This is a genomic window from Streptomyces sp. NPDC026394 (genome assembly GCF_055567735.1).
In genome coordinates this window covers 244,470-301,373 of record NZ_JBVHPX010000001.1, presented here as the reverse complement: position 1 = coordinate 301,373, position 56,904 = coordinate 244,470, and the positions used below count along the sequence as shown (strand labels likewise).

Genomic DNA, 56,904 nt, shown 5'->3' with positions numbered 1-56,904 from the left:
GAAACGGTTCATCGACTATCCCCGCCAGGGCCGCGGCGGCCGGCGCCGCTGGCTGCCGTCCTGGAGACAGCAGCTCGGCGCCGCCGCCGTCGGCGCGGCCGGTCTCGCCGGGCTCTTCCTCATCGTCTACGCACAGGTCGACATCCCGGACGAGAACGCCGCCTCGCGCCAGGAAGCCACCGTCTACTACTGGGCGGACGGCAGCCAGATGGTCAGCGAGGGCGCCGTCAACCGGCAGAACGTCACCCTCGCCCAGGTGCCCGACCCTGTCGAACACGCCGTCATCGCCGCCGAGAACGCGAGTTTCTACTCCGATTCCGGCGTCTCGCTCTCCGGTATCGCCCGCGCCGCGGTGAACATGGCCAAGGGCCAGGATGCCCAGGGCGGTTCCACCATCACCCAGCAGTTCGTGAAGAACACGTACCTCTCGCAGGACCAGACCCTCAAGCGCAAGGTGAAGGAATTCTTCATCGCGCTGAAGCTGGACCACCGCAAGTCCAAGTCGGAGATCCTGCAGGGCTACCTCAACACCAGCTATTTCGGGCGGAATTCGTTCGGCATCCAGGCCGCCGCGAACGCCTACTACGGCATTCCCGCCAAGAGCCTCGACCCCAGCCAGGGCGCGGCGCTGGCCGCGCTGCTCAAGGGCGCCGAGCAGTACGATCCGGCGCTGAGCGACGCCAACCACGAGCGGGCGGTGGAACGTTGGAAGTGGATTCTGGACCGCGAAGTGGAGACCGGTCTGATGAGCCGGGAGGAGCGCGCCCGCTACACGACGTTCCCGGAGCCGCGCGAACCGGTCACACCGACCAGTCAGAAAGGCCAGACCGGTTATCTCGTCGACGCCGCGAAGAAATACCTCAGGAGCCGTACGGACCTGACCGACCGCGATCTGGCCCGCGGCGGCTACCGCGTCCACACCACCTTCGAGAAGGACAAGGTGGCGCGGCTGGCGAAAGCCGTGGAGGACGAACGGCGCCGCGGCATCGACCCGAAGAAGCGTGCCGCCGACGCGTACGTGGAATGCGGTGCCGCCTCCGTACGGCCCCGGGACGGCGCGGTCGTCGCGCTCTACGGCGGCCCGGACGCGACGAAGCACTTCGCGAACAACGCCGACACCGCGGGCGTGCCGGCGGGCTCGGCCTTCAAGCCGTTCGTGCTGGCCACCGCCCTGCGCGAGGGCAGCGCCGAGGCCGCGGAGGCGGTTCCCGGCGCCGGCGGCCCGTCGTCGGCCGTCGCCCTGCCGTCCGCGCTGTACGAGGGTCTGGTGACCTCCGCCCACCCTCCGTTCGTCAGCGCGGGCAAGCGCCTCGGGCTGGAGAAGATCCGGGATCTGGCCCTCGAAGCGGGCCTGCACAAGACCAGCCTGGCCCGGCTGGAGCCCACGTTCCCGCTGGGCACATCCACGCCCAGCGCCATCCGGCTGGCCGGCGCGTACGCGCTGTTCAGCAACGACGGCAACCGGGCCGAGCCGTACTCGGTGACCAAGGTCGTGCACGACGGCAAGCCGCTGCCGGGCCTGGAGCCGCCGGAGCCGCGCCGCGTGCTGGCCCCGGAGGCGGCGCGCGGCGTCACCTTCGCGCTGCGGTCCTTCGCCTGGAAGTCGCTGCCCCAGGAGACCGTCGCCAAGCTGCCGCAAGGCGTCGCCGCGGGCGGCACCGGCCCCGACGACCGCATGCGCTCGGCATGGTTCATCGGCAACGACGGCGGGTCCCGCGGCGGGCTGACCACCGCCGTCACCGTCTTCCGTGCCAAGCCGGGCGCGCCGCGGCTGCTGCCCATGGAGGGCGTGGGCGGCGACGCCCGGCTGTTCGGCAACGGGATACCGCCCCGGATCTGGGGCGCGTTCGCCACCGGCACGGCGAAGTGAGCGGGGCCGGGCCGGGCCGCGGCTCAGTCGTTGGCGACGACGGGGTAGCGCGGCTCGCGCTCGGCCATCTGCTTCAGCGCGTCCTTCCGGTCGCGCTTGGAGAGCCGGTCGATGTACAGGTAGCCGTACAGGTGGTCGGTCTCGTGCTGGAGGCAGCGCGCGAAGTAACCGGTGCCCTGGACCACGATCGGGTTGCCCTCGGTGTCCTGGCCGCGGACGACGGCGTAGTCCGGACGGGCCAGCTCCGCGTACGCGCCGGGCACCGACAGGCAGCCCTCGTTCGAGTCGTCCAGCACCCGCCGCTCGACCGGCAGGTCGTCCAGGACCGGGTTGCAGACCACGCCGACGTGCCGTACGCCCTCGTCGTCCAGGCAGTCGTAGACGAAGACCTTCAGGTCCACGCCGATCTGGTTGGCGGCCAGGCCCACGCCCTCGGCCGTGCGCTGGCTGGCGAACATGTCGTCGACGAGCTGGGCCAGCTTGTCGTCGAACTCGGTGACGTCCTTGCACTCCTTGTGCAGCACCGGGTTGCCGACAACGGTGATCGGGCGGGACGTGCCGCGCCCGCGGTGCGCCTCCTCCCGCTCCGCCGCGTCGGTGACGTCGTCGACGAAGCCCTCCGCCGCCCGCTCCTCGTTGTGGTCAAAAACAGGCTGTTGCGCCATCTCCGCCGTACGCCTTCCTAGAAACCTGGAAACCCGAAATATTCGCCCTCCAGCCTACGCGGGGCGTCCTGCGGGCTCTCGGAGACCGCGTCCGGTTCCGGCCGGGAGGCGCGCCGGGAGCGCGTGGAAAGCCGGGCGCCGGGCGCGCACGAGATGCCGGGCGCCGGGCGCGTGCTGGACGCCGGGCGCCGGTACGGGCGGTGCCCCGCCCCCGGTCCGCGCGGCCTCAGGTTGTCAGCAGACCTCTTCGAGGTCCCGCCACTCACGCGTGTCCGGGCTGTCCGCGACCCAGCCGTCCAGCAGGCCGCGCACCAGCCCGGCGGGGGCCGCGATGCCGCACTCGCGCTCCGGCACCCACAGTGAGCCGGAGCCCGCCGTACGGTGGCCCAGCGGCCCCGGGTGGCCCGGTTCGCTGTGGTCGTGCGGGTCCAGGTGCTCGCCCTCGCCCTCGTCGCTGGGCATCCGGCTCTCCGAGCACGTACGGCACAGCAGGCGTACGGACGACGACCAGTCCTCGGCGGCGAAGCCCGCGTCGGCGGCCAGCCGCTCCAGGGCGTCCCGGTCGGCCTCCGTGGCGGCCTCCAGGAGCACCACCCAGGTGGGGACCGGGGAGGGCGCCCACAGCTCGATCTCGTCGAACACCGGGAAGGACGGGCCGGCCGCGGTCGTCCGCTCGCCGTTCGGCACGCCGTCGTGCAGCACCACCTCGCCCCAGCGCCGCCCGGAGGACGGCAGCGGGATGGAGAGCACCTCGATCCGGGCCGGGTCCAGCCGGCGGCCCCAGACCACCTCGGCCTCGCCCTCGGGCGAGAGGCGCACCGCGGCGCTGCCCAGCTCCATGCCGACCGGCTCGGCGGACGGCGCCCCCTCGCCGGGGACCTTCAGGCCGTAGGCCTGCCAGGCCCGCCGGGCCAGCGGCCAGTCCTGCAGGGCGGTGGCGGCGATACCCACGTTCCACCAGTCGGGGGCGCCGGCCTCGCGGTCCAGCAGGGCGACCGCGCGCAGTCCGGCGGCGCGCGCCTGCTCCCAGTCGTGCCGGAACTTGTGCAGCAGCGCGAGGTTGAACCAGGACTCCGACAGCCACGGCTCCATGTCGGCCGCCCGCGTCAGCAGCGCGCCCGCGTCCTCGTAACGGCCGTCACCGATCAGCGTGAAAGCGCGGTCGGTCGCCTGCCGCCACGAGGCGGAGGGCCGGTGCCGTACCTTGCCGAAGATCTTCACGATTCCCGCCTGCTGGTTGCTTCCTGAATGCCGCCCCGGACGGAGGCCGGGGCCGTTCGAGGGCCTACTCGACAACCTGCCACAGATTGCCGCCGGGCTCAGCCCGGTTGCCGCGCCGCCCGCGGCCCGCCGCCGTCCCCCTCACCGGCTCCTTGCCTTTCGCCGACCCCCTGAATCCCCGTTCGTGGGGGTTCCTTCGCATCCAACCATGCCCATCTCCGGGGCCGCTCATTACCCATCGGTTCCATGACCTTGCGCGGGCCTTTGCGGGGATCTGTACGTGGATCTGTAGCTGGAGCAGAGAGATCCGCAGATGCACCTGTAGGCGGATCGGTAAGCAGGTCTGCAAGCAGGTCTGTAAGTGGATCTGCCGACAGATCCGTACAAGCTCGTACATGGATCCGTCCCGGAACGGAGCGGCACGGAGCTGTGCGGTGCGGAGCCGTGCGGGAGTCCGGGAGCGGGGCCCTCCCGGCCCGGGCGGCTCTGCCGGGGAGGCCGCCGAGGCGTGCGCCAGGGCATACGGGACGGCGGTCTGCCGTACGGGAACGACGGTCCGGTACAGGGAAGTTGATCCCCGGGCGCAGCCGGTGGGCGGCGGAGCCGCGACGGCCCGGCGGTGACCGGGCGGATCAGTGGATCGGGCGGGACGAAGCGTCCCGCCCCTCACCCCTTGGGGTGATACGCCGCGCTATTCGGCCCGCGCGGTCTCACCACGCGCGTCGAGCGTGGTGTCCGGACCGGGCCCGGACGCCTGCTCGGGGGCCTTGGCGGCCGCGGCGGCGCGGGCCGCCGCCTGCTCCTGCTTGGCCTGTTCGAGCACGCTCTGCTCGGGCACGGCCTCGCCCGCGCGGATCAGGTCGATCCGGCCCATCACCTTCGACCGCAGGTCGACCGGGACGTCGTCGTGGCCGCAGCAACGCTTGACGAGCTTCTTGACGGCCTGCTCCAGCCCGTACTTCTCCAGGCAGGGCGAGCATTCGTCGAAGTGCTCCTGGAACTTCTCGCACTCACCGACCGGCATCTCCCGGTCGAGGTACTCGTACAGGTGGTCGAGGACCTCTGAGCAGTCCTTCTCGTGCGGCTCTCCGCAGCTCATGATCCCGAGCCTTTCCGATCGTGCGACTGCGACGACTGCGCGGACGCAGCGCCTGCCCCGGCGGGGACCAGCCCACGCTCACGGGCGTAATCCTCCAGCATGCCGCGCAGTTGGCGCCGGCCGCGGTGCAGACGGGACATCACCGTGCCGATGGGTGTACCCATGATGTCGGCGATCTCCTTGTACGCAAAGCCCTCGACGTCCGCGAGATAGACCGCGATACGGAACTCCTCCGGGATGGCCTGGAGCGCGGCCTTCACGTCGGAGTCGGGCAGGTGGTCCAGCGCCTGGGACTCCGCGGACCGCAGCCCCGTGGACATGTGCGACTCGGCGCGCGCAAGCTGCCAGTCCTCGATCTCCTCGGCGGCACTGCGCTGAGGTTCGCGCTGCTTCTTGCGGTAGGAGTTGATGAAGGTGTTCGTGAGGATGCGGTACAGCCACGCCTTGAGGTTCGTTCCCTCACGGAACTGGTGGAAGGACGCGTACGCCTTCGCATACGTCTCCTGAACCAGGTCCTCCGCATCGGCCGGGTTGCGCGTCATGCGCAGCGCGGCCGAATACATCTGGTCCAGGAAGGTGAGCGCGTCCCGCTCGAAGCGCGCGTTGCGCTCGGCGTCCGTCTCCCGCTTCCCCTGGCCAGCGTGCTCCTCTGCCGTGCCGTCGGTCCCTGCGTCGGTACCGCTGACCGGACCCACCTCCTCCAACACCGTGACGGATCCGGACGCGGACCCGCTCGATTCGGAGAATAGACGACGATCCGGTATCGCCGCCGCTCCAGCCATGGCGGCCTGGGCGCCCCTCAGCGTTGACCACTGCAGGTCAGCGGCCTGCGGGCGGGCTGGGCAAGCGATTCCCATGCGGCGGACTCCACTTCCTCGAAGATTCCCTCAGCGTTCCTACAACCGGCACAACAGCCGCACCCCGCACGTCATTCCCGCCCTGCGGAGCCGTCCCGTGAGCAGGGTCACGGAGCCCCCGGGGCCGGACCGGACGGACCGGACGACCTTGACAAAACCGCTTGCCGCTTCAGCAATGAAGAGATGGACGACAAGACGTACGAACGGGTGCTGACGAACGTGGGGCCGCGGCTGCGGCGGCTGCGGCAGGACAGAGGGGTCACGCTCACCGCCCTCTCGGAGACGACGGGCATCTCGGTGAGCACCCTCTCCCGCCTCGAATCGGGCGGCCGCAAAGCCACGCTCGAACTGCTGCTGCCGCTCGCCCAGGCGCATCAGGTGCCGCTGGACGAGTTGGTCGGCGCGCCCGAGGTGGGCGATCCGCGGGTGCGCGCGGTGCCGCAGCGCAGGGCGCACATGACGTTCGTGCCGCTGACCCGGCAGCCCGGCGGACTCCAGGCGTACAAGATGATCATCGATCCGGTGGCGGGCGAGCCCGACCTGCGCACCCATGAGGGTTACGAGTGGCTGTACGTGCTCTCCGGGCGGCTGCGGCTGCTGCTCGCGGACCGGGACGTGGTGCTGCGGTCCGGCGAGGCGGCGGAGTTCGACACCCGGCTGCCGCACTGGTTCGGTCCGGCGGGCGGCGAACCGGTGGAGGTGCTCAGCCTCTTCGGGCGGCAGGGGGAGCGGATGCACGTACGTGCCCGGCCGCGCGGCCGGGACAGGGAGGAGCACTGAAGGGGGACCGGCAGGAGCGCGGGGGTCGCGCGCGAGGGGGCGTCGGCCGCCGCCGGTCCCCGCCCGTCAGGCGAACAGTCCGTCCAGCCACTCCCCCGCCGCGTCCGTGATCACGGCCATCGCCGCCGGCTCGTCGAGGTCCGCCTTCTTCGGCACGGCGAAACCGTGGTCCCCGTACGGCACCTCGACGACGCGGGTGCCCTCCGGGAACTCCGCCGGCCGTCCGAAGGGGTCCCGGCCGCCCTGCACCACCAGCGTCGGCAGCCCGGCCCCGGTCAGCTCGTCCGCGCGCGACTTCTCCGGCTTGCCCGGCGGGTGCAGCGGAAAGCTCAACGCCAGTACGCCGTGCGCGCCCAGACCGCGCGCCGTGCGGCACGCCACGCGCGCCCCGGCGCTGCGCCCGCCGGCCACGACCGGCAGGCCGGGCTTCTCCAGGGCGGGCCAGAGTGCGGTCCAGGCGGTGTCCAGCGTCTTGGGGGACGGCGCCAGCTTCTTGCCGGCCACCCGCCACGGCTGCTCGACCAGCGCCACGGTGTAGCCGCGCGCGGGCAGCTCCGCCGCGAGCGCGCGCAGGTCGCGTGCTTCGATGCCGCCGCCGGCGCCGTGGCTGACGGCGAGGACGGCCCGCGCGTCCGCCGCCCGGTGCCAGGTGACGCGCGCCTCACCCACAGGGGTCTCAACTGTTTCGCTCACGGGTTCATCCTGCCGCCCTGCCCACCCGGAGCCGTACGGGGGCGCGCGGCGGACCCGCGGGCGTGCGGCGCTGGGCGCGCGCCCGCCCAGCGGCACGGCAGCCCAGGAACACGACAGCCCGGCTGTCCGGCTGTCCGGCTGTCCGGCCTCAGAACAGCGTGCCCACCTCCGGCGCCGCCAGCTCCTTGACCAGCTCCGGCCCGTTGTTGCGGACGTTGCTCACTTCAGTGGGGACCGGGTACGCGCGCATCAGCCCGGCGGGGGGCGGCGCGAGCAGCGGCAGCAGGTCGGCCACGTCCGTACGGGCCGGGTCGAGCCAGGCGTCCCACTTGTCGGGCGTCATGACCAGCGGCATGCGGGGATGGATGTCGGCGAGCGTCTGCGGGCCCTCGCCGCCGTCCGCGTTCGCCAGCGGGGTGGTCTCGGCCTCGGTGGTGACGACCGTGCAGGTCACCCACCATGCCTGCGGGTGGTCGTCGGGCAGGGTGCGGTCGCGCCAGAACTCGTAGAGCCCGGCCAGCGCCATCACCTGGCCGTCCGCCGGTGTGACGAAGTACGGCTGCTTGCGGGGCCGCTTCTTCTTGCCCTGCTCCTCCAGTTGCCGTTCGGCCGCGGCGGTGACCCACTCGTAGTAGCCGTCGCCGGGCAGCAGGCAGCGGCGGGCCGCGAACGGCCGCCGGAACGAGGGCTTCTCGTGCACCGTTTCCGCCCGCGCGTTGATCATCTTGACCCCGACATCGGGCGATTTCGCCCAGGACGGGACCAGTCCCCAGGTCAGTCTGCGCAACTGGCGAACCGGACGACGGTCTTCCGCGTCTTTAAGGGGACGTTCGAGCACCGCGTGGACGTTCTTCGTCGGGGCGATGTTCCAGTCGGGCGCCAGGGTCTCTTCCGGCTCCCACTTCTCGACCTCGAAGAGCCCCGCCAGATCCTCGGGGCCGCGACTCGCTGCATACCGTCCGCACATGTATGCCACAGTGCCACGCCACACCAAGGGGAGAGATGGACACCGGTCATATCACCGACGTATGGGACAGGGTTTTCGGCATCCAGCCCGACCCGCCGCCCTGGCTCGTCCTCGTCACCGCGGTGCTCGCCCTCGGCGCCATCGTCCCGTACCGCGCCTGGCGGCTGTCCCGTAACGCCATCACCATCGCCCACGAGGGCGGTCACGGGCTCGTCGCCCTGCTCAGCGGCCGCCGGCTGTCCGGCATCCGGCTGCACTCGGACACCTCGGGGCTGACGGTCTCGCGTGGCAGGCCGACCGGCCTCGGCATGATCCTCACCGCGGCCGCCGGGTACGTCACGCCGTCCCTGCTGGGGCTCCTCGGCGCCTGGCTGCTGGCCTCCGGGCACATCACGGCGCTGCTGTGGGGCGCGGTCGCGCTGCTCGCCGCGATGCTGCTGATGATCCGCAACGCGTACGGCGTGCTGACCGTCGTGCTCTCCGGGGCCGCCTTCTTCCTCGTCTCCTGGCTGACCACTCCCGACGTGCAGGCGGCGTTCGCGTACGCGGTGGTGTGGTTCCTGCTGCTGGGCGGCGTGCGGCCGCCCTTCGAGCTCCAGGGCAAGCGGCGCCGCGGCCGGGCCGGGGACTCCGACCCCGACCAGTTGGCCCGGCTCACCCGGGTACCGGCGGCCGTCTGGCTGGGGCTCTTCCACCTCGTGACGCTGTGCTCGCTGGCCGGCGGCGGCCGGTGGCTGCTGAATCTCTGAGCCGGTACGAGCCGCGCGCGCCCGAGCCCGCCCCGGGCGCGCGCCGAGCGCCGGTGCCCGCCTTCCGGGCGCGGGCCGCGCCCTCGCGCCCGTACGGTACGGGCGGGGCGCCGGTGCCCTCGGGATGCGCCCCGGAGCGCGTCCCCGGGAGCGCGGCGCCGGACAGTGACCCGGCCTGCACTATCAGTGCCGTGTTTCCTGCAGGTTGCGCCACTTTTGATCAAGATCTGCACTCCGGTCCAGCCATTAAAGTGAGGGACATGACCGAGAGCCCCGTGCATCCCGCCCTCTGGCCCGCCCCCGTCGCTGCCGGAGCGGTCGACGCCACCGTCACCGTGCCCGGCTCCAAATCGGTCACCAACCGTGGCCTCGTCCTTGCCGCCCTGTCCTCCGAACCCGGCTGGCTGCGCCGGCCGCTGCGCTCCCGGGACACCCTGCTGATGGCCGAGGCGCTGCGCACGATGGGCGTCGGCATCGAGGAGACCGCCCCCTCCAGCGCCGCCTCGACGGCCGGCGCGGACGGCGGCGGCGGCGAGGCGTGGCGGGTGATCCCGGCCGGCCTGCACGGCCCGGCCACCGTCGACGTCGGCAACGCCGGCACGGTCATGCGCTTCCTGCCCCCGGTCGCGGCCCTGGCCGACGGCGCCATCCGCTTCGACGGCGACCCGCGCTCCTACGAGCGCCCGCTCGACGGCGTGATCAACGCGCTGCGCTCGCTCGGTGCCCGGATCGACGACGACGGCCGCGGCGCGCTGCCCATGACGGTGTTCGGCGGCGGTGCCCTGGAGGGCGGCGCCGTGGAGATCGACGCCTCCTCCTCGTCCCAGTTCGTCAGCGCGCTGCTGCTGTCGGCCCCGCGCTTCAACCAGGGCGTCGAGGTACGGCACGTCGGCTCGGCGCTGCCCTCGATGCCGCACATCCGGATGACCGTCGACATGCTGCGCAGCGTCGGCGCCCAGGTGGACACCCCCGAGTCCGGCGGCGAGGCGAACGTCTGGCGGGTCACCCCCGGCGCCCTGCTGGGCCGGGACCTGATCGTCGAGCCGGACCTGTCCAACGCCCAGCCGTTCCTGGCGGCGGCGCTGGTCACCGGCGGCCGGGTCACCATTCCCGACTGGCCCGAGCGCACCACCCAGCCCGGTGACGCGCTGCGGGAGATCTTCACCGCCATGGGCGGTTCCTGCGAGCTGACCGAGCGCGGTCTGACCTTCTCCGGCACCGGCCGCGTCCAGGGCATCGACGTGGACCTGAGCGAGGTCGGCGAGCTGACCCCCGGCATCGCCGCGGTGGCCGCCCTCGCCGACTCCCCCTCCACCCTGCGCGGCGTCGCCCACCTGCGCCTGCACGAGACCGACCGGCTGGCGGCGCTCACCAAGGAGATCAACGAGCTGGGCGGCGACGTCACGGAGACCGAGGACGGCCTGCACATCCGGCCGCGTCCGCTGCACGGCGGCATCTTCCACACGTACGAGGACCACCGGCTGGCCACCGCCGCGGCGGTCATCGGGCTGGCCGTCCCGGGCGTGCAGGTCGAGAACGTGGCGACGACCGCCAAGACACTCCCCGACTTCCCCGCCCTGTGGACCGGCATGCTCGGCGAGGCCACGGCCCCCGCGCGGAGAGGCTGAGGCTCTTTCGACCATGCGTCGCTACGGCAAGAACCCCGACGAGGACGACATCCGCGTCCGCCCCAACCGCAAGGGCAACCGCCCCCGTACGAACATCCGGCCCAAGCACGAGGACGCCAGCGAGGGCCTGGTCCTGACCGTCGACCGGGGCCGGCTCACCTGCCTCATCGAGGACCGCACGGTCACCGCGATGAAGGCACGCGAACTGGGCCGCAAGTCCGCCGTCGTCGGCGACCGGGTCGCGGTCGTCGGCGACCTGACCGGCGCGAAGGACACCCTGGCGCGGATCGTCCGGGTCGAGCCGCGCAGCTCCACCCTGCGGCGCACGGCGGACGACGACGACCCGTTCGAGCGGGTGGTCGTGGCCAACGCCGACCAGCTCGCGATCGTCACCGCGCTCGCCGACCCGGAGCCGCGGCCGCGGCTGATCGACCGCTGTCTGGTCGCCGCGTACGACGCGGGCCTGGACCCGCTGCTGGTCCTGACCAAGTCCGACCTGGCCTCCCCCGACGCCCTCCTGGAGTCGTACGGCACGATCGGCGTCCCGTACCTCGTCACCAACCGGGACGAACTCACCGACGGCACCGCCGCGGACCGGGTGCGCGAACGGCTGCGCGGGCACATGACCGCGTTCGTCGGGCACTCCGGCGTCGGCAAGACCACGCTCGTCAACGCGCTGGTGCCGGACCGCACACGGGCCACCGGCCACGTCAACGCGGTCACCGGCCGCGGCCGGCACACCACGACCTCCGCCCTCGCGCTGCCGCTGCCCGACGACTCGGGCTGGGTCATCGACACCCCCGGCGTCCGCTCCTTCGGCCTGCACCACGTGGACCCGGCCCGGGTCATTCTCGCCTTCCCCGACCTGGTCCCCGGCACCGCCGACTGCCCGCGCGCGTGCAGCCACGACGAGCCGGACTGCGCCCTGGACCAGTGGGTGGCCGACGGCCACGCGGACCCGGCGCGGCTGTACTCGCTACGCCGTCTGCTGGCCACCCGGGAGCGACGCGAGGGGGACTGATCGCTCAAGTTTGCCTCCCCGCCGCCGAGGTAAATGCATAATCACACCAAGGCTGGCGAAGCGGTCACGGACCGTACGGAGGCAATGGACATGGCGTGGCTGCTCGTCGTGGTGGCAGGGCTCCTGGAGACGGGATTCGCGGTCTGCCTCAAGCTCTCCCACGGCTTCACCCGGCTCTGGCCCACCATCGCCTTCGCCTGCTTCGCCCTCGGCAGCTTCGGCCTGCTCACCCTCTCGCTGAAGAAGCTGGACGTGGGCCCGGCCTACGCGGTGTGGACCGGCATCGGCGCCGCCGGCACCGCGATCTACGGCATGGTCTTCCTCGGCGACCTGGTCTCCACCCTCAAGCTGGTCTCCATCGCCTTCGTCATCGTCGGCGTGATCGGGCTTCAGCTCTCGGGGTCGGCACACTAGTCGTGCTTCTCAGGCTCCGGCCGTGATCGGTGGTCAGGTGCGGTGGGCGGCGTGGGCGAAGGCCCTGTGGAGCTGGCGGGTGAGGTCCTCCGGTTCGGCGGGGGCGACGACGTACGACAGGGTGAGGCGGGCCGCGGTGGCGCAGGCGGTGCCCAGCTCGGGGAGGTTCTCCTTGGGCCAGTCGGCCTCCAGCGCCGCCATCGCGCAGTCGCTGAACCGGCTCACCAGGTCGGTCGGCCCCGGCGGGAGCCCGTCCGCGCGCGCCCCCGGCTGGCTGCTCGCGCCGCCGGGGTACGGTCCGCGCCGTCCCGGTATTCCGCCCGCCGGTGCCGGCAGGCGCTCGCTCCAGCAGCCCGTGAGCGCCGCCCGTACGAGCGGGTTGGTCCGTGCGGCCCGTACGGTCCACGCGGCCGCGGCCACCACCCGGGCCTCCACGTCGCCGCCCGCCCCTCCCGGCCCGGCGCCCGGTTGCGCCAGGGCCCGGGTGACCCCGGCGATGTAGCCCTCCGTCTCCCGCCGCACCAAGGCCCTGGCCAGGCCCTCCTTGCTGCCGAACTCGTTGTAGAGGGTCTGCCGGGACACCCCGGCCTCGGCCGCGACATCGACCATCCGGACGCCCGCCCACGGCCTGGCCGCGAGCGCCGCGTAGGCGGCGTCCAGCAGGGACTCACGCGCTGTAGGCATCGTCGCCTCCCAGGCCGCCGGCCCAGATGGCCGGTGTGCCGCACAGAATTGACTCGCCGCCAGGGGCTGTCAAGGGTCCGTACGCGCCGGGCAACCGGCGTCATGTGGCTCACGCCGGAGACCAGTCGATACTGTTCGCACATGCCCGACTATCACGATGACCTCCGCCTCGGCCACGTCCTGGCGGACGCCGCCGACGCCGCGACCATGGAGCGGTTCAAGGCACTCGACCTCAAGGTCGAGACCAAACCGGACATGACTCCGGTGAGCGAGGCCGACAAGGCGGCCGAGGAACTGATCCGTGGTCATCTGCAGCGCGCCCGTCCGCGCGACGCCGTCCTGGGCGAGGAGTTCGGCAGCGAGGGCTCGGGCCCGCGCCGCTGGATCATCGATCCCATCGACGGCACCAAGAACTATGTGCGCGGGGTGCCGGTCTGGGCCACGCTCATCGCCCTGATGGAGCGCGGCGAGGGCGGCGACCGCCCGGTGGTCGGCGTCGTCTCCGCGCCCGCCCTCAACCGCCGCTGGTGGGCCGCGGAGGGCCTCGGCGCGTACACCGGCCGCAGCCTGACCTCCGCCACCCGGCTCCAGGCTTCGCGGGTGAGCCGCCTCCAGGACGCTTCGTTCGGGTACTCCTCCCTCACCGGCTGGGAGGAGCAGGGCCGCCTGCCGGGGTTCCTCGAACTGTCCCGGGACTGCTGGCGCACCCGTGGCTACGGCGACTTCTGGCCGTACATGATGGTCGCCGAGGGCTCGGTCGACATCTGCGCGGAGCCGGAGCTGTCGCTGTGGGACATGGCGGCCTGCGCCGTCGTCGTGCAGGAGGCGGGCGGCCGGTTCACCGGCCTGGACGGTGTGCCGGGGCCGCACAGCGGAAACGCCGCGGCCTCCAACGGCCTGCTGCACGAGGAGCTGCTCAGCTACATCGGCGACGAGCGCCGCTGAGGCCCCGTCCGTCCTGAACTCGTATACGAACCGGCACCCGGGGGCGTGAGAACGGAAACCGTCCGTTCCGCGCCCCTTGTTGCACCCCCAGGCGCATGTGAACATGAGAACACCGAAGCTTGTGAACTTGTGAATCGATTCGCAAGGTGCACTCCACAAGCGACAAGGGAGGTGGCTCCATTCCATGCCCATGTACGTGCGCAACGCCATGAGCACGGTGGTCCTCACCATCGGGCCCGCCCACACCCTGCGCCAGGCAGCCCGTCTGATGGCGGCGCGGCGCATCGGCGCGGCCGTCGTCCTGGACACCGACACCAGCGGGCTCGGCATCCTCACCGAGCGCGACATCCTCAACTCCCTGGGCGCGGGAGAGGACCCGGACCGGGAGACCGCGCAGGCCCACACGACCTCGGACGTGGTCTTCGCCGCTCCGGAGTGGACGCTCGACGAGGCCGCCGCCGCCATGGTGCACGGCGGCTTCCGGCATCTCATCGTGCTCGACGACCTGGAGCCGGTGGGGATCGTGTCGGTCCGCGACATCATCCGGTGCCGGGCCTCGGTCCCGGAGCCGCGCGAGGAGCGGGTCAGCCCCGTACCGGCATGAAGGGCCTCGAACCGGCGTGAGCAGCCTCGTGCCGACATGAGCGGCCTCGCGTCGGCGTGACCGGCCCTTGCGCCGGCGTGACGGCTTGCGCCCGGTGTCACGGCTTGTGCCGGTGTCACGGCTTGTGCCGGTGTCACGGCGCGGGCGTACTTCGGCCGTGCGGCCGGAACGCGGCCGCACACTCCCCGCGCGCACGCGAAGAGGCCGGAGCCCATTGGCGTCCGGCCTCTTCGGTGTTACGGCAAGGGAAGGGTCAGCCGCGCAGGGCCTGGACCGCGGCCTCCAGCCGCTTGCCGTAGTCGGGGTCCGCCTTGCGGAAGTTCTCGATCGCGCGCTGGGCTATGTCGTCGCGCGAGACCTTGGAGATGAAGCCGGCCAGGTTGCCGACCAGACGCTCCTTCTCCTCCTCCGTCATCAGGCGGTACAGGTTGCCGGCCTGCACGAAGTCGTTGTCCTCGGCGTGCGAGGGAGCCTCCGACTCACCGGTCGTGCCGCTCACCGCGATCGGCTGCCACATCGCCCGGCCGGTCTCCACCGGGCCGCCGAAGCTGTTCGGCTCGTAGTTCTTCGCGCCGCCGTGCCGGCCGTCGTAGAGCGCGCCGTCGCGGCCGTGCGAGCGGGCCTCGGTGGCGTGCGGGCGGTTGACCGGCAGGTGGTCGGCGTTGATGCCGACGCGGTAGCGGTGCGCGTCGCCGTACGCGAACAGCCGGCCCTGGAGCATCTTGTCGGGGGACGGGCCGATGCCCGGCACGAAGTGGTGCGGGGAGAAGATCGACTGCTCGACCTCGGCGAAGACGTTCTCCGGGTTGCGGTTGAGCTCCAGCTTGCCGATCTCGATCGGCGGGTAGTCCGCGTGCGGCCAGACCTTGGTCAGGTCGAACGGGTTGAAGCGGTACGTCGCCGCGTCGGCGGTCGGCATGATCTGCACCTGGACGGTCCAGCTCGGGAACTCGCCCCGCTCGATGGCCTCGCGCAGGTCGCGCTGGTGGCTGTCCGGGTCCTCACCGGCGAGCTTGTCGGCCTCCGGCTGGGTCAGGCACTTGATGCCCTGGTCGGTCTTGAAGTGGTACTTGACCCAGAAGACCTCGCCGGCCTCGTTGTTCCACTGGTAGGTGTGCGAGCCGAAGCCGTCCATGTGGCGGTAGGACGCCGGGATGCCGCGGTCACCGAAGAGCCAGGTCACCTGGTGGGTGGACTCGGGCGACAGGCCCCAGAAGTCCCAGACGTTGTCCGCCTCCTGCGAGCCGGTGTACGGGTCGCGCTTCTGGGTGTGGATGAAGTCGGGGAACTTGATGGCGTCCTTGATGAAGAACACCGGCGTGTTGTTGCCGACGAGGTCGTAGTTGCCCTCTTCGGTGTAGAACTTCAGCGCGAAGCCGCGCGGGTCGCGCACCGCGTCGGCGGAGCCGAGGTTGCCGGCGACCGTGGAGAACCGCAGGAACGTCTCGGTCTGCTTGCCGACCTCGGAGAGGAACTTGGCGCGGGTGTACCGCGAGACGTCCGCGGTCAGCGTGAACGTGCCGTAGGCGCCGGCGCCGCGGGCGTGCACCACGCGCTCCGGGATGCGCTCGCGGTTGAAGTGCGCGAGCTTCTCCATCAGGAGCTGGTCCTGGATGAGTCCGGGGCCGCCGATGCCGGCCGTCTCGCTGTTCTGGTTGTCCGCGACCGGTGCCCCGGCCTCCGTGGTCAGCGGTCCGGTGCTGCTCTGTACCGACACGTGCGCCTCCTGAGTCATGAACCTGCCCTTGGCTTGCGCCGAAACCGATCCTACATTGGACAATGTCTAAGTCAAGAAGAACCCGAAACCCGTACCGGATCCGGTGATGGACGAGCCACTGCTACCCTTGCCTTATCTGACTGATAGGTGATTGGCATGAGTGACCTGCTGGAACGACTCCGGGGACGCGGCTGGCGGCTGACCGCGCAGCGACGCGTCGTCGCCGAGGTCCTCGACGGGGACCACGTCCACTACACCGCCGACGAAGTGCACGCGCGGGCGACCGAGCGGCTGCCGGAGATCTCCCGCGCGACCGTGTACAACACGCTCGGTGAGCTGGTCTCGCTCGGCGAGGTGCTGGAGGTCAGCACGGACGGGCGCGCCAAGCGGTACGACCCCAACGCCCACCACGACCACCAGCACCTGGTGTGCTCGCGGTGCGGGACCATAAGGGACGTACACCTGGACAGCGACCCGCTCGCGGCCCTGCCGGTGCCGGAACGCTTCGGCTTCCAGGTCTCCGAGGTGTCGGTGACGTACCGGGGCATCTGCCCGAACTGCCACTCCCACGGCTGACCCGGGCGTCGGCCGTGCCACCGCCGCCGACCCGCCCACGAAAAGAGCCCGCACCGGCCGGCGCGGGCTCTTCGGCATGCCAGCCCCTCCCCCGATGCCTCCGGCACACCCCGGTACGGGCGTTTTCGCCCGGTCTGCCGGGGCACCCAGGGCCCAGGAGGTGGTCACCGTGCCCGAGCCCGGCAGCAAGGACTACGACAAGCGCCGCGCCCGGCTCCGCAAGGACGCCGAGAACAGCGGTAACAACGATCAGCAGGCCGACGAGGAAGCCAACGCGATCCTCCAGAACGAGGAGGGCCGACGCAGCCGAGGCCCGCGCACCGAGCGCGGCCGGGGCCCGAAGGGCGAACGCACCGGCGAATGACGCTCCGGACACCCATACGACGAAGGCCCGGATTCCTGGGAATCCGGGCCTTCGTCTTTTCAGTAGCGGGGACAGGATTTGAACCTGCGACCTCTGGGTTATGAGCCCAGCGAGCTACCGAGCTGCTCCACCCCGCGCCGTTGTGTGTCTACTGTAACCGCACCGCGCCGACCAGCGCAAATCACGTTCCGTCGCCTTGGGGCCAGCGGCGCCCGCGGGGCCGTACGGGGCGGGTCCGCGCCACCCCGTACGACGCGCGTCACGCCGTCAGCTCCTCCTGGAGCGCCTCGCGCAGCCGTGCCGCGCGCTCCGCGACCTCCGGCGGTCCCAGTTCCACGGCCCGCCGGCACCATCGGTGCCCCTCGGCGAGTGCGCCGCGCCGGGCGGCGAGCAGGGCCAGACGCAGGGCGGCGCGCCCGTGTCCGTCCTCGGCGGCGCGGGTCCACCACAGGGCGGCCTCGGGCAGGCTGCCCTCCCGGGCCAGCAGCAGGCCGAGGTTGAAGGCGCCGTTGCGGCTGCCCGCCTCGGCCGCGGCGCGGTACCAGCGCGCGGCCTCGACCACATCGCCCCGCGCCGCCGCGAACATGCCAACCCGAACCTGGGCGCGCCGGTGCCCCTGCCGCGCGGCGTGCTCGTACCACCGGGTGCACTCGTCGTCCTGCCGCCGTTCGACGGCGCCGCCGTCGCGGCGGTCCAGCAGGTCGGCGAGGCGGAACGCGGCCTCGGCGCTGCCGCCCTCCGCCGCACGGCGCAGGCTCCGCTCGGCGTCCTCCGTGTCGCCGTCGCGCAGTTGGACGATGGCGACCTGGAGGGCCGCCTCGGTGTGGCCGGCCGCCGCGGCGCGCTCGTACCACTCGTGCGCCGTCCGCTCCGCGCCGCGCTCCGCGTACAGGATGCCGAGGTTGAAGGCGGCGTCCACGCTGCCCGCCTCGGCGGCCTTGGAGAACCACGGCTCGGCGCCTGCCGAGTCGCCGCGCTGGAGCAGCATGATGGCGAGCGCGTTGGCGGCCTCGCGGTGTCCGGCGTAGGCGGCACGGCGGTACCACTGCTCGCCACGGCCCTCCCGGCCCTGTTCGGCGCAGAGCAGGCCGATGTTGTACGCGCCGTTCACATCGCCCGCGTCCAGTGCGGCGCGGTACCAGCGTTCGGCGGTCTGCGTCTCGCCGCGGTCGGCGTGCAGCGCGCCCAGCGCGTTGGCGGCGTTGCCGTCGCCGTCCTGGGCGGCGCGGCGCCACCACTCGGCGGCACTCTCCTCGTCACCCGCGTCACGCAGCAGGAAGCCGAGGGCGCAGGCGGCCCGCGCCTCACCGCCCTTGGCGGCGGTCAGGTACCAGCGGCCGGCCTCCTGGGTGTCCCCGCGCTCCTCCAGGAGCGTGCCCAGGTGCAGTGCGGCGCGACGGTGCCCGCGTGCGGCGGCCTGGCGGTACCACTGCTCGGCCTCGGCGTCCGGGATGCCGTCGCCGCCCAAGGCGTTGGCGCGGTCGTCCAGCAGGCGGGCGAGACGGTACGCGGCTTCGCGGTGCCCCCGCTCGGCGGCGGCCCGGAACCAGCGCTCTGCGCCCACGTCGCCGCGGTGCTCCAGAAGGTCGGCGAGGGCGTACGCGCCGAGGCAGTGCCCCGACTCGGCGGCCTGGCGCAGCCAGTACTCGGCGGCGGGCTCGTCGCCGCGCTCCCGGTAGAAGCGGCCGAGCGCGTGGGCGGCCGCGGCGGATCCGGCGACGGCGGCGACCCGCCACCAGCCCGCCGCCTCGTCCGCGTACCCGCGCTGGTGCAGCAGGACGCCCAGGTTGTTGGCGGCCGCGCGGTCGCCCGCCGCGGTGGCGGAGCGCAGGTGCGGTTCGGCGCCGTCCAGGTCGCCGCGGCGCAGCAGCATCGCGCCCAGCACGCTCATGGCCGCGGTGTCGCCGGCTTCGGCGGCCCGGCGGTGGTGGGCTTCGGTCACGGCTTCGGACGCCTCTGCGGCGGCGTCGGCCTCGATCACGTCCAGCGGCATGTCGGCATCACGCTGGTCCGGAAGCACGGTGTCCCGTCCGTCCGGTGTCCCGGATTCGCGCCCGTCGTCGGGCGCGTGCACAAACCGGCCTGTCTCCAACAACCTTGCCTTGTCCCCCATGAGGGCCATCGTCGCACCACCCGCAACCCGCGTACACCTGGTATACCGCAGCCAGTGAGGTCACTACAGCGTTTTGTCGACTTCCCGATACAGAGACATGCCAAACTCCGTTCTCCTCCACTTCCGTTCACAGCGGGAAAAGGCGCGCCCGTCCGGGCGTGTCGCGCCACACATGACGAAGGCCCGGATCCCAAGGATCCGGGCCTTCGTTCTTCAGTAGCGGGGACAGGATTTGAACCTGCGACCTCTGGGTTATGAGCCCAGCGAGCTACCGAGCTGCTCCACCCCGCGCCGTTGTGTAACCAAGGTACCACGGCGGAGGGGGGTGCCCGGCCCACGGGGCGGCGCCCGGGGCCGGGCCGCGGAATCAGCCTCCGCCGGTACCGCCGTTCTTGCCGGCGTCACCCTTCTGTGCGGACTTCTTCTCCGCCTCGGCCGCCCGGTCCAGGGCCGCCTTCAGCTTCTTCTGCGCCTCGCCGTAGCCGGCCCAGTCGCCTTCCTTGCGGGCCTTCTCGCCCTCCTCGTACGCCTTCACGGCGTCGTCGAGGGCCTGTTGCACCGTCTGGTCGGCGGGCGGCTGCTGCCCCGTGTCACCGCCGTCGGACGGCGGCTGCTCCGTGCCGGAGCCCGGCGGCTTCTTGCCGAACACGACATCGAGCGCCTCGGCCAGGTTGTTGCCCAGCACGGGGTCGTTCTCGCCGTAGCTGACCAGCACCTTCTTCAGCAGCGGGTAGTTGGTGCCCGCGCCGCGCAGGTAGACCGGCTCCACGTACAACAGGCCGCCGTTCATCGGGACCGTCAGCAGGTTGCCGTACTCGATCTCGGAGTCACCGAGTTTCTTCAGGATGTTCAGCTCGTTGGCGATTTTGGGATCGGAGTTGAACTTCGACTGGACCTGCTGCGGTCCCGGCACCGGTGTCTGGGACGGCAGTTTCAGCACTCTGATCTTGCCGTAGTCACCACTGGTGGCATTGGCGTCGACCGCCATGAACGCCCCCAGGTTGTCCCGCTTGATGGGGGTGAACGTCGTGGTGAGCGCGAAGGTCTGGGCCTTCTGGTCCGGCATCTTCAGGCTCTGGTAGTACGGCGGCACCGAGTTGCCCGACTTGTTCGTCGGGTCGTTCGGGACCTGCCAGCGCTCGCTGCCCGTGTAGAAGGTGTTCGGGTCGGTGACGTGGTACGTCGTCAGAAGCTGGCGCTGCACCTTGAACAGGTCCTGCGGGTAGCGCATGTGCTCCATCAGGGACTTGCTGATGGAACTCTTCTTCTCGACCGTCCCGGGGAACGACTTCATCCAGGTCTTCAGGACCGGGTCCTTGGTGTCCCACTCGTAGAGCTTGACCGAGCCGTCGTAGGCGTCGACCGTGGCCTTGACCGAGTTGCGGATGTAGTTGACCTGATTCTGCTGGGCGACGACCGCCCGCTGACCGTCGGTGAGCGAGTCGGCGGTGGTGTCGCCGAGCGTGGTGCGCGAGGCGTACGGGTAGCCGTTGCTCGTCGTGTAGGCGTCGACGATCCACTTGATCCGGCCGTCGATGACCGCCGGGTAGGCGTCGCCGTCGATGGTCAGCCAGGGGGCGACCGCCTCCACACGCTCCTTGGGCGTGCGGTTGTACAGAATCCGCGACCCCTCGCCGATGGCGCCCGAGTAGAGGATCTGCGGCTCGCCGAACGCGACCGCGTAGGCGGCGCGGTTGACCGGGTTGGCGAGGTTCACCCCGCTCTTGCCCGTGTAGCTGTAACTCTTCTCCCCGCTCTTGTCGGAGGAGTAGTCCAGCTCCTTCTGCGGCCCGCCCACGATCGAGTACTGGGTGGTCTTCTCGCCGTAGTACACCCGCTGCTCGTACGGCCCGAACTGGCCCTTCGAGGGCAGTTCGCTCTCGGTGTAGGCCGGCTCGCCGCCCTCGGCGAACGTGGTGCCCTTGGCCGCCACCGCGCCGAACCCGTGGGTGTACTTGAAGTGGTCGTTGATCCAGTTCCGCTCGGAGACACCGTTGAGGTTCAGCTCACGCAGACCGATGACGGTGTCCTGGTCCTTGCCGTCCTTGTCCTTGTACCGGTCGACGTCGAGCGTCGACGGGAACTGGTAGTAGCTGCGGACCTGCTGGCGCTGCTGGAAGGACGGGGAGACCACGTTCGGGTCGAGCAGCCGCACGCTCGCCGTGGTGTCGGCGGCGTCCCGCAGCTTCTGCCGGTCCGTGTCGTCCTTCGGCTTGTAGTTGCCGTTGTAGCCCTGCACGTCGACACCGTTGATGTCGTACGCGTCGCGGGTCGCCTTGATGTTCTGCTTGATGTACGGCGCTTCCTTGGCCTGCTCGTTCGGCTGGACCTGGAACTTCTGCACGATGGCCGGATACAGGCCGCCGATGAGGACCGCGGAGAGCACCATCAGGCCGAAACCGATGACCGGCAGCTGCCAGGTACGGCGCCACAGCGTCGCGAAGAAGAGCACCGCGCAGATCGCCGCGATGAAGAACAGGATCGTCTTGGCGGGCAGATAGGCGTTGGCGTCCACATAACGCAGGCCGGTCCAGCCGTCGGCGGACTTCAGCCCGCTGGACTTCACCGCCAGGCCGTACCGGTCGAGCCAGTACGCGATGGCCTTGAGCGACACGAAGATGCCCAGCACCACGGAGAGGTGGCCGGTGGCGGCGGCCGTCGCGCGCGAGCCGGGGCTCGTGACGCGCAGCCCGCCGTACAGGTAGTGCGTGAGCGCCGCGGCGATCAGGCACAGCACCGCGCAGGCGAAGCCGAAGCTGAGCAGGAAGCGGTACCAGGGCAGGTCGAAGGCGTAGAACGCGACGTCCTTGCCGAACTGGGGGTCCTTCTGGCCGAACGGGACGCCGTTCACCCACTGGAGCCACGTACGCCACTGGCCGGAGGCCGAGGCACCGGCGATCAGGCCCACCACCGCGGTGACCGCCAGCAGCGCCCACTTCTTGTACGGAGCGATGCCCATCCGGTAGCGGTCCAGGCTCTGCTGCTCCATGGACATCGCGCTCAGCGGCGGCCGCAGCCGGTGCGCCAGCCAGATGTTGACACCGACCGCGGCGGCCATCAGGACGCCGAAGGCGGCAAACAGTCCGATCTTCGTCCACAGCGTGGTGGTGAAGACCGAGGTGAAGTTGACCGACCGGTACCAGAGCCAGTCGGTCCAGAACCCGGAGAACATGACGAAGAGCATGGCCAGCACGGCCAGCACGCCCAGTGTCATGAGCAGGGTCCGGATCCGCCGGGACGGTCGGCCGACTCTGATCCGTGGCCCTGTCGGGCCTCCGCCGCGGTCCGGCATCTGGAAAGCCAAGGTGCGCACCTCGAAGTTCGCTGTCGTGTTGAGCAGGCCCGGCGATAGTAGGACCCACTGTTGCAACTTACTAAGGCTTTACTCGGTTCCCGTTTTCCGGGGTCGGCAGGGCACGATATTGAGCATGAACAACCTTCCCGTCGACGGCACCCCCCTTGCCGCCAGCCCGCTGACCCGTGCCGTACTCGAAATCGACGAGTACGCCGCCGGGCTCGGCTGGGACCAGCCCGCCCGTCTCTTCGCCCTCGTGGACACCGCCCAGCTGCGGGAGCAGGAACCCTCGCTCGCCGAACAGCTCGGTATCGACGACTCCACCACCGCCTCGCTGACCCCGGTCGAGCAGGACGAGATCCCGGCCGGCGCCCCGCTGGACGAGTTCCTGGCCACCATCGGCTGGCCGGACGCGGTGGCCGGCTGCGCGATGACCGTGGAGCGGCTGATGCTGCCGCCGTCCGCGGAGGACTCCGTGCCGGAGGGTATGGACGAGGCCCAGCTCGCGAAGTGGGTCGCCGGCCACCCGGACCGCCAGGAGGTGCGGATGACGGTGGCGGTGCTGCGCGACGGCACGCGGGAGTCGGCGCTGCGGCTGCGGGAGAAGGACGCCACGTCCGAGGTGCTGACCGGCTCGCAGCTCGTGCCGGGGCTGGCGGACGCGCTGTCCGCCACCTTCGAGAGCTGACGTCGCGGCCCGTCCGGGGCCGGTGCGGGTGCTCCGGCCCGGGCCGCCGTGGCGCGGCGCCGACGGGCCTCCTACGGGGCCTCCACGGACCCCTGCGGGCGCGGCAGCGGCTGCCGGGCCCCGGGGGCCGCGCGGGCCGCCTACTTGTTCGCGGGGCAGCTCGGCAGGCCTGCCGTGTCCCCCTTGCGGATCTTCTCCAGGGACTTCAGCGCGTCCTGGATGGTGTCCACCTTGACCAGACGCAGGCCGTCCGGGTGGTCGTCGACGACGGACGCGCAGTTGTCCTTGGGCGTGAGGAAGTACTCGGCGCCCTTGTTGCGCGCGCCGACCACCTTCATCGCGATGCCGCCGATCGGGCCGACCTTGCCCTCGGCGTCGATCGTGCCCGTACCGGCCACGAACTTCCCGCCGGTCATGTCCTCGGGCGTGAGCTTGTCGATGATCCCCAGGGCGAACATCAGCCCGGCGCTGGGGCCGCTGACGTCGGGCAGCTTGATGTCGACGTTGAACGGGAACGTGTAGTCGATACCGGCCTGGATGCCCACGACGGCCCGGCCGTCCTTCGCCTTCGCGGTCGTGACGGCGACGTCCTTGGTGGGGCCTTCGGGCCGCTTGCCCTTCTTCTGGGCCGCGGCCGCCTCCTTGGCCGGGATGACCGTGAAGACGGCCTGCTCACCCGGCTTGTGCTCGGTGACCAGCTTGGCGACGTCCGTGTTGGCCTTGACCGGCGTACCGTCCACGGCCTTGATCACGTCACCGGCGTGCAGCTTGCCGTCGGCGGGGGCGTCCTTGACGACGGATGCCACGACCGTCTGGGAGCCCACCGGGATGTCCAGCTGCTTGAACGCGGCGACCTTGGCGCTCTCCAGGGACTGGGTGAACTCCTCGGCGTTCTGCTGGTCGGACTGCTCCGCCGTCTGGCCCTCCGGGTAGAGCGTCTTGTGGGGCACCACGAGACTGTCGTGCTTGAGCCAGCCGACGACCGCGGCGAAGAGGTTCATGCGGTATTCGGCGCCGGTGACCCGGACGGTGACCATGTCCAGATGGCCGGAGGTCGGATACGTCTTGTGGCCGGATATCTGCAGCACCGGCTCGCCCTCGTCCTCGCCCAGGGTGTTGGTCGTGGGCCCCGGGTACATCTCGGAATACGGAACAGGAATCACCATCCCGGCGCAGATCAGCGCAATCAGCATCACGAGAGAAGCGAGCAGCGTCGCGGTGCGGCGTGGCATGGAACGACAGTACGGGACGCCTCCGACACCCGGTCCCCGGGGCCGTCCGTCCGGGGGCGGGCGGAGCGGGGCGCGGGACGCGGCCGACCGGAGCCGTCGTGGGCGGGGCGGCGCGAGGGCGGCGGGGAACCGGAGCCATGGCGGCCGCTTGCGTCCGCGTACGGCGGCCACGGCCCCGGCCACGCCCACGGCTCAGCCCGTCACGCTCATGCCGCGTCAGTACCGGAATGTGCCTTCTCGGGCTTCTCCATCGCCTCCCGGAACCGCGCGTAGCCCGCCAGTTCCGCGACGTCCCCGGTCCTGCGGTTGCGCGATGCCCAACTGCTCCACACGACGGCGGCGATGACGGCGAGAACCGGAATCAGCAACCAGAGGAGCGCTCCCATAGCGGCCTCCCGACCCCTTGTAACAACCGCAACGACGAATAAGCAGATTAACCATCTGCCAGGTCAACGCTTACGCCAGGGGGCGGGTTACGCAACTGGAGCGCGCGCAAAGGCTTCACCGACGCCGCCCGGAACGGACGCCACCGCCGGAAACCGGCCGTCAGCAGGCGCCGACCCACTCCTGGGTACCGTCCGAAAAACGCTGGTTCTTCCAGATCGGCACCTCGTGCTTGAGGTCGTCGATCAGCCGTCGGCAGGCCGCGAACGCCTCCGCACGGTGCGGGCAGGAGACCGCCACGACGACCGCCAGGTCGCCGACGGCCAGCTCGCCCACGCGGTGCACCGCGGCCATCGCGCGTACGGGGAAGTCGGCGGCCACCTTCTCGGCGACGCGGCGCAGTTCGGCCTCGGCGCTCGGGTGCGCCGAGTAACCGAGGGCGTCGACGTCGGCGCCGCCGTCGTGCGAACGGACCGTACCGACGAACAGGGCCGTGCCGCCGGCGGCGGGATCGCCGACGGCCGCGAAGACCTCGTCCAAGGACAGCGGGGTGTCACGGACCGCGAGGAGGCGGATCGCGTCCGCCGCACCCTGCTCGCCCGGGTGGTCATACGTGCCTGGCATGGCTCCATCGTGCCGTACGGGGCGGCGGGGCGGGGTATGGGCTTTCCGCCGGTCCTGCGAAGAGGCGGGTTGGAGGCTCCTACAGGCGCGGGGCCGGGGCCGTATGGGGGGCGACACGGGGCCGGGAGCCGGCATCGATACGGGCGGCGCGGGGCTCCCCCACTGCCGTGGAGGGCCTCCCACGGCCGTACGGGGCTTCCCCGCGGCCGTCACGGACTGGTGTGGCGCTCCGCACCGGGGAGGCGCCCAGCGCCCGGTCAGCCGTGCAGCGGCCTCTCCGCGGCCGTCGCAGGCGTACGAAGGCTCCCTCCCCCACGCCCGTGACGAAGCGCGCCCAGCCCCTCAGATGCGCCGACGGGCCTTACGGGCGCGGCGGACCAGTGCCGCGGTGCCCAGGAGGGCGACCGTCGCGCCGGCCGCTCCGGCCGCGGTGGCGTCCTTGCGGCCCAGGCGGCGACCCGCGACCGTGTGCCGGCCCGCGACCTCCTCCAGCAGCTCGCCCAGCACCTCTTCGTTCGTCCACCGTGGGCGCCAGCCCGCCTCGTGCAGGCGACTGCCGCTGACCACCCACGGGTGCATCGTGTAGGCCAGGTCCCCGGCGGGCGACGGCGTGAGGCCGATGCGGTGCAGCCGGGCGGCGGCGCCGAGCGCCACCGAGGACGGCAGCTCCATGCGCCGGATGCCGGACAGTTCCTCGACCTCCTCCTGCTCCAGCCAGCCGTCGCAACCCACCGCCAGCTCGCCCTCGACCTTCTCCAGCGCGGCGTACCGCAGGGCGCTGACCAGGTCCTCCACGTGGCAGAACTGCCAGGCGGGGCGGGAACCGGCGACGACCAGCAGCCGCGGCGACTCGAAGTAGCGGGTCAGCGCGGTGTCCGTGCCGCCCACCAGGACGGTGGGGCGCAGGACGGTGACGTTCAGGCCGGGGTGCGCGCGGGGCGCGCGGTGTGCCAGGCGCTCGATCTCCAGGAGGTCGCCGACCCCGGTGGCGTCGGCGGTGGCCCGCAGCTCGGCGTCCTCGGCCAGCGGCACGTCGTTGTCCGGGAGCGCGCCGTAGACCATGGCGGAGGTGCAGAGCACGACCCGGCGCACACCGGCGGCCGCCGCGGCCGTGAGGACCGTCTGCGTACCCCGCACGTTGTACGCCGTACGGGCGGCCGCGTCGGTCTCCAGGTCGAGATCGACGGCGAGGTGCACGACGACATCGGCGCCGCGCAGCTTGTCGGCGATGGCCGGGTCCCGGACGTCCAGGACGTGCCAGTGCGCCCCGGTGGTCTCGCCGCGCCGCTCGTCGATGGCCACGACCCGCTTGACCTCGTCGGACTCGGTCAGCGCCTGGGTCAGCAGGGCACCCACGCCGGAGGCGGCGCCGGTGACCGCAACGACGGGGCGGCGCAGCGGCCGGGCGGGCGCGCCGTCCGCCTGTTTTCCTGCGTGCTCGGTCTCGGCAGCGGCGTTTCGCGCTGCGCGAACGGTCGGATCTGGGGAACTCACCGGGCGTCTCCAGCGGTTGTCTTCAGTGCGTAGGCGTACTGACGCGTACGTACCAGGTGGCGTCCATCCTGCCGCAGGCGCCGGGACGGCGAAGCACCGAGCCCCGAAGCGGGGCGGGTGTCTAGGCTGGAAGAGAATGTCGGGCAGCCGCCGCCGGCCCCGGGCCGGCGGCCCTACGAGCCGAGGAAACCCGTGAGTGACACCCCATTTGGATTCGGCCTTCCGCCGGAGGAGCCGGAGGACGGCGACAACGGCAAGAAGAAGGGCGGCCAGGGAGGTAGCCAGGGCCCCGCGAACCCGTTCGGATTCGGCGGCGGGAGCGGCGGCGCGGACAACCCGTTCGCGGCGCTCTTCGGCGGCATGGGCGGTCCTGGTGGCGAGATGAACCCTGGCGATCTTGGCGCCGCCTTCCAGAAGCTGGGCCAGATGCTCTCGTACGAGGGCGGTCCGGTGAACTGGGACATGGCCAAGGACATCGCGCGGCAGACCGTCGCGCAGGGCGCCGAGGACGGCAGCAAGGACGCCAGCGTCTCCCCCGGTGAGCGGGCGGCCCTCGAAGAGGCCGTGCGCCTCGCCGACCTGTGGCTGGACGGCGTGACGTCGCTGCCGTCGGGCGCGAGCACGGTGTTGTCGTGGAGCCGCGCCGAGTGGGTCGAGGAGACCCTGCCGGTGTGGAAGGACCTGGTGGACCCGGTCGCGGAGCGCGTCGGCGCGGCCATGGGCGACGTCCTGCCCGAGGAGATGCAGGCCATGGCGGGCCCGCTGCTCGGCATGATGCGCTCCATGGGCGGTGCCATGTTCGGCACGCAGATCGGGCAGGCGCTGGGTGTCCTGGCCGGTGAGGTCGTCGGCTCCACGGACGTCGGGCTGCCCCTGGGGCCGGCCGGCAAGGCCGCGCTGCTGCCGGGCAACATCGCCAACTTCGGCTCCGGTCTCGGCGTGCCCGAGGAGGAGGTGCGGCTCTACCTGGCCCTGCGCGAGGCCGCCCACCAGCGGCTCTTCGCCCATGTGCCGTGGCTGCGCTCGCACCTGTTCGGCGCGGTCGAGGGGTACGCCCGCGGCATCAAGGTCGACACGACCAAGCTGGAGGACGTGGTCGGCCAGCTCGACCCGCAGCACCCCGAGGAGCTGCAGAACGCCCTTCAGCAGGGCATGTTCCAGCCCGAGGACACCCCGGAGCAGAAGGCGGCGCTGGCCCGTCTGGAGACGGCGCTGGCCCTCGTCGAGGGCTGGGTGGACGCGGTGGTGCACGCCGCCGCCTCCCCGCACCTGCCGTCGGCCGACGCGCTGCGCGAGACGCTGCGCCGGCGCCGGGCGACCGGCGGCCCGGCCGAGCAGACCTTCGCCACCCTCGTCGGCCTGGAGCTGCGTCCGCGGCGCCTGCGGGACGCCTCGCGGCTGTGGGCCCTGCTGACGGACGCGCGCGGTCTGGACGGCCGGGACGCGCTCTGGGAGCACCCGGACATGCTGCCGACGGCCGCCGACCTGGACGATCCGGACGGCTTCGTCCACCACGAGCAGCTGGACTTCTCCGAGCTGGACAAGATGCTCGGTGAGGCCGCGGGCGGCGCCGGCAAGCCGGACCTGTCCAAGGAGACCGGCGAGGGCGGTGGCCAGGGCGGCTCTGAGAAGGGTGGCAAGCCCGGGGCCGAAGGCGACAAGGGCGACGGCGAGAAGTGAGCCTGCACGACGACGCGGCGCGGGTCCTCAAGGAGTGGCCCGCGCCGTCACCTGAGCAGGAGCGGCTGCGGCTCTCCTACCTGGACCATCTGGCGGCCCACCCCGACGGCATGGGCAAGCCCTGCAAGGACGGGCACATCACGGCCAGTGCCCTGGTCGTCGACCCGGCGCGCGGGCGGGTGCTGCTGACGCTGCACCGCAAGCTCCAGATGTGGCTCCAGATGGGCGGGCACTGCGAGCCCGAGGACGCCACGCTCGCGGACGCGGCGCTGCGCGAGGTCCGCGAGGAGTCCGGGATCGCGTCCGGGCTGACGCTGCTGGGCGGGCCGGTGCGCCTGGACCGGCATCTGACGCCGTGCGCGTGGCATCTGGACGTGCAGTACGCGGCGCTGGCGCCCGAGGGCGCCGAGGCGGTGATCAGCGACGAGTCGCTGGATCTCCGCTGGTTCCCGTACGACGAGGTGGCGGCGGTGGCGGACGACTCGGTCGTCCGCCTCGTGGAGCGCACCCGCGCGCTTCTGTAGGACGCGTGGCGGCCGCCCGCGCGCTCTCGTACGGATACGTACGGGGGCGCGGGCGGCCGTTCCGGTGCGCGGGTCGGCGCGTCTCAGTTGGTGAAGATGTTCCCCTGATTCTGGCCGTGGGCCCCCTGCTGCCCCATGCCGAACTGGGCGGCCAGGCCGGACCCGATGGCCGCGTTCTGCGGCGGCAGCAGCTCGCTCGGCTGGACGAGCGCGTACCCCTGCCCCAGGAAGCTCAGCTCCCAGCCCTCACCGGTGTTCCCACGGCGCCGCCACACGCCCGAGGAGTGCGTCTGTGCCTGCATCTGCACCCGCAGCGAGGCGGACCAGGCGACCACCGCGTCCGCGTCGGCGTTGACGTACTTGTCCGGGGTGACCTGCATCATCAGCGGCTGGCCCGAGGTCATCAGCACGACCTTGCCGCGGCCGGAGATGTTGAGCTGGTACTTGCCGGTGCCCGAGATCCCGTACTGGCTGTCCACCGAGACGACCTCCCAGTGGAGGCCGGAGTCCAACGCCAGCACGTAGCTGCTGTCCACGGTCAGGCCGTCGTGGTCGACTTCCATGACGTGCACGTACTGCGCGAGGTTGGCCAGGTAGACGGTGCCCTGCCCGGAGACGCGCATCAGGTCCAGTCCCTCACCGGAGGCGGCGTGGGCGTGCTGCTGCCCCGGAGTCCGGTAGTTCCCGTCGAACTCCAGCAGCCCCTGGTAGGCGACCATGCTGCCCTTACGGGCGAGCAGGTCCTCGTGTCCCTGCAGGGCTACCCGCAGCAGTTGCGGGTTCTGCAGGGTGTACCGGTCCTGGGTCTGCGCCTCGGTGTAGGCGAAAAGCGGACTCTGCATGATGGCTTGACGTCCTCCCCCTCAGCCCCGGGCCCGGAGCCGGTCGGTGCTGTCCTCACTGGGCTGTACGACGACGAAGCCCTGGCCGGAGAAGCCGAGCTGGTACGCCTCGCCGCTGCCGCGCCCGATCATCGAGGACGCCTTGAAGCTGCGCTTGCCCTTCATCTTCAGGTTCGTCGACCAGGCGACGAGCGCGTCCGGGTCGACGTAGGTCTCGTCCTCGCCGCGGCCGCAGTCCACCACGATCGGGGTGCCGCGGGAGGTCAGCGCGATCCAGCCGGTGCCCGAGATGCCGACGTTGAAAAGCCCCTGTCCGGCGAACTTCGCCATGCCCTTCACGCGCTGCACGCCCCACTGGAGGTGGGCGTCGAAGGCCAGGAGGTTGGTGCCGTTGACGGAGATCGAGTCACCGTCGAGGTTGATGCAGACGACATCCGCGCCGTAGTCGGCGAGGTAGAGCAGGCCGTCGCCGGAGCACTTCATCAAAGGCGCGCCCTCGCCGGTCAGCCATTGGGAGGCTATCTGGCGGACCGCGGGCGGGTTGGGCTCGTACTGGACGAAGCCTTCGTAGGCGACCATCGAGCCGGTGCGGGCGAAGATGTCCTGGCCGCTCTGCATGGCGATCTTCACCATGGCGCTGCCGTGGTTCTCCATGCGGGCGACGGGTGCGGTCGGGGCGTGGCCCGGGACGTGCTGTTCGTGCATGGCGGGCTCCCTCAGACCTCGTAGGGCTGGACGACGATGAAGTTTCCGGGCGCGCCGCGGAACTGGAGGTTCACGGTCTCGCCGGAATGTCCCGGGTACGCGCTGCGGCGCAGGCTCACCTGGCTGGAAATGATCACCTGTGAGGCGGCCGACCAGGCGACGACGGCGTTGGCGTCCGCGAAGGTCGTCGGGGTGACCGGGAGGACCACCGGGGTGCCCTGGGTCTTGACGACGACCGTGCCGCTGCCCTGGAACTGCATGGTGAACAGCGCGCCGCCCGGGATGCCGTGCCCTTCGATGCGGCGGGTCTCGTACTGGAGCGACTCGTCGAAGGCGAGCACGCTCTCGGCCGACACGCGGATCGCGTCGCCCTGGAGCTCGATGGGGTGCACATGGGCGCTGTTGTCCGCGAAGAAGACCTGGCCCTGGCCCGTGCAGCGCATCAGCTGCATCTCCTGGCCGGTGGCGTTGCCCACGATGCGGCCCCGGATACCGGCGCCCTTGTAGGTGAAGTCGACCTTGCCCTGGTAGAGGACCATGCTGCCCTGGCGGGCGAGCACCGGCTGTCCGTCGATGCCGAGGTCGGCGCGGATCAGCTTCTCGTTCTGCGGGGTCCACCGCTGCCCCGTGGGCGCTTCGCGGTACTTCTCCAGGACGACGCCGAGGCCGGGGCCGCCACTCTGGATCTGCGGCCGGCCGTACGGGGCGGGCGGGCCCTGGGGGGCTCCGTACGGGGCCGGGGCCTGCTGCCCGGGGAACGGATCGCCCGGCTGGCCGTACGGGGCCTGGGGCGGGGCTTGCGGCGGGGCTTGGGGGGCTGCCTGGCCCGGCTGGCCGTACGGCGGCGGGGCCTGCTGGTGCGGGGGCTGGCCGTACGGGGGCTGCTGCCCGGGGAACTGACCGGGCGGTGCGCCGGGCGGCGCCATCGGAGCCGCGATCGTCGGAGCGGTGTGCACCTGCGGCGCCGGCTGCTGGGGCGGCGGGGCCTGCGGCGGTTGCGCCTGGGCCGGGACCTGCGGCGGCGCGGGCTGCCCTGGTGCTGCCGGGGCGGCGGAGCCCGGCGCGGGCTCGGAGACGGCGGGCGGCGCGAAACCCGGCGCAGGCTCGGAAGCGGCGGGCGGCGCGAAGCCCGGCACGCCGCCCTGCGGCGCCGGCTCGGGCTCGGGCGCGGGCTCCTCCTCCGCGACCTCGCCGCCGAAGTTCTTCAACAGCGCCTCCAGGCCGCCGTCGAAGCCCTGCCCGACCGCGGCGAAGCGCCACACGTCCTTCAGGTAGAAGTCGCCGAGCATCACCGCACGCTCGGTGCTGAACTCGGCACCGTTGAACGCGTAGCGGGCGACCTCCTCGCCGCCCGCGACGATGCGCAGGTACCCGGGGCCGATCTGGGACATCTGGCCCGCGCCGTCGAGCGTGGCGGTGAAGGACAGCTTCTGGATGTGCTGCGGAATCCGGTCGAGCGTGACCCGGAAGGACTCGGTGTCGCCCGCCTGGGCGCCCAGCAACTGAACCGCCCCCTCGGGGGAGGCCGGCTGGTTGAAGAAGACGAAATACCGGTCGTCGGAGAGCCGCTCGTCCGCGTCGAGGCCGAAGCAGCTGATGTCGAAGGTCAGGCCGGCACCCGCGATCCGCACCCCTACGTACAGATCCGTCCCGGCCGTCAGGTCACTGATCCTGGCCTTGTGGCCCCGCTGGAATTCCCTGGCCATACGTAACGACCGTCCCCCGCTCCCGCTTCGCGCTCTGATGACGTCGCGCCAGGCTAACCGCTGCCGCCGACAGCGGGCGATGCCGGCCACGGAGCGAACCGGGCGGAACCGGCCCTATTCCGTACGGGCCGCGGGCAGATGCGGCAGCCGCTCCGCCGCGACCACCCCTTCGAGATAGCCGCGCGCCCGCTCCGTACGCGGGTATGACTCCAGGAGCTGCCAGAAACGCTGCCCATGACCGGGGACGAGAAGATGCGCCAGCTCGTGCAGGAGGACGTAGTCGACGACGTACTCCGGCATTCCCTGGAGCCGGTGCGAGAGGCGGATACTGCCCTCGGCGGGGGTGCAGGAGCCCCAGCGGGTGTTCTGGTTGGTCACCCAGCGCACCGTGGCGGGCCGGGCGCGGCCGCCCAGGAACTGCTCCGACAGGCGCTGCGCGCGCTCGGCCAGCTCGCTGTCGCCGAGTTTGCGCCGGCTCTCCTGCGCGGCGAGCTTGTCCAGCATCACCGTGACCCAGCGCCGTTCCTCGGCTTCCGACATCCGGGCCGGGATCAGGACGACGGTGCGGTCGCCCTCCCGGTAGGCGGAGACCGTACGGCGTCGCCGCGAGCTTCTGCGCACCTCGACCGGGCTCGTCGCGGGGCCCCCGGTCGCGGGGCGCGTGGCGGTCCTGCGTGGAGGGTCTGCGGCTCGGCGCAAAGGGTCGGCGGGCACGCCCCGACGTTACCCGCTGGCCGTGCGGGAAGTCTTGCCCCCGGCTTCCGCCATGTTCCCGTACCGCTCAAGGACAGGGACGGCTTGTATGACTATTGCCTGCGGGCTGTGGACAACTTCCGACGCCGGTCGCGCGGCCGCGGGATGCTGAAGACCGCTGGACGAGATCCGATCGACGGGGGCGGCTTCATGTATCCGATGCTCAAGCCCGCGCTGCGGCGCGGATGGCGGGACCGGGAGACGGTGCGGTTCGGGGTGGCCCCGGCGCACGCGGTGGAACTGGGCCCGGTGGACACGGCCACCGGGAGTTTTCTGGCCTTGATCGACGGCACCCGCAGCCTGGAACAGCTGGCGGACGCCGCCGAGGAGCTGGGCCTGCCGGCCGGGCACGCGCGGCGGGTGGTGGACCGGCTGGGGCAGGCCGGCCTGCTGGACGCGCCGTCGGCGGGCGGTCCCGCGGCCGACACGGTGCGCGCCGACTCCGCGGCCTTCGGCCGGCTCCGGGCGGACCTCGCGTCGCTGTCCGTGCGCCATCCCGAGGCGGCGGGCGGACTGGAGCGGATGGGGGCGCGCCGGGCCATACGGGCGCGGGTGCGCGGCGCCGGACGGGTGGGTGCTGCGGTGGCGGCCCTGCTCTCGGCGGCGGGTATCGGGCGGGTGGAGGTGCAGGACGGCGGGAAGGTCGAACCCTGGGACGTCGTGCCGGGCGGCGTGCGGGCGGAGCAGATCGGTGCGCGCCGGGACACCGCGGCCCGCAGCCTGGTCCACCGCTCCTCACCCTGGTCACGGCGGCTGCGGCCGGGGAGCGGACCGTCGGACGCGGGGGAGCCGGGCCTCGGGCTCGTCGTGATCGCGCCGCGCGACGGCCTCGCCGCCTACGCGCCCGACCCGGTCCTGTACGAGCCCTTCGTGACCGCGGGAATCCCGCATCTGTTCGCCGGGGTGGTCGAAGGGACCGGAGTGGTGGGTCCGCTGGTCCTGCCGGGTGGCTCCTCCTGCGCGGGCTGCCTCCAACTGCGGCGTACGGACGCGGAGCCGGCCTGGCCGCGACTGCTGGCCCAGTGGCGCTCGGGGCGCGGCGCACCGGCCGTTCCGGCGTGCGACGCGGCTCTGGCGACAGCGGTGGCGGGGCTCGCCGCCGTACAGGCGCTGGCGTTTCTGGACGGTCAGTTGCCACCCTGCACAGGAGCCCGGATGGAGGTCGCGCTGCCCTGTGCGGACTGGCGGACGACCAGGGTCGCGCCGCATCCGGAGTGCGGCTGCGGCGCGGCGGGACCGGCCGGCGCCACGGGCGCCTCGGATCCGCTTCGGCGACACGTAACAATGGCGGAGTAACCCCGGTTGGGGACAGTGTGAGTTGGAGGGGCGCATGTCAGATCTTCCCCGCAAGGCGGTCACCCGTACCGCCAAGCTGGCCGCGCTGCCACTGGGATTCGCCGGCCGCGCCACCTGGGGGCTGGGCAAGCGGATCGGCGGCAGATCGGCGGACATCGTCGGCCGCGAGCTCCAACAGCGGACCGCCGAGCAGCTCTTCCGGGTGCTCGGCGAGCTGAAGGGCGGCGCCATGAAGTTCGGGCAGGCGCTGTCGGTCTTCGAGTCGGCGCTGCCGGAGGAGATCGCCGGCCCGTACCGCGCCGCGCTCACCAAACTTCAGGAAGCCGCGCCGCCGATGCCGACCGATTCGGTGCACGCGATCCTGGCGGAGCGGCTGGGGGCGGACTGGCGTGAGCTGTTCACGGAGTTCGAGGACAAGCCGTCGGCGGCCGCGTCGATCGGCCAGGTGCACCGCGCGGTCTGGCACGACGGCCGGGAGGTGGCGGTCAAGGTCCAGTACCCGGGAGCGGGAGCGGCCCTGCTGTCCGACCTGTCCCAACTGGGCCGTTTCGCCCGGCTGCTCGGGCCGCTGATCCCCGGTATGGACATCAAGCCGCTGATCTCCGAGCTGCGGGACCGGGTCTCCGAGGAGCTGGACTACGCCCTGGAGGCGGAGGCCCAGCAGGCACACGCCGAGGAGTTCGCCGACGATCCCGACGTACGGGTGCCCGCGGTGGTCCACCAGAGCGACCAGGTGCTGGTGACCGAGTGGATGGAGGGCGTCCCCCTCTCGGAGGTCATCGCGAACGGCTCCCAGGAGGAGCGCGACCGGGCCGGTCAGCTCCTCGCCCGCTTCCTCTTCTCCGGCACCGCGCGCACCGGTCTGCTGCACGCCGACCCGCACCCGGGCAACTTCCGGCTGCTGACCGGCGACGCGCCCGGCGGCCCCGCGGAGAAGTGGCGGCTGGGCGTCCTGGACTTCGGGACGGTCGACCGGCTGCCGGACGGCCTGCCGTCCACGATCGGCGCCTCACTGCGCATGACGCTCGACGGTGAGGCCGAGGCGGTCTACGAGCTGCTGCGCGAGGAGGGCTTCGTCAAGGAGTCCATCGAGCTGGACCCCGACGCGGTGCTGGACTATCTGCTCCCGATCATCGAACCGGCCCAGGTGGACGCCTTCACCTTCACCCGCTCCTGGATGCGCACCCAGGCCGCGCGCATCGCCGATCCCCGCTCCCCCGCCTACCAGCTCGGCCGCCAGTTGAACCTGCCCCCTTCCTACCTGCTCATACACCGCGTGACGCTGAGCACGATCGGCGTCCTGTGCCAGCTGGGAGCCACCGTCCGCCTGCGCGACGAGCTGGAGTCCTGGCTCCCTGGCTTCACCACCGACGCCGCCTCCGCCGACGCTTCCGCCCCGTCCGTCCCCGGACAGAGCAACCCCGCGGAGGAGGAGACACCGGCCTGAGGCGCGGGCCAGAGCCTGCGGCGCGGGCCAGGCGGGAGCCGCCGGCCGCCGTTCACCGCGTCGGCACCGGGTCCAGGTGGGATTCGATGACGCGGAGGTTGGCCCGGGTGCAGGTGTCGCAGAGGTGCTGGCGGGTGCCGTTGGCGATGGTGCAGGTCCAGGTGGCCGGGGTGCCCTCGGCCGTGGCTCCGCACTGGGCGCACTCCGCGTCGTCGGTGGTCAACCCCGCCTGTTCATAAGTCTTCTGGTTCATCAGCCGACAATATCCCCGTCACCGCCGGGAAAGGGGGCACAACGCCTCAGGGGCCGCCCAGTTGGACAGCCCCTGAGATGTGTGATGTTGCGGTGGCCGCCTGATGCGGTGGTGACACCGCTGGGCGGCCCGGCACCGTACGGATGCCGGGCAGCCGACGGGTCACTGCATGACGGCCATGGCCAGAGCGCGCCGGGCGCGCAGCGACGCCCGCTCGGCGCGGCGCTGCATGCGCCGGGCCGCGGCGAGGCGCTGGGCCCTGCGTTCGGACTCGGCCTCCTGGAGGCGCTGTTGCATATGTGCGCGCGCCAGGGCTTCTGGGATGAGTTGCATTTCACGGGTCCTGTTCTGACGCGACTCGATCACGCCGGAGTTCGCTGGTGCGGTGGTGTCGGTGAGGGTGGGGTTCATCGGGTCCTGCTTCTGGGGGTCCCGCTGGGCGGGACGGTCGATCGTTCCTGTGCCGCTGGTGTACGTGCCGCCGAGATTCATGCCGCGACCGGGTTCTTGCGCGGGCGGCCACGCGGACGCTTGCGGGGCACCACGACGCCCTGGACGAACAGTTCGCCGCCCCAGACGCCCCATGGCTCACGACGGTCCTTGGCGCCGGCGAGACACGCCTCGCGCACCGGGCAGGTCTGGCACAGGGACTTGGCGTACTCCACGTCGGCCGGGGTCTCGGCGAAGAAGACCTCGGGGTCGTAGGTACGGCACGGCACGGCGGCGCCGAGTCGGTCGATCTCGTCGTCGAGCTCGGTGAGGGGCAGCAAAGGGGTCTCCTGGGAGTCGGGCGGGGGGATCAGGTCGGTGGCGACGGACGGGGTGTGCGTCTGGAGTTGCACGGTGGTGTGTTCCTCGTCTGTTCGGCCCGGCTGGTGGCTGGGCTCATGGGCAAAGCAAAAGGGCCGCGGATCCCGGTGTGGGTTCCGCGGCCCTGGAAGGTGCCGACCTGATCATGCGAATCAGGCTGGATCTCTCCAGGGTTCGTGCCCGCGGTGGGCCCACGTGTCCTGCTGCGTCTCGTACTGCTTCCGGGATTCGGCACCGTTGGCCGCCGCGCCGGCGAAGGCATGCGCATTCGATGCCTGTGCCGCTGCCGCTACTGCGGGTGCCTGGGTCGGTCGCTCGTCGCACTCGTTCTTGGGCAGGGACACCAAGGAAGCGGCACGGGAGACCTCAAGACCGGACAGCCGACCGAAGCCGGACAGACCGGTGCCCGGGAGCGAGGCGCCGAGCATGCAGGTGGCGACGACCGAACGATCGGTCATTTTCTGGGTCTCGATGAAGCTGATCACTGGTCTCGCCTCCTCTCGGCGTCTCGGCGGACCGGAAAATCCGGTCCGGGCTTGTTCAGTACAACACGAAACCGGCGGATCCCGGAAGGCCCGTCGTCTTCGTGCCTGTGAAGGCTATGGGGATGCGCTCCGCGCGCGCAAACTATTTTTCTGACGACTTTCCGGAGGTTCTTGCACCGCCCTCCGGAAGATCGTCCGGCGACGGCCCGTCCGCTGCCGGAACGAGCTCCTCACCTGCGCACAGCGCGAGGACGTCGGCGCCGAATCTGCCCAGCTTGCGTCCCCCCACACCAGGGATGCCCGCCAGCTCCCCTTCGGTTCCCGGAACGGCCTCGGCGATCGCCATCAGCGTCTTGTCCGTGAAGACGCAGTACGCCGGCTGGCCCAGCCGCCGCGCCCGCTCGGCCCGCCAGTCGCGCAGCCGCCCGTACAACGCCTCGTCGAGCTCACAGGGGCAGTCGTCGCAGCGCATGAGCTTCATTTCACCCGCATCGGTGAGCGTCTTGCCGCAGACCCGGCAACGGGCGGGCGACCGGGTCCGGCGCTTGCCCGCGCCCCGGGCCATGGCGCCGCCCCGCTCGACACCGCCCGCGGCGGCAGCCGCCGCCCGGCGCCCCGCGCCCCCCGAACCGGGCCGCAGGCCGTCCAGGAAGCGGCTGGGCCGCCGGACGGCGCGGCCGCCGGGTGCGCGCGACAGGGACCACGAGAGCCCCAGATGCAGGCGGGCCCGGGTCACGCCCACGTACAGCAGGCGGCGCTCCTCCTCGACCTGCTCGTCGGTCTTGGCGTAGGTGATCGGCATCATGCCCTCGGTGAGGCCGACCAGGAAGACGGCGTCCCACTCCAGGCCCTTGGCCGCGTGGAACGAGGCGAGCGTCACACCTTCGACGGTCGGCGCGTGCTGGGCGTTGGCCCGCTCGTCCAGCTCGGCGACCAGGTCGGCGAGGGTGGCCGCCGGCCGGGCCTCGGCGAAGTCCTCGGCGAGGCGGACCAGCGCGGCCAGCGACTCCCAGCGGTCCCGCACGGCGCCGGAGCCGGCCGGGGGCACACTCGTCCACCCCATGTCGCTCAGCACCGCCCGGACCTCGGACGGGAGGTCCACAGCGTCGTCGAGGAGGGCGTCGTTGGCGCCGAAGCGGGCGGCGCCGCGCAGCTTGACGCCCGCCTCGCGCACCTCGGGCCGCTCGAAGAACCGCTCGGCACCACGGAGCTGGTACGGCACGCCATGGTCGGCGAGGGCCTGCTCGTAGACCTCGGACTGCGCGTTGATGCGGAACAGGACCGCTATCTCGCTGGCCGGCACGCCGGACGCGATCAGATCGCGGATACGGCGGGCGGTGCCCTCCGCTTCCGCCGGCTCGTCCGCGTACTCCGTGTAGGCGGGCTCGGGGCCGGCGTCCCGCTGCGAGATCAGCTCCAGCCGGTGCTCGGCGGCGCGGCCGCGCGCCTGGGAGAGCAGCCCGTTGGCGAGGTGCACGACCTGGGGGGTGGAGCGGTAGTCCCTGACCAGCTTCACGACGGTGGCGTTCGGGTGGCGGGTGCGGAAGTTCAGCAGGTGGTCGGGGGTGGCGCCGGTGAAGCTGTAGATCGTCTGGCTGGCGTCGCCGACGACGCAGAGGTTGTCGCGGTCGCCGAGCCACAGGTCGAGCAGCCGCTGCTGGAGCGGGCTGACGTCCTGGTACTCGTCCACGACGAAGTGCTGGTACTGGGCGCGGACCTGCTCGGCGATGTCGTGCCGGTCCTGCAGGACGCCGACCGTCAGCAGCAGCACGTCCTCGAAGTCGATGGTCCCCCGGTCGCGCTTGAGCTGCTCGTACGTGCCGTAGATCTGCCCGATCTCGGCCGGGTCGCGGGGGGCCTCGCGCCCGGCCTTGTGCACGGCGGCCGGGTAGTCGGCGGGCACGCTCTGGGTGACCTTGGACCACTCGATCTCGCCCGTGACGTCACGCAGCTCGTTGCGGTCCAGGCGGATCCGGCAGCGGGCAGCGGCCTCCGCGACCACCTGGACCTTGCGCTCCAGCAGTCTCGGCACCTCGCCGCCGACCGCCTTCGGCCAGAAGTACTGGAGCTGGCGCAGCGCGGCCGAGTGGAACGTCCGGGCCTGCACCCCGCCCGCCCCCAACTGCCGCAGCCGCCCGCGCATCTCCCCCGCCGCGCGGGCGGTGAAGGTGACGGCGAGCACCGTGGACGGCTGCAGGATGCCCGCACGCACGCCGTACGCGATGCGGTGGGTGATCGCGCGGGTCTTGCCCGTCCCGGCGCCCGCCAGGACGCACACGGGGCCGTGCAGGGCCGTGGCGACCTCGCGCTGCTCGGGGTCCAGGCCGTCGAGCACCGCGTCGGCACCCGCGGGCGTGGCCGGGAACTGGGTCGCGGCCGCAACCTGCGGGAAGAGAGTGGAGTCCGATGCTGCTGTCACCCGACCATGCTGCCAGGTCGACCGGGGCAGCCGGGAAAGTTGTCCGCAGCCGTCACCCCGCGGTCGTACGAATACGCGGGCCTACAGAAGTGGAACCGTACGCGTACGGGAGCGGCCCGGCACGGGCGGGAATGGTCCGGGGCGGGCAGGCGTTCTCGTACTGCAAACACGCCGAGATTGAAGGAGCGCGAGGACCCATGGCGGGCACTGTGACGATGTACAGCACCACGTGGTGCGGCTACTGCCGTCGGCTGAAGGGCCAGATGGACCGCGAGGGCATCGCGTACACCGAGATCAACATCGAGCACGACCCCGAGTCCGCGGCGTTCGTCGAGAAGGCCAACGGCGGCAACCAGACCGTGCCGACCGTCCGGATCGTTCCCGCCTCGGGCGAGGAGTCGGTCATGACGAACCCGTCCCTGGCCCAGGTCAAGCAGGCACTCGGCGTCTGAGCGACGGCTCGCACCGAGCCCACGGGTTCACGCGGGCGAACCCCCGGTCGTCTCGGCCGGGGGTTCGTCGTACGCGCGCCCGGCGCGGCCGGGAGGAGCGTCGTCGTCCGAGACGAGGGCCGCGTCAAGCCTTGACCTCTGCCATGAGCATACGCAGCGTGAGCGAGTGTTTCCCGGGCGGCAGCCGGTCCAGAGCCGCCTGCGCGTACGCCACCCCTCCGGCACGGTCGCCGGACCGTGCCAGCATGAGCCCGCGGTGCATCTCCAGGTGCGTGGCGAACCTCGGCAGGCTCACCGGAAGCTCGCGGTGTGCCCGCTCCTGGGCGTCGACCGCGCCCCTCTCGTCCCCCAGACGGGCGAGCAACAGCGACAGGAAGACGTTCATACGCCACCAGGGCACGGCGTAGTCCGACGTCTGCTCGCGGGAACCGGCGCGGTCGAAGAGGCGTCGGCCGCGTTCGGCCAGCCGTTCGGCGGTCGCCCTGTCGCCCCGCACCGCTGCCGCGTGGGCTTTCCCCATCACGGCGTTCACCAGCCCGAGAGACGGCTCCTCGGAGATCGCCATGGCCTGGTCCGCCAGGATGTCGGCGACGCCAAGGGAAGCGCCCTCGTACCCGAGGGCGATCGCGGCACGGCCGCGCACCCATACGCGGGCCCGTTCGTCTCCGGACCGGTCGGCGGCCCGGACGGCGGTGCGGTACCAGGAGACGGCCTTGGCGCCGTCCGAGCCGGGGAACGTCTTGGCGTACAGGGTCATGAGCCGTGCGGCCACCGACCACAGGCGAGGGTCGTCGAGCTGCTGCTGCACCACGACGAGTTCACCGGCCACGCGGCGCTGGATGTCGGCGGCCCCCATCGACATGTAGTCGGTGCCGTACGTGGCCAGCTTGGCTTCCCACTGTTCCGCCGACGGGCCGCCGCGCAAGCGAGCGGCGAAACCCACGCTGAGCAGGTCGGAGGCGACCACGGGGGCTATCGCGGTGGCGGCCACGTCGCTGATGAAGGCACGCCGGCCCACTTCACCCTCAAGAGTGGCCGGCGGAACGTCCAGGACGGCCGACAGGTGGCGGAGGTGATAGGCCCCCGGTACCACCTTGGAACACTCCCAGCGGCTCACGTATTCACGCGTCAGCCCTGTACCGAACATCTTGTTGATCTCCGAAGCCAGCCGCCCCTGACTCCAGCCGCGAGCCTTGCGCAGATTCCTGATGAGCTCCCCGATGGGCATGGACCCATAGTGCTCCTTCGCCCGCTGCCCGGGGGGCAGCAGACGGTGCTGCACCAGAACTTGCCCCTATGGATGCCACTGGGCGCCAGGTCCATACAGGTCGATCGTGTCGGTATGACAGAAGGCGCGGCGTGCAGGAGCGAGGTGTGCGAAGTGTGCGAGCTGTTGAAGGCGCTCGAAAGGGACGGGCGGGAGAGGCGGGACCAGTCGCGGGAGGTCGACGCCCGGGTACGGTACCGGCGCCATATGAAGGAGGCGCACCAGCGGGAGGTTCCGCTGCCGGGGTGAGGGGTGCGGGCGGCGTGGTTCCGGCGTGCCCGTTTCCTTGTGGCATTTGTGCGGCCAAGGGCAGACAGCCCAGACGGTAGCCGCAGCCGGTGCAGAACCCGGGGCCTGGTGGCGGGGCCGGGCCGGGGCCTGTCGCGGCCCCGGCCGGGGTGGTCCTACGGCTTGGGCAAGGGCTTGCCGTACCAGGCTTCGATGAGGCGGGCGGCGATCGAGATGCCGTACGGGGGCAGGACCTCGCCGGACTCGAAGGCGGCCTTCAGGTCCTCGCGGGAGAACCAGCGGGCCTCTTCGATCTCCTCGCCGTCGACCTGGATCTCGGAGGACGTTGCGCGGGCCATGAAGCCGAGCATCAGGCTGGACGGGAAGGGCCACGGCTGGCTGGCGACGTACTCGACGTCGCCGACGACCACGCCCGCCTCCTCGAAGACCTCGCGGGCCACCGACTGCTCGATGGACTCACCGGGCTCCACGAAGCCGGCCAGGGTGGAGAAGCGGCCCTCCGGCCAGTGCACCTGGCGGCCGAGGAGCGCGCGGTCCTCCTCGTCCGTGACCAGCATGATCACGGCGGGGTCGGTGCGCGGGTAGTGCTCGGCGCCGCAGGCGGGGCAGCGGCGGATGTGGCCCGCCGCCGCGATGACGGTGCGTTCGCCGCAGCGGGAGCAGAAGCGGTGCAGGCGCTGCCAGTTCTCCAGGGCGACGGCGTGCACGAGCAGCCCGGCGTCGCGCGGGGACAGCAGCAGGCCCGCCTCGCGCAGGCCGGCGGGGCGCGCGGACTGGTCCATGCGCCCCGGGAGCGAGTCCTTCTGGAGCGCGAAGTAGCGCACGCCGTTCTCGTCGGTGCCGAGGAAGTAGCGGTGCGTCTCGGTGAGCGGCGCCTCGAAGGACGGCGTCATCACCAGTTCGGTGCGGCCGTCGGGGGTGTCGTCGACCAGTGCCTGGCCTCCGGAGACCACGAAGACGCGCGTCGTCGGGTGGCTCCAGGCCGCCGCGAGCCACGCCTCGTCGAGGCGGTGGTGGGCGGCTCTGTCGATGCCGCTCGGCGCGCTGAACGTGATCGGCCGGTCGGCGCTGTGGTCGGTCCAGGTGGTCACTGCGGTTTCCAACTCCCCCTATGGGCGTGGGTGGTTGCTGCTCGCGAGCACGGCCGCCGGACGAACGGCGGTGCGGGCTCCTCGGGCGGCGGTGCAAGCGGCGTGGGTGGTACGGCGGCGGGTGCGCAGGGTGGGTGGTGGCGCGGGAGGACGGGTGTGGGTGTCGGGGCGAGCCACCGGGCGAACGCCAGGGCGGGTGCTGAGGCGGGGTCCGGGGCGGGTGCCGAGGCGGACGCCGAAGCAGGTCCCGGGGCGAGGTCCAGGACGGGTGCCAAGGCAGGTCCCGGGGCGGGGCCCGGGGCGGGCGCCAAGGCAGGTCCCGAGGCGGGATCCAGAGTGGGTGCTGTGCGTCGGGCTCCCGGCGGCACGGAGTTCCGGGCCGGTCACGGGCACGGGCACGGTCGCAGCCGTGGTCACGGCCGGCCCGCGTACGGACCGGCGGTCCCCGCGTACGGACCGGCCGACCTCGCGTACGGACCGGCCCGCCTCGCACGCGAACCAACCGCCTTCCGACACGGACCGGCCCGCCTCGTGTGCCGAGCCCCAGGACGTCGGGGTCTCCGGCCCGGTCACGAGCGCGGCCGTACCGCTCACGAGTCGGCCGGTCCTCTGCCCCGGACGCCCGGCCACCGCGCCCACCCGCCCGGTCACGGACACGGCCGCGCCGCCCCCGGGACGGGAGCCGGATGCGGCATCCGCCCAGGGGTGGGCGCCGGGCGTCACCGTGGAGCGGCCCGTCGGCCCGGTCACGGCCACGGGCGTCGGTGCGGTGTGGTCACGGATCAAGCGACGCGCCAGTTCTCCGCCAGGTCGCCCCACAGGTGCGCGGCGGTCTCGACGCCCTTCATCAGCAGGTCCAGCTCGACCTTCTCGTTCGGGGCGTGCCAGCCGTCCGAGGGGATGGATATGCCGAGGAAGAGGACCGGTACGCCGAGGACGTCCTGGAGGTCGGCGGCCGGGCCCGAGCCGCCCTCGCGGGTGAACCGGATCTTCTGGCCGAAGGCGCGGCCCATGGCCCGTACGACGGACTGCAGGGCGGGGTGGTCGAGCGGGGTCAGGCAGGGGCGGGTGGCGCCCCAGAAGGTGATCTCGTGGCGGATGCCGTCGGGCAGCCGGGCGGCGACCCAGTCCCGTACGGCCTGCTGCACGGCGGCCGTGTCCTGGCCCGCCACCAGGCGGAAGGACAGCTTCAGTTGCGCCGCCGACGGCACGATGGTCTTGCCGCCGGGGCCCTGGTAGCCGCCGCCGATGCCGTTGACCTCGGCGGTGGGGCGGGCCCAGATGCGCTCCAGGGTGCTGTGGCCGGTCTCGCCGAGCGCGGCGTGGGAGTGGGCGGTACGCAGCCACTCGGACTCGTCGAAGGGCAGCTCGGCGAAGAGTTCGCGCTCGCGGTCGGTCAGCTCGACGATGCCGTCGTAGAAGCCGGGGACCGCGACCCGGCGGTCCTCGTCGTGGAGGGCGGCGGCCAGGCGGGCGGCCTCGGTCGCGGGGTTGGGCACCGCGCCGCCGAAGGAGCCGGAGTGGATGTCCTGGTCGGGGCCGTACAGGTCGATCTGGCAGTCGGTGAGGCCGCGCATGCCCGTGCAGACGGTCGGGGTGTCCTTGGACCACATGCCGGTGTCGGAGACGATCACGGCGTCGCAGGCCAGACGGTCCGCATGCTTGGTGATCAGGGCGGGGAAGTTCGGGGAGCCGGACTCCTCCTCGCCCTCGATGAGGAGCTTGAGGTTGACGGCCGGGGCGGTGCGGCCGGTCGCGGCGAGGTGGGCGCGGACGCCGAGGGTGTGGAAGAACACCTGGCCCTTGTCGTCGGCGGCGCCGCGTGCGTACAGCTTGCCGTCGACGGTCTGCGGCTCGAAGGGGTCGGTGTGCCAGCCGTCCTCACGGGCGGCGGGCTGCACGTCGTGGTGGCCGTAGACGAGGACGGTGGGGGCCGACGGGTCCCCGGAGGGCCACTCCGCGAAGACGGCGGGAGCACCGTCCGTCTCCCAGATCTCGGCGGTGGGGAAGCCGGTCGCGGTGAGCCGGCCGGCCAGCCATTCGGCGCTGCGGCGCACGTCGGCGGCGCGCTCCGGGTCGGCGGACACCGAGGGGATGCGCAGCCAGGCGGCCAGGTCGTCGAGGAACTCTTCGCGGTGGACGTTGATGTAGGCGCGGACGGCGCTGTCCGAGGTGGTGCTCATGTGTCCGAGCCTATCCGGCTCGCGGGCGCGGTCGGCCGCCGGTCTCATCGATCTTGTCACCTCTGCTCTCCTCCCGCGGTGTCCGTCTCCGCGTCTCTCCCCACGTCTCTCTCCGCGTCCGTCTCCACGGCTGCCTCGCCGATGGTCCGTGCGGGTTCGCCGAGCAGGATGCGTTCCAGTCCGGCACGGTCGGGCAGCCGCGGCGGCCGGACCGTCTCGCCGCTGCGTACGTACAGGAACGCGGCGTCGACCGCGGACAGCGGCAGGCCGTGCTGCTCGGCCCAGGCCACCCGGTAGAGGGCGAGCTGCAGGGGGTCGGCGGTCTGCGCGTGGTGGGTCTTCCAGTCGATGATCTCGTACCTGTCCCCCTGGGGGCCGCGGCTGCGGTAGACGGCGTCGATACGGCCGCGGATCACCCGGCCCGCGAGGGTGACCTGCACCGGAACCTCGATGCGGTACGGGGTGCGCCGGGCGTACGGGGTGCGGGCGAAGGCGTCCTTGAGGGCCGCCAGGTCGTCCTCGTCCCTGATCGGGTCCGCTTCTCCGGCCGCTTCCCGTGCGCGGGCTTCGCGGCCGTACGCGCCGCCCGGCAGCTCGTCGGGACCGAGCAGCGGCAGTGTCAGTTCCTCGAAGCGCGATTCCACCCAGGCGTGGAAGCGCGTACCGCGGCGGGCGGCGGGCCGGGGCGGGTGCGGCATGGGGCGCGCCAGCTCCCGGGTGAAGCCGTCCGGGTCGGACGCGAGCCACAGCAACTGCGAGGCGCTGAGCGAGGACGGCAGGGGCACGTCGCGCACGGTCGCACGGGACCGCCGCAGCTCGTCGGCGAGCGCGTCGAGGTCGCGGTCCCAGGAGGCGACGGTCCTGCGCTCCTCGGGGAGGAGGGCGGGGTCCGGAGCGGTTCGGGGGGCGCGGGCCTGGGCCGGTACGTGGGGCCCCGGTACGTGGGGCCGCCGGTCATCGGCGCGTGCGGCACCGTCCGAGGGGCGTACGGCACCGTCCGAGGTGCGGGAACCGGTGCCGGTGCCGTCCGGCCGGTCGTCGTCCTCCGGGTGCGCGGGCCGCTCGGCGCTCCAGGCGTCCCAGTCGGCGAGGTCGTGCTCGGGACCGGGGCCGAAGCCGGGCCCTTCGGCGTCGCCGGCTGCGTACGCGTCTTCGTAAGAGGCGCCCTCGCGAGGGTCACCCTCGTAAGGATCGTTCTCATACGGAACGTCCTCGTACCGGCCGGGTACGGACGCGGCGCCCCCCACCGCGGGATGCGGGGCGTCGTGGGTGGCCGCGGCCTCCGGACCGCCGGCCGCGGCGGCGTGCGGCAGTGCGGCACCGGCGCTCGTGCCCGCGCCGGTGCCGGCGTCCACGCCTGCGCCTGTACCGGTGCCGGTGCCGCCTCCCGGCATCCCGTCCAGGTACGCCAGGACCGTCGCGGCGGCCGCTCGCCGGCGTTCCTTCGCCACCGCGTCCAGCGGCAGCGGCCATTCCCGTTCGGTCTCCGCCTCCTTCAGCGACGGGTTCTCCGCGCCCTCCTCGGGCGCGTCGGCCCACTCCTCGATCTCGCCGTGACCGGCCTCGCAGTGGGCGCGCAGGGCCTCCAGGAAGGCGGACGGGCCGCGGGGCCGCTTCTGGTCGGGGCCCCACCAGTGGCCGGAGCCGAGCAGCAGGGAACGCGGGCGGGTGAAGGTGACGTAGCCGAGGCGCAGTTCCTCGACGGACTGGTGGTCCTTCATCTCCTCCTTGAAGGACTTCAGGCCACGGCTGCTCCAGTCGGCCACGTCCGGCAGTGTCGCGGCGTCGCCGCGCAGGGCGTGCGGCAGCACCTTGGGCCGGGTGAGCCAGGAGTCGCGGGCCTGCTCGCTGGGGAACTGCTTGCCGACCAGGCCGGGGACGGCGACCACGTCCCACTCCAGGCCCTTGGACTTGTGGGCGGTCAGCACCTTGACCGTGTTGTCCCCGCCCGGGAGAGAGCTGTCCAGGCCCTTCTCGTGCTGGACGGCCGTGCGCAGGAAGCCCAGGAAGGCGAGGAGCGTCGCGTCGCCGTCCAGGGCCGCACCGCCCTGCTTGGCGGCGAAACCGGCGGCGATGTCCAGGAAGGTCCCCAGGGTTTCCCGGCGGCGGGCCGCCAGCGCGCGCGGGGACGCGGACAGCTCGACTTCCAGGCCGGTGACGGACAGCACCCGGTGCAGTACGTCCATCAGGGGATCGCCCGCGGAACGTCGCAGCTCGCGCAGTTCGCGTGCCACGTAGGCGAAGCGGACGCGCGCCTCCGGGGAGAACGGCAGGCCGTCGTCGGGGCGGCCGTCCGACTCCAGGAAGGTGTCGAGCGCGTCGGCGAGCGAGATGGTCTCGGCGGGGTCGACGCCCTCCACGGCCTCGGCCAGCCGCCGTTCGGGGTCCCCGGACTGGCCGTCGCGGTGGACCAGGAGCCGTGCCCGGCGGCCCAGGAGAGCCAGGTCACGGGGGCCGATCTGCCAGCGCGGGCCGATCAGCAACCGTACCAGGGCGGCGTTGGCCGTGGGGTCCTGGACGACCTCGCACACCGCCACCAGGTCGGCGATCTCGGGCAGGTGCAGCAGCCCGGACAGGCCGACGACCTCGACCGGGATCTCCCGCGCGACCAGCTCGCCCTGGATTCGGGCGAAGTCGCCGGCGGTCCGGCACAGCACCGCGATCTCGCCGGGCGGGGTGCCCGTACGCACCAGGTGGGCGATGTTCCCGGCGAGCCAGGTCATCTCCTCCGCGTGGGTGGGCAGCAGCGCGCAGCGCACCACGCCGTCGCGCTCCGCGCCCGGCGCCGGACGCAGCGCCTCGACGCCCGCGTGCATGGCGCGGAGCGGCGCGGCGAGCCCGTTGGCCAGGTCGAGCAGGCGGCCGCCGCTGCGGCGGTTCTGGCTGAGGGCGGAGCGGCCGGCCGGGCTGCCGTCCTCGAAGGGGAAGTGGTCGGGGAAGTCGTCCAGGTTGGCGACGGAGGCGCCGCGCCATCCGTAGATGGCCTGGCAGGGGTCGCCGACGGCGGTCACCGCATGGCCCGTACCGCCGCCGAACAGGCCGGAGAGCATGATCCGCTGCGCCACGGAGGTGTCCTGGTACTCGTCCAGGAGGACGACCTTGAACTCCTCCCGGAGCAGCGCGCCCACCTCGGGGCGGGTGGTCGCGAGGGTCGCCGACAGGGCGATCTGGTCGCCGAAGTCGAGCAGCTCGCGCCGCCGCTTCTCGGCGCGGTACGTCCTGACCAGCTCCAGCAGCTCCAGGCGGCCGCGGACCGTCTCGGGCACCTTGCGCAGGTCGGCGTTGGTCAGTTTCACCTGGCCGAGGGCGGCGAGCAGCTCGGTGTCGTACGTCCGCAGCCGGTCCGGCTCCACCAGGTGCTCGGCCAGCTCGCCGTCGAGCGCGAGCAGGTCCTCCACGAGGGCGGGCAGCGACTTCGTCAGGGCGGGATACGGGCCGGGGGCGGTGCGCAGCACCCGGGCGGCGAGCTGGAAGCGGGTGGCGTCGGCGAGGAGGCGGGCGCTGGGCTCCAGGCCGATGCGCAGGCCGTGGTCCTTGAGGAGCTGACCGGCGAAGGAGTGGTACGTGGAGATCCGGGGTTCACCGGGGACGCCGTCCCCGGCGCCCGGGACGCCCCGCCCCGGGCCATCGGAGCCCGGACCGGCCGCGCCGAACGGATCGGCCGGCTCCGTCACCCCGGCCGCCGCCAGAGCCTTGCGGACGCGCTCCGCCAGCTCGCCCGCCGCCTTGTTCGTGAACGTCAGCCCGAGCACCTGCTCGGGAGCCACCTGGCCCGTGCCGACCAGCCACACCACGCGCGCGGCCATGACCGTGGTCTTGCCGGAACCGGCGCCGGCCACGACGACCTGCGGGGCGGGCGGTGCGGTGATGCAGGCCGTCTGCTCCGGGGTGAACGGGATGCCGAGGAGCTCCTTGAGCTGCTCGGGGTCGGTGATGCGAGCTGACACATCCGAGACCGTATCCGCCCCCACTGACAATCGCGGCAAACGCCTGCTGAGCGGGCCGGCGAAGGCGGCGAAGGCCGCCGTTCACCGCGGTGGCCGTCACACCCGCAGCGGGGGCGGCCCCGCCGTCCCCGTCAGTCCACCACGTGCTGCCCCTCCGGCAGGGCCGAGCAGGCGCTGCGGAACGTGCAGTGGGTGCAGTGCTGCCCCGTGGTGGGCGTGAAGCGCTCCTCCAGGACGCGGCCCGCGGCGGTGGCGAGCAGCTCGCCCACCCAGTCCCCGTCCAAGGGCCCTTGCGCCTGGACGGCGGGGAGCGCGTCCCCGCCCTCCTTCTGGGGCGCGCCCAGCCGCAGGTGGACGAGTTCCGCGCCGCCCGGCTCGGGCCGCCGCCCCTCGAAGGCGGCGTCCACCGCTCCGGTGCGCACCGCCAACTGGTACACGGCGAGCTGCGGGTGCCGGGCGACCTCCGGCCCGGTCGGCTTCTGCTTGCCGGTCTTGAAGTCGACGACGTACGCCCGGCCCTCCGCGTCCCGCTCGACGCGGTCCATGCTGCCCCGGATGCGGACGGCGTACTCGCCCGCTTCGAGGGTGACGTCGAAGGCGTGCTCGGTCGCGACGGTCTCGCGGCCCAGCGTGCCGCGCTCCATCACGTGCCAGCGCAGGAAGCGCTCCAGTGCGGCGCGCGCGTTGTCCTTCTCCTGCCGCGACTTCCAGGGCGCGTCGAAGGCGAGCGTGTCCCATACGGAGTCCAGGCGCTCCATCAGGACGGACAGGTCGGCAGGGGTACGGCCGGAGGCGACCTCGTCGGCGAGTACGTGGACGACGTTGCCGAAGCCCTGGGCGGCGGTCGCGGGCGTGTCCGCCTTCACCTCGCGTCCCAGGAACCACTGGAGCGCGCAGGTGTTGGCGAGCTGGTCCAGCGCGCTGCCGGAGAGCGTCACGGGGCGGTCGCGGTCGCGCAGCGGCACGGCACTGTGCGTCGGCTCGTACAGGCCCCACCACTGGTCCGGGTGGGCGGCCGGTACCAGCGGCTGGCCGTCGTCGTCGCGCAGCGCCGCCAGCTTCGCCAGCCGGCGCGCGGCGGCCTCCCGCAGCGCCGGAGTGGCGTCCGGGTCGACGGTGGTGGCCCGCAGCTCCGCGACGAGCGCGGCGACCGACAGCGGACGGCGGGGGCGCCCGGTGACGTCCTGCGGCTCCACGCCCAGCTCCGTCAGGAAGCGGGACGGCTGGTCGCCGTCGTCGGACGCGGCCTTGACGGCGGTGACCACCAGGCGCTCCCTGGCCCGGGTCGCCGCCACGTAGAACAGCCGGCGCTCCTCGGTGAGCAGCGCGCCCGGGGGCAGCGGCTCGGCCAGTCCGTCGCGGCCGATCCGGTCCGCCTCCAGGAGCGAACCGCGCCGGCGCAGGTCGGGCCAGAGCCCTTCCTGTACGCCGGCCACCACGACGAGCCGCCACTCCAGCCCCTTGGAACGGTGCGCGGTCATCAGGCGCACCGCGTCCGGCCGGACGGTCCGGCGGGTCAGGGTGTCGGCGGCGATGTCCTGGGCGTCCAGCTCCTCCAGGAAGTTCAGGGCGCCCCGGCCGCCGGTACGGGCCTCCGCCCGGGCGGCGGTCTCGAACAGCGCCACGACGGCGTCCAGGTCGCGGTCGGCGTTACGGGCCGCCGCGCCGCCGCGCCGGGCGGTCCGCTCCAGCCGCTGGGACCAGGTGGGGGTGCCGTCCCACAGGGTCCACAGGGCCTCTTCGGCGGTGCCACCGCGGGCCAGCAGGTCGCGGGTGGTGCGCAGCAGCTCGCCGAGCTGCCGTGCGCCCCGCGCGTACGCCGGATCGTGCGCGACCAGGCGCTCCGGTTCGGCGAGGGCCCGCGCGATCAGTTCGTCGGAGGGCCGCGGTACGTCGTGCCCGGCGGCCCGTTCCTCCTCGCGCAGCGCCCGCCCGAGCCGGCGCAGGTCGGCGGCGTCGAGACCGCCGAGGGGGGAGGTCAGCAGGTCTATGGCCGTCTCGGCGGAGAGCCCGGGCGCCGTCTCGGGAACCCGGTCTGCCGGTACGGGGGCATCAGCAACGGAAACATCATCGGCAGGGGCGTCAGCGGCCGAGACGGCATCGTCCGAAGTGCCCTCGGCCGAGGCGCCCTCGGACGAGATGCCCACGCCTGAGGCGTCCTCGGCCGAGGCATCAGCAACGGAGTTCCCATCACCGTCGGCCGGCACATCGGCATCAGGCACGTGCGCCTGCGCTGCCGCAGGCGCGGCAGCCGCCGAAGCCGCCACCCGCAGGGCCGTCAGCAGCGGTGCCACCGCCTGCTCCTGCCGCAGCGGCAGCTCGTCGCCGTCGATCTCCAGGGGCACACCGGCCGTGGTCAGGGCCCGGCGCACGCCGGGGAGGGAACGGGCGCCGGCGCGTACGAGGACGGCCATGTCGCGCCACGGCACGCCGTCCTCCAGGTGCGCGCGCCGCAGGATGTCCGCGATGTTGTCCAGCTCGGCGCCCGGCGTCGGGTACGTGTAGACCTCGACGCGGCCGCCGTCCCGTACCGCCGCCAGGTCGCGGTGTGCCCGTACCGCCCGGGCCGGGAGGCGGGTCAGCGGCATACGGGCGGTGAGCCGCCGGGTGGCCGCCAGCAGGGCCGCGCCCGAGCGGCGGGAGGTGCCGAGCACCTCGACCGGCGCCGGGGTGCCGTCCGTACGGGGGAACATCGCCGGGAAGTCGAGGATGCCGTTGACGTCGGCGCCGCGGAAGGCGTAGATCGACTGGTCCGGATCACCGAAGGCGACGAGCGTACGGCCGCCGCCGGCCAGCGCGCGCAGCAGCCGCACCTGCGAGGCGTCCGTGTCCTGGTACTCGTCGACGAACACCGCGTCGTAACGCGCCGCCAGTTCCGCCGCGACCTCGTCGCGCTCCGCGAGCAGCACCGCGCGGTGCACCAGTTCGGCGTAGTCCAGCATGCCCTGGGCGTCCAGCACGTCCAGGTACTCGGCGAGGAATCCGGCCGCCGCGCCCCAGTCGGGCCGCCCCGTACGCCGCGCGAAGTCGGCGAGCGCGTCCGGGCCCAGCCCCAGCTCCCGGCTCCGCGCGAGCACCGCGCGGACCTCGTCCGCGAAGCCGCGCGTCGTCAGGCAGGCGCGCAGTTCGTCCGGCCAGCGCACCCGGGCCCGTCCGGCGGCCGCCAGCCCGGCCTGCCCTTCGAGGAGCTCACGCACGACGAGGTCCTGCTCGGGCCCGGACAGCAGCCGCAGCGGGTCGGCGAACAGGTCGGCGTCCTGATGGGCCCGTACGAGCGCGTAGCAGTACGAGTGGAAGGTGGTCGCCTGCGGGGCGGCGGTGCTGCCCAGGCGCGCGGCGATCCGGTCCCGCAGTTCGACGGCGGCCTTGCGGCTGAAGGTCAGCACGAGCAGCCGCTCGGGGTCCGCGCCCTCCTGGACGCGCCGGGCGACCGCCTCCACGAGCGTCGTGGTCTTGCCCGTACCCGGACCGGCGAGGACCAGCAGCGGCCCGCCGCCGTGGTCAACCACAGCGCGCTGACGTGCGTCCAAAGCAGGAGGGTCCGCCGGTCCCGGCCGGGTACGCACCAGTCGGTACGCGCCGGTGGCATCCCGACGCGCCGGCCGCCGGCGCGGCTGCGCGGACGGCATGGCCGAGGCCGAGAAGGAGGAACTCACGTGGATCGCCGGTCCTGGGAGGAGGTGCTGGTCGTGGTGTGCACCGCGGTGCGGGGCGTGGCGGTGCGGCCACCGCGCCGGACGCCGGGCGGCGGGGCGGTGGTACGGAACGTGCCCGACGCTACGCCAGGTGGCGCACGAGCCGCAGTCCGTCCCACGACGGTACGTCGGACGGGGGCGTCCGTGACGGATGCGGCGTACGGGGTGCGTGAGCTGAACGGGCCGGGAGGGCCGCACGGGTCGAACATGGCAGGTCTGCCGGGTGGACCGCACACATCACGTGAGCCGCACGCACTGCGGGAGCCGCACGCGTTGCGGGAGCCGCACGCGCCGCATGGGCAGCACGCGCCTCTGGAGCGCCCGACCATGCCGACCGGGTCAGCACGCGCCGGACCCGCTCGTCACGAACCCGTACGCCTCGGCCCCGCTCGTCACGAACCCGTACGCCTCGGCCCCGCATCCCCCGGACGGACGTACTACGGACGCACCCGCTCCACTCCCACGGATCTCAACAGCCCCGCCGACATCACCGCCCCCTCAGCCCTCCACCCCCGTATCGCGCCCGTCCCACCGGGCCCGTCGCATGTCGAGGCGCGGTACATGCCCCTCGGCGGACCTGGACGCCTCGCGCAGCGGGGTGCCCTCCTCCCGGTAGTGCGCCAACGCGCGCAGCTCGCTGCCCGGCAGCAGCTGCCCGTCCGCGCGCACGACGCGCCACCACGGCACGGCGCCCCCGTACAGCGCCATCACCCGGCCCACCTGGCGCGGCCCGCCCACGCGCCGCCCGGCACCGGCCCCCGCGGGCCCTCCGCCGGAGGGCGGCCCCTGCCCCGGCTCGCCCGGCGACTCCTCCCCCGCGAGCCACTCGGCGACGTCGCCGTACGTCATCACCCGCCCGGGCGGGATCAGCTCGGCGACGCCGAGGACCCGTTCCGCGTACTCGGGGATCTCCCCGGTGCCGTACTCGGGAATGTCTTCCGCCGTCCCACTCATTCGGCCCATCCTGCACCACACCACCGACAGTCCCGCCCCGTCCGCGCGGCGGCCCGCCGACGGCGTGCGCGGGCGGTCGCGGCGGCGTATGTTCCGTTTCCCGGCCCTTCGAAATGCACCCTGATGCCCCCCGCCTCCTCCCGGCCATGCCACCATCTTCCGGGCGGTGACTGGTGATACGAGATCAAAAAGAGACGGCCGAACAGCAGGGTGCGGTGCCTCCACGGGAGGCCGGCACCCCTGAGGCGCTGTCCTCCGCCACCCCCGCCCGGGGGGACGGAAAACCACGGGGGAAGCCGTCACAGGCTTCCGAGACCGAAAAGGCGAGCACGATCGAGAAGGCCGGAAGAGCCGACGAGCCCGCGAGTCCGGAGGAACCGGAAGGGCCGGCCGGGCCGGCGGGGCCGGACCGGCCCTGCCGGGCGGACACGGCGACCGCTTCCACCGGAGCGGAGGGCACGGCAGAAGAGGAACGCACCGCCGGCGGGACGGCCGGCCCGGACCGGCCGGGCGACACGGGCCGGGCTGCCGGGACGGGAGCGACCGCCGAGGGCGAAGCGACCACCGGGACCGGGGCGACCGCCGAGGCCGGCGCCACCCCCGACAAAGTTGGCAAAGTCGACAGCACCGAGAAAGCCACCAGCAGCAGCAAGGGCGACAAAAGCAGCAAAACCGACAGGCTCGATCGCCCGGCCCCGCTGCCCGACCACGTAGGCAGCGAGTTCCACGTCGACCAGGTCTCCGGGGACGAGCCGCTGCTGCCCGCCCGGGTGCACCGCCCGTCCGACCTGATGCGCCTGCTGCTCGGCATCGTCGGCATCGCGCTGGTGCTGCTGCTGGCGACGTTCGCGCACGGCACGACCCAGGGTCTCCAGCGCGACATCGGCGAGGGCGCCGGCCTGGCACCCCGCCTGCTGATCAACTTCGCCGGGCTGGCGTCCAGCGTGGCCGTACTGATCGTCCCGGTGGCCTTCGCCATCGAACGGCTGATCAAACGGGACGGGCTGCGGATCGCGGACGGGGTGCTGGCCGCGGTCCTCGCGCACGGTGTCTCGCTCGCCACCGACCTGTGGGTCGCCGAGGCCGCCCCGGAGTCCATCCAGGTCGCGCTGACCCAGCCGCTGGCCAACGGCGGGCTGACCCCGCCGGTGCACAGCTATCTCGCGCCGGTCATCGCGTACATGACCGCGGTGGGGATGTCGCGGCGCCCGCGCTGGCGGGTGGCGATGTGGTGCGTGCTGCTGCTCGACGCGTTCGCCGTGCTCGTGGGCCGGTACACGACGCCGTTCGCCATCGTCACCACCATCCTCATCGGCTGGACGGTGGCCTTCGGGACGCTGTACGCGGTCGGCTCGCCCAATGTCCGCCCCACCGGCCAGAACCTCCTCGCGGGCCTGCGCCGGGTCGGCTTCCACCCCGTCCGGGCGGTGCGCGCCGAGGACATCGGCACCGCCGAGCACCCGGAGCACGCCGACCGCGGCCGCCGCTACATCGTCACCCTGGAGGACGGCCCGCCGATCGACGTCACCGTCGTGGACCGTGAACGGCAGGCCCAGGGCTTCTTCTACCGGGTGTGGCGCCGGCTGTCGCTGCGCGGCATCAACCAGCGCCGCAGCCTCCAGTCGCTGCGCCAGGCGCTGGAGCAGGAGGCGCTGCTGGCGTACGCGGCCATCGCGGCCGGCGCCAACGCGCCCAAGCTGATCGCCACCTCCGAGCTGGGCCCGGACGCCGTGATGCTGGTGTACGAGCACATCGACGGCCGGCCGCTGGACTCGCTGCCGGACGAGGAGATCACCGACGATCTGATGGGCAACGCCTGGCGGCAGGTGGCGGCGCTCCAGTCGCGGCGCATCGCCCACCGGCGCCTGGTGGGTGACGCCCTTCTGGTGGATCGTTCCGGCAGGATCTTCCTGACCGATCTGCGCGGCGGTGAGATCGCGGCGGGCGACCTGGTCCTGCGGATGGACATCGCGCAGTTGCTGACCACCTTCGCGCTGCGGGCCGGCGCCGAGCGGGCGGTGGCCGCGGCCGTCGACGTCCTCGGCCCGGACACGGTCGCCGACAGTCTGCCGCTGCTCCAGCCGATCGCGCTGAGCCGCACCACCCGGGCCACCCTGCGCCAGTTGGGCCGCGAGCGTTCCGCGCGGGAGCGGGAGGCGGTCCTGGAGGCGTCGCGCGCCGCCAAGGAGCGCAAGGCTGCCGAGGCGGCCGGGCGGGGCGGCGCGCACACACAGGAACAGCCGGCCAACCGCAAGGTGGCGCGCGCCGAGAAGAACGCCGAGAAGCGGGCGGTCGACGAGGCGCTGGAGGAGGCCCGCGAGGAGGACCTGCTCTCGCAGATCCGCCAGCAGGTGCTGCTGATCCGGCCGACCGCGCCGGTCGAGCCGGCCCGCCTGGAGCGGATCAGGCCCCGCACCCTCGTCAGCTGGATCGCCGGTGTCTTCGCCGCGTACTTCCTGCTGTCGCAGATCACCCACGCCAACTTCGGCCAGGTCGGCGAGGCGCAGTGGCTGTGGGTGGCGGCGGCGATGGCCTTCTCGGCGCTGACCTACCCGGCGGCGGCGATGAGCCTGCTCGGCTTCGTACCGGAGAAGGTGTCCTTCCTGCGGACGGTGATCGCGCAGGTGGCGGGCAACTTCGTCAAGCTGGTCGCGCCGGCCGCGGTCGGCGGGGTGGCGCTGAACACCCGCTTCCTCCAGCGGTCCGGCATCCGGCCCGGCCTGGCGGTGGCGAGTGTGGGCGCGTCCCAGCTCTTCGGCCTGGGCTGCCACATCGTGCTGCTGCTGACCTTCGGCTATCTGACCGGCACCGAGCGCACCCCGTCGCTGTCCCCGTCCCGCGCGGTGATCGCGGGCCTGCTGACGGCGGCCGTGCTGGTGCTGGTGGTCACCGCGGTCCCGGTGCTGCGCAAGTTCATCGCCACCCGCGTACGGTCGCTGTTCGCGGGGGTGGTGCCGCGCATGCTGGACGTGCTCCAGCGTCCGAAGAAGCTGGCGATCGGCATCAGCGGCACGCTGCTGCTCACGGCGGCGAACGTGCTGTGCCTGGACGCCTCGATCCGCGCGTTCGGCGGGGGCGGGCAGCTCAGCTACGCGGCCATCGCGGTGGTGTTCCTCGCGGGCAACGCGGTGGGCTCGGCGGCGCCCACCCCCGGCGGTGTGGCGGCCATCGAGACCGCGCTGACCACCACGCTGACGCTGGCCGGGCTCACCGCGGACATCGCGTTCCCCGCGGTGCTGCTGTTCCGGCTCATGACGTTCTGGCTGCCGGTACTGCCGGGCTGGATCTCGTTCACGCAGCTGACCCGTAAGGGCCAGATCTGAGCGCCCGGCACGGCGGAGGGGCCCCACCCCCGGGGGGGGGGGGGCCCCCCCCGGGGGGGGGGGGTGGGGGGGGGGTGGGGGGGGTTTTGGGGGGGGCCGTGGTTTTCCCGCCGGTTTGGGCGCCCGCGGCGGGGGCCCC

The 56,904-nt window shown here is 72.6% G+C and carries 46 protein-coding genes and 2 tRNA genes (1 of these 48 cut by a window edge); 17 read left to right on the top strand and 31 right to left on the bottom strand.

Annotation, left to right across the window (positions count from 1 at the left end):
• Positions 1-1,870 carry the 3' portion of a transglycosylase domain-containing protein gene (locus tag ACZ4QV_RS01380; RefSeq protein WP_361146814.1) on the top strand. It extends 23 nt beyond the left edge of the window, so 1,870 of the gene's 1,893 nt are visible here — the last part of the coding sequence; its start codon lies off the left edge, out of view; its stop codon occupies positions 1,868-1,870.
• 23 nt (positions 1,871-1,893) lie between these two features.
• Here the strand turns inward: ACZ4QV_RS01380 and def are convergent, their stop codons facing one another.
• The 4 genes from def to ACZ4QV_RS01360 form a co-directional block, all read right to left on the bottom strand.
• Entirely contained in the window at positions 1,894-2,535 is a 642-nt protein-coding gene (gene def / locus ACZ4QV_RS01375) for a peptide deformylase (RefSeq protein ID WP_361146816.1), read from the bottom strand.
• Between the two features lie 234 nt (positions 2,536-2,769).
• Positions 2,770-3,756 (bottom strand): tetratricopeptide repeat protein, encoded by a 987-nt coding sequence (locus tag ACZ4QV_RS01370; RefSeq protein WP_359307506.1) that lies wholly within the window; start codon positions 3,754-3,756, stop codon positions 2,770-2,772.
• A gap of 691 nt (positions 3,757-4,447) precedes the next feature.
• A complete protein-coding gene (rsrA, locus tag ACZ4QV_RS01365) occupies positions 4,448-4,855 on the bottom strand; it encodes a mycothiol system anti-sigma-R factor (RefSeq protein WP_467762466.1) in 408 nt (135 codons plus the stop codon).
• The gene (locus ACZ4QV_RS01360; RefSeq protein ID WP_361147378.1) at positions 4,852-5,550 is read right to left on the bottom strand and encodes a sigma-70 family RNA polymerase sigma factor; all 699 of its coding nucleotides are present in this window, start codon (positions 5,548-5,550) and stop codon (positions 4,852-4,854) included. Before ACZ4QV_RS01360 ends, rsrA begins: the two co-directional genes overlap by 4 nt.
• 345 nt (positions 5,551-5,895) lie before the next feature.
• On the opposite strand from ACZ4QV_RS01360, the gene ACZ4QV_RS01355 reads away from it, so the two are divergent.
• On the top strand, positions 5,896-6,492 hold the full coding sequence (locus tag ACZ4QV_RS01355; RefSeq protein WP_361146821.1) for a helix-turn-helix domain-containing protein: 597 nt from the start codon (positions 5,896-5,898) through the stop codon (positions 6,490-6,492).
• Positions 6,493-6,558: 66 nt separating this feature from the next.
• Here the strand turns inward: ACZ4QV_RS01355 and ACZ4QV_RS01350 are convergent, their stop codons facing one another.
• Both ACZ4QV_RS01350 and ACZ4QV_RS01345 read right to left on the bottom strand, forming a co-directional pair.
• A complete protein-coding gene (locus ACZ4QV_RS01350) occupies positions 6,559-7,185 on the bottom strand; it encodes an alpha/beta hydrolase family protein (RefSeq protein WP_361586368.1) in 627 nt (208 codons plus the stop codon).
• Positions 7,186-7,333: 148 nt separating this feature from the next.
• Positions 7,334-8,152 carry an SOS response-associated peptidase gene (locus tag ACZ4QV_RS01345; RefSeq protein ID WP_361146826.1) on the bottom strand — a complete coding sequence of 273 codons (819 nt, stop codon included), beginning with the start codon at positions 8,150-8,152 and terminating at the stop codon, positions 7,334-7,336.
• A gap of 35 nt (positions 8,153-8,187) precedes the next feature.
• On the opposite strand from ACZ4QV_RS01345, the gene ACZ4QV_RS01340 reads away from it, so the two are divergent.
• The 4 genes from ACZ4QV_RS01340 to ACZ4QV_RS01325 all read left to right on the top strand — a co-directional run bounded on the left by ACZ4QV_RS01340 (position 8,188) and on the right by ACZ4QV_RS01325 (position 11,964).
• Positions 8,188-8,901 carry a M50 family metallopeptidase gene (locus ACZ4QV_RS01340; RefSeq protein ID WP_361146829.1) on the top strand — a complete coding sequence of 238 codons (714 nt, stop codon included), beginning with the start codon at positions 8,188-8,190 and terminating at the stop codon, positions 8,899-8,901.
• Positions 8,902-9,161: 260 nt separating this feature from the next.
• A complete protein-coding gene (gene aroA / locus ACZ4QV_RS01335; protein WP_361146832.1) occupies positions 9,162-10,529 on the top strand; it encodes a 3-phosphoshikimate 1-carboxyvinyltransferase in 1,368 nt (455 codons plus the stop codon).
• Between the two features lie 13 nt (positions 10,530-10,542).
• The gene (rsgA, locus tag ACZ4QV_RS01330; protein WP_361146834.1) at positions 10,543-11,550 is read left to right on the top strand and encodes a ribosome small subunit-dependent GTPase A; all 1,008 of its coding nucleotides are present in this window, start codon (positions 10,543-10,545) and stop codon (positions 11,548-11,550) included.
• Positions 11,551-11,640: 90 nt separating this feature from the next.
• Positions 11,641-11,964: a DMT family transporter gene (locus tag ACZ4QV_RS01325; RefSeq protein ID WP_030022114.1), complete on the top strand. Its 324-nt coding sequence runs from the start codon at positions 11,641-11,643 to the stop codon at positions 11,962-11,964.
• Positions 11,965-11,997: 33 nt separating this feature from the next.
• On the opposite strand, the gene ACZ4QV_RS01320 is transcribed toward ACZ4QV_RS01325, so the two are convergent.
• On the bottom strand, positions 11,998-12,648 hold the full coding sequence (locus tag ACZ4QV_RS01320; RefSeq protein ID WP_361146837.1) for a TetR/AcrR family transcriptional regulator: 651 nt from the start codon (positions 12,646-12,648) through the stop codon (positions 11,998-12,000).
• 141 nt (positions 12,649-12,789) lie between these two features.
• Here ACZ4QV_RS01320 and hisN point away from each other — a divergent pair, with 141 nt between their 5' ends.
• Both hisN and ACZ4QV_RS01310 read left to right on the top strand, forming a co-directional pair.
• On the top strand, positions 12,790-13,593 hold the full coding sequence (gene hisN, locus ACZ4QV_RS01315) for a histidinol-phosphatase (RefSeq protein WP_125054351.1): 804 nt from the start codon (positions 12,790-12,792) through the stop codon (positions 13,591-13,593).
• 190 nt (positions 13,594-13,783) lie between these two features.
• Positions 13,784-14,197 carry a CBS domain-containing protein gene (locus ACZ4QV_RS01310; protein ID WP_361147381.1) on the top strand — a complete coding sequence of 138 codons (414 nt, stop codon included), beginning with the start codon at positions 13,784-13,786 and terminating at the stop codon, positions 14,195-14,197.
• 253 nt (positions 14,198-14,450) lie between these two features.
• Here ACZ4QV_RS01310 and ACZ4QV_RS01305 read toward each other — a convergent pair whose 3' ends face one another.
• The gene (locus tag ACZ4QV_RS01305) at positions 14,451-15,932 is read right to left on the bottom strand and encodes a catalase (protein ID WP_361639032.1); all 1,482 of its coding nucleotides are present in this window, start codon (positions 15,930-15,932) and stop codon (positions 14,451-14,453) included.
• Between the two features lie 138 nt (positions 15,933-16,070).
• Between ACZ4QV_RS01305 and ACZ4QV_RS01300 the strand changes: the two genes are divergently transcribed.
• Together ACZ4QV_RS01300 and ACZ4QV_RS01295 are read left to right on the top strand one after the other, a co-directional pair.
• Entirely contained in the window at positions 16,071-16,490 is a 420-nt protein-coding gene (locus tag ACZ4QV_RS01300; RefSeq protein WP_361146843.1) for a Fur family transcriptional regulator, read from the top strand.
• 169 nt (positions 16,491-16,659) lie between these two features.
• The gene (locus ACZ4QV_RS01295; protein ID WP_361146846.1) at positions 16,660-16,854 is read left to right on the top strand and encodes a hypothetical protein; all 195 of its coding nucleotides are present in this window, start codon (positions 16,660-16,662) and stop codon (positions 16,852-16,854) included.
• Positions 16,855-16,917: 63 nt separating this feature from the next.
• Here ACZ4QV_RS01295 and ACZ4QV_RS01290 read toward each other — a convergent pair.
• From ACZ4QV_RS01290 to ACZ4QV_RS01275, 4 genes are all read right to left on the bottom strand, one after another.
• A tRNA-Met gene (locus tag ACZ4QV_RS01290) sits at positions 16,918-16,991 on the bottom strand.
• Between the two features lie 122 nt (positions 16,992-17,113).
• A complete protein-coding gene (locus tag ACZ4QV_RS01285; RefSeq protein WP_467762465.1) occupies positions 17,114-18,967 on the bottom strand; it encodes a tetratricopeptide repeat protein in 1,854 nt (617 codons plus the stop codon).
• Positions 18,968-19,184: 217 nt separating this feature from the next.
• Positions 19,185-19,258 (bottom strand) — tRNA-Met (locus ACZ4QV_RS01280).
• Between the two features lie 76 nt (positions 19,259-19,334).
• Entirely contained in the window at positions 19,335-22,259 is a 2,925-nt protein-coding gene (locus ACZ4QV_RS01275) for a UPF0182 family membrane protein (protein WP_361147384.1), read from the bottom strand.
• A gap of 136 nt (positions 22,260-22,395) precedes the next feature.
• Between ACZ4QV_RS01275 and ACZ4QV_RS01270 the strand changes: the two genes are divergently transcribed.
• Positions 22,396-22,950 carry a PPA1309 family protein gene (locus tag ACZ4QV_RS01270; RefSeq protein WP_031001102.1) on the top strand — a complete coding sequence of 185 codons (555 nt, stop codon included), beginning with the start codon at positions 22,396-22,398 and terminating at the stop codon, positions 22,948-22,950.
• A gap of 140 nt (positions 22,951-23,090) precedes the next feature.
• Here the strand turns inward: ACZ4QV_RS01270 and ACZ4QV_RS01265 are convergent, their stop codons facing one another.
• The 4 genes from ACZ4QV_RS01265 to ACZ4QV_RS01250 form a co-directional block, all read right to left on the bottom strand.
• The gene (locus ACZ4QV_RS01265; RefSeq protein ID WP_361146852.1) at positions 23,091-24,182 is read right to left on the bottom strand and encodes a YlbL family protein; all 1,092 of its coding nucleotides are present in this window, start codon (positions 24,180-24,182) and stop codon (positions 23,091-23,093) included.
• 206 nt (positions 24,183-24,388) lie between these two features.
• Positions 24,389-24,568 (bottom strand): hypothetical protein, encoded by a 180-nt coding sequence (locus tag ACZ4QV_RS01260; protein ID WP_361146855.1) that lies wholly within the window; start codon positions 24,566-24,568, stop codon positions 24,389-24,391.
• A gap of 160 nt (positions 24,569-24,728) precedes the next feature.
• Positions 24,729-25,190, bottom strand: a complete 462-nt coding sequence (locus ACZ4QV_RS01255; RefSeq protein WP_030022102.1) for a molybdenum cofactor biosynthesis protein MoaE — start codon at positions 25,188-25,190, stop codon at positions 24,729-24,731.
• 342 nt (positions 25,191-25,532) lie between these two features.
• A complete protein-coding gene (locus ACZ4QV_RS01250) occupies positions 25,533-26,684 on the bottom strand; it encodes an SDR family oxidoreductase (protein ID WP_467762464.1) in 1,152 nt (383 codons plus the stop codon).
• A 192-nt stretch (positions 26,685-26,876) separates the two neighbouring features.
• Between ACZ4QV_RS01250 and ACZ4QV_RS01245 the strand changes: the two genes are divergently transcribed.
• Complete coding sequence (locus ACZ4QV_RS01245) at positions 26,877-28,364, top strand: zinc-dependent metalloprotease (protein WP_467762463.1); 1,488 nt, start codon at positions 26,877-26,879, stop codon at positions 28,362-28,364.
• Complete coding sequence (locus ACZ4QV_RS01240; RefSeq protein WP_467762462.1) at positions 28,361-28,888, top strand: NUDIX hydrolase; 528 nt, start codon at positions 28,361-28,363, stop codon at positions 28,886-28,888. The genes ACZ4QV_RS01245 and ACZ4QV_RS01240 overlap by 4 nt, the downstream gene beginning before the upstream one ends.
• Positions 28,889-28,971: 83 nt before the next feature.
• Here the strand turns inward: ACZ4QV_RS01240 and ACZ4QV_RS01235 are convergent, their stop codons facing one another.
• The 4 genes from ACZ4QV_RS01235 to ACZ4QV_RS01220 all read right to left on the bottom strand — a co-directional run bounded on the left by ACZ4QV_RS01235 (position 28,972) and on the right by ACZ4QV_RS01220 (position 32,855).
• Complete coding sequence (locus ACZ4QV_RS01235; RefSeq protein ID WP_361586388.1) at positions 28,972-29,730, bottom strand: AIM24 family protein; 759 nt, start codon at positions 29,728-29,730, stop codon at positions 28,972-28,974.
• A gap of 21 nt (positions 29,731-29,751) precedes the next feature.
• Positions 29,752-30,435, bottom strand: coding sequence for an AIM24 family protein (locus ACZ4QV_RS01230; RefSeq protein ID WP_467762461.1), 684 nt, complete (start codon positions 30,433-30,435; stop codon positions 29,752-29,754).
• Between the two features lie 11 nt (positions 30,436-30,446).
• On the bottom strand, positions 30,447-32,141 hold the full coding sequence (locus ACZ4QV_RS01225; RefSeq protein ID WP_467762460.1) for a TerD family protein: 1,695 nt from the start codon (positions 32,139-32,141) through the stop codon (positions 30,447-30,449).
• Positions 32,142-32,255: 114 nt separating this feature from the next.
• Positions 32,256-32,855 carry a M48 metallopeptidase family protein gene (locus ACZ4QV_RS01220; protein WP_361882893.1) on the bottom strand — a complete coding sequence of 200 codons (600 nt, stop codon included), beginning with the start codon at positions 32,853-32,855 and terminating at the stop codon, positions 32,256-32,258.
• Positions 32,856-33,044: 189 nt separating this feature from the next.
• On the opposite strand from ACZ4QV_RS01220, the gene ACZ4QV_RS01215 reads away from it, so the two are divergent.
• Positions 33,045-34,190, top strand: coding sequence for a TOMM precursor leader peptide-binding protein (locus ACZ4QV_RS01215; RefSeq protein WP_361146881.1), 1,146 nt, complete (start codon positions 33,045-33,047; stop codon positions 34,188-34,190).
• Positions 34,191-34,224: 34 nt separating this feature from the next.
• A complete protein-coding gene (locus ACZ4QV_RS01210; RefSeq protein WP_361146884.1) occupies positions 34,225-35,637 on the top strand; it encodes an ABC1 kinase family protein in 1,413 nt (470 codons plus the stop codon).
• Positions 35,638-35,689: 52 nt separating this feature from the next.
• Here ACZ4QV_RS01210 and ACZ4QV_RS01205 read toward each other — a convergent pair whose 3' ends face one another.
• From ACZ4QV_RS01205 to ACZ4QV_RS01185, 5 genes are all read right to left on the bottom strand, one after another.
• Positions 35,690-35,890, bottom strand: coding sequence for a hypothetical protein (locus tag ACZ4QV_RS01205; RefSeq protein WP_361146887.1), 201 nt, complete (start codon positions 35,888-35,890; stop codon positions 35,690-35,692).
• Between the two features lie 162 nt (positions 35,891-36,052).
• Complete coding sequence (locus tag ACZ4QV_RS01200; RefSeq protein WP_361146889.1) at positions 36,053-36,382, bottom strand: hypothetical protein; 330 nt, start codon at positions 36,380-36,382, stop codon at positions 36,053-36,055.
• Entirely contained in the window at positions 36,379-36,732 is a 354-nt protein-coding gene (locus ACZ4QV_RS01195; protein WP_003984433.1) for a WhiB family transcriptional regulator, read from the bottom strand. Before ACZ4QV_RS01195 ends, ACZ4QV_RS01200 begins: the two co-directional genes overlap by 4 nt.
• 120 nt (positions 36,733-36,852) lie before the next feature.
• Positions 36,853-37,185, bottom strand: coding sequence for a hypothetical protein (locus ACZ4QV_RS01190; RefSeq protein WP_361146892.1), 333 nt, complete (start codon positions 37,183-37,185; stop codon positions 36,853-36,855).
• Positions 37,186-37,327: 142 nt separating this feature from the next.
• Complete coding sequence (locus ACZ4QV_RS01185) at positions 37,328-39,604, bottom strand: ATP-dependent DNA helicase UvrD2 (protein ID WP_467762459.1); 2,277 nt, start codon at positions 39,602-39,604, stop codon at positions 37,328-37,330.
• A 197-nt stretch (positions 39,605-39,801) separates the two neighbouring features.
• On the opposite strand from ACZ4QV_RS01185, the gene ACZ4QV_RS01180 reads away from it, so the two are divergent.
• Positions 39,802-40,056 (top strand): mycoredoxin, encoded by a 255-nt coding sequence (locus tag ACZ4QV_RS01180; protein ID WP_361146898.1) that lies wholly within the window; start codon positions 39,802-39,804, stop codon positions 40,054-40,056.
• 124 nt (positions 40,057-40,180) lie between these two features.
• Here ACZ4QV_RS01180 and ACZ4QV_RS01175 read toward each other — a convergent pair whose 3' ends face one another.
• The 6 genes from ACZ4QV_RS01175 to ACZ4QV_RS01150 form a co-directional block, all read right to left on the bottom strand.
• Complete coding sequence (locus ACZ4QV_RS01175) at positions 40,181-41,284, bottom strand: helix-turn-helix domain-containing protein (protein ID WP_361616687.1); 1,104 nt, start codon at positions 41,282-41,284, stop codon at positions 40,181-40,183.
• Positions 41,285-41,727: 443 nt separating this feature from the next.
• The gene (nudC, locus tag ACZ4QV_RS01170) at positions 41,728-42,663 is read right to left on the bottom strand and encodes an NAD(+) diphosphatase (protein ID WP_361146904.1); all 936 of its coding nucleotides are present in this window, start codon (positions 42,661-42,663) and stop codon (positions 41,728-41,730) included.
• Between the two features lie 782 nt (positions 42,664-43,445).
• Entirely contained in the window at positions 43,446-44,846 is a 1,401-nt protein-coding gene (locus ACZ4QV_RS01165; protein WP_361586408.1) for a dipeptidase, read from the bottom strand.
• A 56-nt stretch (positions 44,847-44,902) separates the two neighbouring features.
• Positions 44,903-48,793 (bottom strand): ATP-dependent DNA helicase, encoded by a 3,891-nt coding sequence (locus ACZ4QV_RS01160; protein ID WP_467762458.1) that lies wholly within the window; start codon positions 48,791-48,793, stop codon positions 44,903-44,905.
• Positions 48,794-48,924: 131 nt separating this feature from the next.
• Positions 48,925-52,422 (bottom strand): ATP-dependent helicase, encoded by a 3,498-nt coding sequence (locus ACZ4QV_RS01155; protein ID WP_467762549.1) that lies wholly within the window; start codon positions 52,420-52,422, stop codon positions 48,925-48,927.
• Between the two features lie 564 nt (positions 52,423-52,986).
• Complete coding sequence (locus ACZ4QV_RS01150; protein ID WP_467762457.1) at positions 52,987-53,451, bottom strand: MGMT family protein; 465 nt, start codon at positions 53,449-53,451, stop codon at positions 52,987-52,989.
• 782 nt (positions 53,452-54,233) lie between these two features.
• Between ACZ4QV_RS01150 and ACZ4QV_RS01145 the strand changes: the two genes are divergently transcribed.
• Complete coding sequence (locus tag ACZ4QV_RS01145; RefSeq protein WP_467762548.1) at positions 54,234-56,765, top strand: lysylphosphatidylglycerol synthase domain-containing protein; 2,532 nt, start codon at positions 54,234-54,236, stop codon at positions 56,763-56,765.
• Positions 56,766-56,904: the final 139 nt, after the last annotated feature.

Excerpts from the sequence above, each read along its gene's own strand:
- def (WP_361146816.1), bottom strand. The coding sequence starts at position 2,535 with ATGGCGCAACAGCCTGTTTTTGACCACAACGAGGAGCGGGCGGCGGAG.
- rsrA (WP_467762466.1), bottom strand. The coding sequence starts at position 4,855 with ATGAGCTGCGGAGAGCCGCACGAGAAGGACTGCTCAGAGGTCCTCGAC.
- ACZ4QV_RS01355 (WP_361146821.1), top strand. The coding sequence starts at position 5,896 with ATGGACGACAAGACGTACGAACGGGTGCTGACGAACGTGGGGCCGCGG.
- ACZ4QV_RS01345 (WP_361146826.1), bottom strand. The coding sequence starts at position 8,152 with ATGTGCGGACGGTATGCAGCGAGTCGCGGCCCCGAGGATCTGGCGGGG.
- ACZ4QV_RS01340 (WP_361146829.1), top strand. The coding sequence starts at position 8,188 with ATGGACACCGGTCATATCACCGACGTATGGGACAGGGTTTTCGGCATC.
- aroA (WP_361146832.1), top strand. The coding sequence starts at position 9,162 with ATGACCGAGAGCCCCGTGCATCCCGCCCTCTGGCCCGCCCCCGTCGCT.
- rsgA (WP_361146834.1), top strand. The coding sequence starts at position 10,543 with ATGCGTCGCTACGGCAAGAACCCCGACGAGGACGACATCCGCGTCCGC.
- ACZ4QV_RS01325 (WP_030022114.1), top strand. The coding sequence starts at position 11,641 with ATGGCGTGGCTGCTCGTCGTGGTGGCAGGGCTCCTGGAGACGGGATTC.
- ACZ4QV_RS01320 (WP_361146837.1), bottom strand. The coding sequence starts at position 12,648 with ATGCCTACAGCGCGTGAGTCCCTGCTGGACGCCGCCTACGCGGCGCTC.
- hisN (WP_125054351.1), top strand. The coding sequence starts at position 12,790 with ATGCCCGACTATCACGATGACCTCCGCCTCGGCCACGTCCTGGCGGAC.
- ACZ4QV_RS01310 (WP_361147381.1), top strand. The coding sequence starts at position 13,784 with ATGTACGTGCGCAACGCCATGAGCACGGTGGTCCTCACCATCGGGCCC.
- ACZ4QV_RS01305 (WP_361639032.1), bottom strand. The coding sequence starts at position 15,932 with ATGACTCAGGAGGCGCACGTGTCGGTACAGAGCAGCACCGGACCGCTG.
- ACZ4QV_RS01300 (WP_361146843.1), top strand. The coding sequence starts at position 16,071 with ATGAGTGACCTGCTGGAACGACTCCGGGGACGCGGCTGGCGGCTGACC.
- ACZ4QV_RS01285 (WP_467762465.1), bottom strand. The coding sequence starts at position 18,967 with ATGGGGGACAAGGCAAGGTTGTTGGAGACAGGCCGGTTTGTGCACGCG.
- ACZ4QV_RS01275 (WP_361147384.1), bottom strand. The coding sequence starts at position 22,259 with ATGCCGGACCGCGGCGGAGGCCCGACAGGGCCACGGATCAGAGTCGGC.
- ACZ4QV_RS01270 (WP_031001102.1), top strand. The coding sequence starts at position 22,396 with ATGAACAACCTTCCCGTCGACGGCACCCCCCTTGCCGCCAGCCCGCTG.
- ACZ4QV_RS01265 (WP_361146852.1), bottom strand. The coding sequence starts at position 24,182 with ATGCCACGCCGCACCGCGACGCTGCTCGCTTCTCTCGTGATGCTGATT.
- ACZ4QV_RS01260 (WP_361146855.1), bottom strand. The coding sequence starts at position 24,568 with ATGGGAGCGCTCCTCTGGTTGCTGATTCCGGTTCTCGCCGTCATCGCC.
- ACZ4QV_RS01255 (WP_030022102.1), bottom strand. The coding sequence starts at position 25,190 with ATGCCAGGCACGTATGACCACCCGGGCGAGCAGGGTGCGGCGGACGCG.
- ACZ4QV_RS01235 (WP_361586388.1), bottom strand. The coding sequence starts at position 29,730 with ATGCAGAGTCCGCTTTTCGCCTACACCGAGGCGCAGACCCAGGACCGG.
- ACZ4QV_RS01230 (WP_467762461.1), bottom strand. The coding sequence starts at position 30,435 with ATGCACGAACAGCACGTCCCGGGCCACGCCCCGACCGCACCCGTCGCC.
- ACZ4QV_RS01225 (WP_467762460.1), bottom strand. The coding sequence starts at position 32,141 with ATGGCCAGGGAATTCCAGCGGGGCCACAAGGCCAGGATCAGTGACCTG.
- ACZ4QV_RS01215 (WP_361146881.1), top strand. The coding sequence starts at position 33,045 with ATGTATCCGATGCTCAAGCCCGCGCTGCGGCGCGGATGGCGGGACCGG.
- ACZ4QV_RS01210 (WP_361146884.1), top strand. The coding sequence starts at position 34,225 with ATGTCAGATCTTCCCCGCAAGGCGGTCACCCGTACCGCCAAGCTGGCC.
- ACZ4QV_RS01205 (WP_361146887.1), bottom strand. The coding sequence starts at position 35,890 with ATGAACCAGAAGACTTATGAACAGGCGGGGTTGACCACCGACGACGCG.
- ACZ4QV_RS01200 (WP_361146889.1), bottom strand. The coding sequence starts at position 36,382 with ATGAATCTCGGCGGCACGTACACCAGCGGCACAGGAACGATCGACCGT.
- ACZ4QV_RS01180 (WP_361146898.1), top strand. The coding sequence starts at position 39,802 with ATGGCGGGCACTGTGACGATGTACAGCACCACGTGGTGCGGCTACTGC.
- ACZ4QV_RS01175 (WP_361616687.1), bottom strand. The coding sequence starts at position 41,284 with ATGCCCATCGGGGAGCTCATCAGGAATCTGCGCAAGGCTCGCGGCTGG.
- ACZ4QV_RS01165 (WP_361586408.1), bottom strand. The coding sequence starts at position 44,846 with ATGAGCACCACCTCGGACAGCGCCGTCCGCGCCTACATCAACGTCCAC.
- ACZ4QV_RS01155 (WP_467762549.1), bottom strand. The coding sequence starts at position 52,422 with ATGCCGTCCGCGCAGCCGCGCCGGCGGCCGGCGCGTCGGGATGCCACC.
- ACZ4QV_RS01150 (WP_467762457.1), bottom strand. The coding sequence starts at position 53,451 with ATGGGCCGAATGAGTGGGACGGCGGAAGACATTCCCGAGTACGGCACC.
- ACZ4QV_RS01145 (WP_467762548.1), top strand. The coding sequence starts at position 54,234 with ATGCGCCTGCTGCTCGGCATCGTCGGCATCGCGCTGGTGCTGCTGCTG.